This is a genomic window from Pseudoalteromonas obscura (genome assembly GCF_030135505.1).
Taxonomy (GTDB): domain Bacteria; phylum Pseudomonadota; class Gammaproteobacteria; order Enterobacterales; family Alteromonadaceae; genus Pseudoalteromonas; species Pseudoalteromonas obscura.
This window is the reverse complement of the sequence record NZ_JASJUT010000001.1, coordinates 914,935-972,605: the sequence shown is the minus strand read 5'-3', so window position 1 is coordinate 972,605 and position 57,671 is coordinate 914,935. Positions and strand designations below refer to the sequence as shown.

At 41.3% G+C, this 57,671-nt stretch carries 46 protein-coding genes and 1 tRNA gene (2 of these 47 only partly in view); 23 read left to right on the top strand and 24 right to left on the bottom strand.

The window, feature by feature from the left end; translation table 11 throughout:
• The 5 genes in view from QNM18_RS04190 to QNM18_RS04170 are tightly spaced (at most 59 nt apart) and all read left to right on the top strand, a layout consistent with a single transcriptional unit that may run on beyond the window.
• Positions 1-505 carry the 3' portion of a GMC oxidoreductase gene (locus QNM18_RS04190; protein WP_284136447.1) on the top strand. Its footprint begins 1,418 nt before the window's first position, so only the last 505 of its 1,923 coding nucleotides appear in the window; its start codon lies off the left edge, out of view; the stop codon is at positions 503-505.
• Positions 502-1,656, top strand: coding sequence for a ferritin-like domain-containing protein (locus QNM18_RS04185; RefSeq protein WP_284136446.1), 1,155 nt, complete (start codon positions 502-504; stop codon positions 1,654-1,656). The genes QNM18_RS04190 and QNM18_RS04185 overlap by 4 nt, the downstream gene beginning before the upstream one ends.
• A complete protein-coding gene (locus tag QNM18_RS04180; protein ID WP_211009047.1) occupies positions 1,653-2,156 on the top strand; it encodes a hypothetical protein in 504 nt (167 codons plus the stop codon). Before QNM18_RS04185 ends, QNM18_RS04180 begins: the two co-directional genes overlap by 4 nt.
• 59 nt (positions 2,157-2,215) lie before the next feature.
• On the top strand, positions 2,216-3,133 hold the full coding sequence (gene iolE, locus QNM18_RS04175) for a myo-inosose-2 dehydratase (RefSeq protein ID WP_284136445.1): 918 nt from the start codon (positions 2,216-2,218) through the stop codon (positions 3,131-3,133).
• A gap of 16 nt (positions 3,134-3,149) precedes the next feature.
• Entirely contained in the window at positions 3,150-4,184 is a 1,035-nt protein-coding gene (locus QNM18_RS04170) for a sugar phosphate isomerase/epimerase family protein (protein WP_284136444.1), read from the top strand.
• A 69-nt stretch (positions 4,185-4,253) separates the two neighbouring features.
• Here the strand turns inward: QNM18_RS04170 and QNM18_RS04165 are convergent, their stop codons facing one another.
• From QNM18_RS04165 to QNM18_RS04135, 7 genes are all read right to left on the bottom strand, one after another.
• A complete protein-coding gene (locus QNM18_RS04165) occupies positions 4,254-4,436 on the bottom strand; it encodes a hypothetical protein (RefSeq protein WP_211009050.1) in 183 nt (60 codons plus the stop codon).
• A gap of 259 nt (positions 4,437-4,695) precedes the next feature.
• Positions 4,696-5,715: a fibrinogen-like YCDxxxxGGGW domain-containing protein gene (locus QNM18_RS04160; protein WP_284136443.1), complete on the bottom strand. Its 1,020-nt coding sequence runs from the start codon at positions 5,713-5,715 to the stop codon at positions 4,696-4,698.
• A 149-nt stretch (positions 5,716-5,864) separates the two neighbouring features.
• The gene (locus QNM18_RS04155) at positions 5,865-6,659 is read right to left on the bottom strand and encodes a substrate-binding periplasmic protein (RefSeq protein WP_284136442.1); all 795 of its coding nucleotides are present in this window, start codon (positions 6,657-6,659) and stop codon (positions 5,865-5,867) included.
• Between the two features lie 586 nt (positions 6,660-7,245).
• Positions 7,246-7,767: a hypothetical protein gene (locus QNM18_RS04150; RefSeq protein WP_284136441.1), complete on the bottom strand. Its 522-nt coding sequence runs from the start codon at positions 7,765-7,767 to the stop codon at positions 7,246-7,248.
• A gap of 9 nt (positions 7,768-7,776) precedes the next feature.
• The gene (locus tag QNM18_RS04145; RefSeq protein ID WP_284136440.1) at positions 7,777-9,843 is read right to left on the bottom strand and encodes an LruC domain-containing protein; all 2,067 of its coding nucleotides are present in this window, start codon (positions 9,841-9,843) and stop codon (positions 7,777-7,779) included.
• Between the two features lie 388 nt (positions 9,844-10,231).
• Positions 10,232-12,877, bottom strand: a complete 2,646-nt coding sequence (locus tag QNM18_RS04140; protein ID WP_284136439.1) for a trypsin-like serine protease — start codon at positions 12,875-12,877, stop codon at positions 10,232-10,234.
• 509 nt (positions 12,878-13,386) lie between these two features.
• Entirely contained in the window at positions 13,387-15,960 is a 2,574-nt protein-coding gene (locus tag QNM18_RS04135) for a serine protease (RefSeq protein WP_284136438.1), read from the bottom strand.
• Between the two features lie 243 nt (positions 15,961-16,203).
• On the opposite strand from QNM18_RS04135, the gene QNM18_RS04130 reads away from it, so the two are divergent.
• Positions 16,204-16,596, top strand: a complete 393-nt coding sequence (locus QNM18_RS04130; RefSeq protein WP_211009057.1) for a hypothetical protein — start codon at positions 16,204-16,206, stop codon at positions 16,594-16,596.
• A gap of 50 nt (positions 16,597-16,646) precedes the next feature.
• Here the strand turns inward: QNM18_RS04130 and zigA are convergent, their stop codons facing one another.
• Together zigA and QNM18_RS04120 are read right to left on the bottom strand one after the other, a co-directional pair.
• Positions 16,647-17,855 (bottom strand): zinc metallochaperone GTPase ZigA, encoded by a 1,209-nt coding sequence (zigA, locus tag QNM18_RS04125; RefSeq protein WP_284136437.1) that lies wholly within the window; start codon positions 17,853-17,855, stop codon positions 16,647-16,649.
• 48 nt (positions 17,856-17,903) lie between these two features.
• Entirely contained in the window at positions 17,904-18,314 is a 411-nt protein-coding gene (locus QNM18_RS04120; RefSeq protein ID WP_284136436.1) for a TraR/DksA family transcriptional regulator, read from the bottom strand.
• A gap of 206 nt (positions 18,315-18,520) precedes the next feature.
• Between QNM18_RS04120 and QNM18_RS04115 the strand changes: the two genes are divergently transcribed.
• From QNM18_RS04115 to QNM18_RS04100, 4 genes are all read left to right on the top strand, one after another.
• The gene (locus QNM18_RS04115) at positions 18,521-19,642 is read left to right on the top strand and encodes an NAD(P)/FAD-dependent oxidoreductase (protein ID WP_284136435.1); all 1,122 of its coding nucleotides are present in this window, start codon (positions 18,521-18,523) and stop codon (positions 19,640-19,642) included.
• Positions 19,642-21,333 (top strand): nucleoside recognition domain-containing protein, encoded by a 1,692-nt coding sequence (locus QNM18_RS04110; protein WP_284136434.1) that lies wholly within the window; start codon positions 19,642-19,644, stop codon positions 21,331-21,333. Before QNM18_RS04115 ends, QNM18_RS04110 begins: the two co-directional genes overlap by 1 nt.
• Before the next feature lie 223 nt (positions 21,334-21,556).
• The gene (locus QNM18_RS04105) at positions 21,557-23,017 is read left to right on the top strand and encodes a YHYH protein (RefSeq protein WP_284136433.1); all 1,461 of its coding nucleotides are present in this window, start codon (positions 21,557-21,559) and stop codon (positions 23,015-23,017) included.
• 8 nt (positions 23,018-23,025) lie between these two features.
• Positions 23,026-23,538 carry a hypothetical protein gene (locus QNM18_RS04100; protein WP_284136432.1) on the top strand — a complete coding sequence of 171 codons (513 nt, stop codon included), beginning with the start codon at positions 23,026-23,028 and terminating at the stop codon, positions 23,536-23,538.
• Positions 23,539-23,619: 81 nt separating this feature from the next.
• Here QNM18_RS04100 and QNM18_RS04095 read toward each other — a convergent pair whose 3' ends face one another.
• Positions 23,620-24,744, bottom strand: coding sequence for an FAD-dependent oxidoreductase (locus QNM18_RS04095; RefSeq protein ID WP_284136431.1), 1,125 nt, complete (start codon positions 24,742-24,744; stop codon positions 23,620-23,622).
• Positions 24,745-25,112: 368 nt separating this feature from the next.
• Between QNM18_RS04095 and QNM18_RS04090 the strand changes: the two genes are divergently transcribed.
• Positions 25,113-25,538 (top strand): hypothetical protein, encoded by a 426-nt coding sequence (locus QNM18_RS04090; RefSeq protein ID WP_284136430.1) that lies wholly within the window; start codon positions 25,113-25,115, stop codon positions 25,536-25,538.
• Between the two features lie 136 nt (positions 25,539-25,674).
• On the opposite strand, the gene QNM18_RS04085 is transcribed toward QNM18_RS04090, so the two are convergent.
• Both QNM18_RS04085 and QNM18_RS04080 read right to left on the bottom strand, forming a co-directional pair.
• Entirely contained in the window at positions 25,675-26,940 is a 1,266-nt protein-coding gene (locus tag QNM18_RS04085; protein ID WP_284136429.1) for a sensor histidine kinase, read from the bottom strand.
• Entirely contained in the window at positions 26,937-27,635 is a 699-nt protein-coding gene (locus QNM18_RS04080; RefSeq protein WP_211009067.1) for a response regulator transcription factor, read from the bottom strand. The genes QNM18_RS04085 and QNM18_RS04080 overlap by 4 nt, the downstream gene beginning before the upstream one ends.
• Positions 27,636-27,863: 228 nt before the next feature.
• Between QNM18_RS04080 and QNM18_RS04075 the strand changes: the two genes are divergently transcribed.
• Complete coding sequence (locus QNM18_RS04075; protein WP_284136428.1) at positions 27,864-29,507, top strand: hypothetical protein; 1,644 nt, start codon at positions 27,864-27,866, stop codon at positions 29,505-29,507.
• A gap of 79 nt (positions 29,508-29,586) precedes the next feature.
• Here QNM18_RS04075 and QNM18_RS04070 read toward each other — a convergent pair whose 3' ends face one another.
• Complete coding sequence (locus QNM18_RS04070; RefSeq protein WP_284136427.1) at positions 29,587-29,907, bottom strand: hypothetical protein; 321 nt, start codon at positions 29,905-29,907, stop codon at positions 29,587-29,589.
• Positions 29,908-30,363: 456 nt separating this feature from the next.
• Between QNM18_RS04070 and QNM18_RS04065 the strand changes: the two genes are divergently transcribed.
• The 4 genes from QNM18_RS04065 (at position 30,364) to QNM18_RS04050 (ending at position 33,500) form a co-directional block, all read left to right on the top strand.
• The gene (locus tag QNM18_RS04065) at positions 30,364-31,491 is read left to right on the top strand and encodes a DNA alkylation repair protein (RefSeq protein WP_284136426.1); all 1,128 of its coding nucleotides are present in this window, start codon (positions 30,364-30,366) and stop codon (positions 31,489-31,491) included.
• A 337-nt stretch (positions 31,492-31,828) separates the two neighbouring features.
• Positions 31,829-31,987, top strand: coding sequence for a hypothetical protein (locus QNM18_RS04060; protein WP_211009071.1), 159 nt, complete (start codon positions 31,829-31,831; stop codon positions 31,985-31,987).
• 138 nt (positions 31,988-32,125) lie between these two features.
• A complete protein-coding gene (locus tag QNM18_RS04055; protein ID WP_284136425.1) occupies positions 32,126-33,004 on the top strand; it encodes a CPBP family intramembrane glutamic endopeptidase in 879 nt (292 codons plus the stop codon).
• A 133-nt stretch (positions 33,005-33,137) separates the two neighbouring features.
• Positions 33,138-33,500 carry a VOC family protein gene (locus tag QNM18_RS04050; protein ID WP_211009073.1) on the top strand — a complete coding sequence of 121 codons (363 nt, stop codon included), beginning with the start codon at positions 33,138-33,140 and terminating at the stop codon, positions 33,498-33,500.
• Positions 33,501-33,712: 212 nt separating this feature from the next.
• On the opposite strand, the gene QNM18_RS04045 is transcribed toward QNM18_RS04050, so the two are convergent.
• From QNM18_RS04045 to QNM18_RS04030, 4 genes are all read right to left on the bottom strand, one after another.
• Positions 33,713-34,603, bottom strand: a complete 891-nt coding sequence (locus QNM18_RS04045; protein WP_284136424.1) for a hypothetical protein — start codon at positions 34,601-34,603, stop codon at positions 33,713-33,715.
• A 5-nt stretch (positions 34,604-34,608) separates the two neighbouring features.
• Positions 34,609-38,703, bottom strand: coding sequence for a DUF637 domain-containing protein (locus QNM18_RS04040; RefSeq protein ID WP_284136423.1), 4,095 nt, complete (start codon positions 38,701-38,703; stop codon positions 34,609-34,611).
• A 22-nt stretch (positions 38,704-38,725) separates the two neighbouring features.
• On the bottom strand, positions 38,726-41,344 hold the full coding sequence (locus tag QNM18_RS04035) for a hypothetical protein (protein WP_284136422.1): 2,619 nt from the start codon (positions 41,342-41,344) through the stop codon (positions 38,726-38,728).
• Positions 41,345-42,208: 864 nt separating this feature from the next.
• Positions 42,209-43,912, bottom strand: coding sequence for a tetratricopeptide repeat protein (locus QNM18_RS04030; protein WP_284136421.1), 1,704 nt, complete (start codon positions 43,910-43,912; stop codon positions 42,209-42,211).
• Positions 43,913-44,622: 710 nt separating this feature from the next.
• On the opposite strand from QNM18_RS04030, the gene QNM18_RS04025 reads away from it, so the two are divergent.
• Positions 44,623-45,453: a hypothetical protein gene (locus QNM18_RS04025; protein WP_284136420.1), complete on the top strand. Its 831-nt coding sequence runs from the start codon at positions 44,623-44,625 to the stop codon at positions 45,451-45,453.
• Complete coding sequence (locus QNM18_RS04020; RefSeq protein WP_284136419.1) at positions 45,450-46,184, top strand: hypothetical protein; 735 nt, start codon at positions 45,450-45,452, stop codon at positions 46,182-46,184. Before QNM18_RS04025 ends, QNM18_RS04020 begins: the two co-directional genes overlap by 4 nt.
• 1 nt (position 46,185) lies before the next feature.
• Here the strand turns inward: QNM18_RS04020 and QNM18_RS04015 are convergent, their stop codons facing one another.
• The gene (locus QNM18_RS04015) at positions 46,186-47,364 is read right to left on the bottom strand and encodes a tyrosine-type recombinase/integrase (RefSeq protein WP_284136418.1); all 1,179 of its coding nucleotides are present in this window, start codon (positions 47,362-47,364) and stop codon (positions 46,186-46,188) included.
• A gap of 2 nt (positions 47,365-47,366) precedes the next feature.
• On the bottom strand, positions 47,367-47,567 hold the full coding sequence (locus tag QNM18_RS04010; protein WP_284136417.1) for a hypothetical protein: 201 nt from the start codon (positions 47,565-47,567) through the stop codon (positions 47,367-47,369).
• A gap of 10 nt (positions 47,568-47,577) precedes the next feature.
• Between QNM18_RS04010 and QNM18_RS04005 the strand changes: the two genes are divergently transcribed.
• From QNM18_RS04005 to QNM18_RS03995, 3 genes are all read left to right on the top strand, one after another.
• A complete protein-coding gene (locus tag QNM18_RS04005) occupies positions 47,578-47,739 on the top strand; it encodes a hypothetical protein (RefSeq protein WP_284136416.1) in 162 nt (53 codons plus the stop codon).
• Entirely contained in the window at positions 47,726-48,811 is a 1,086-nt protein-coding gene (locus tag QNM18_RS04000; RefSeq protein ID WP_284136415.1) for a phage integrase Arm DNA-binding domain-containing protein, read from the top strand. Before QNM18_RS04005 ends, QNM18_RS04000 begins: the two co-directional genes overlap by 14 nt.
• Before the next feature lie 236 nt (positions 48,812-49,047).
• The gene (locus tag QNM18_RS03995; RefSeq protein WP_284136414.1) at positions 49,048-49,605 is read left to right on the top strand and encodes a hypothetical protein; all 558 of its coding nucleotides are present in this window, start codon (positions 49,048-49,050) and stop codon (positions 49,603-49,605) included.
• A 74-nt stretch (positions 49,606-49,679) separates the two neighbouring features.
• Here the strand turns inward: QNM18_RS03995 and QNM18_RS03990 are convergent, their stop codons facing one another.
• Positions 49,680-51,467 (bottom strand): hypothetical protein, encoded by a 1,788-nt coding sequence (locus QNM18_RS03990; protein WP_284136413.1) that lies wholly within the window; start codon positions 51,465-51,467, stop codon positions 49,680-49,682.
• Positions 51,468-51,599: 132 nt separating this feature from the next.
• Here QNM18_RS03990 and QNM18_RS03985 point away from each other — a divergent pair, with 132 nt between their 5' ends.
• Positions 51,600-52,016 (top strand): hypothetical protein, encoded by a 417-nt coding sequence (locus tag QNM18_RS03985; protein WP_284136412.1) that lies wholly within the window; start codon positions 51,600-51,602, stop codon positions 52,014-52,016.
• A 74-nt stretch (positions 52,017-52,090) separates the two neighbouring features.
• Here the strand turns inward: QNM18_RS03985 and QNM18_RS03980 are convergent.
• Positions 52,091-52,167, bottom strand: a tRNA-Pro gene (locus QNM18_RS03980).
• Positions 52,168-52,535: 368 nt separating this feature from the next.
• Between QNM18_RS03980 and QNM18_RS03975 the strand changes: the two genes are divergently transcribed.
• Entirely contained in the window at positions 52,536-53,921 is a 1,386-nt protein-coding gene (locus QNM18_RS03975) for a fibrinogen-like YCDxxxxGGGW domain-containing protein (protein ID WP_284136411.1), read from the top strand.
• A gap of 58 nt (positions 53,922-53,979) precedes the next feature.
• Here QNM18_RS03975 and QNM18_RS03970 read toward each other — a convergent pair whose 3' ends face one another.
• The 3 genes from QNM18_RS03970 to QNM18_RS03960 all read right to left on the bottom strand — a co-directional run.
• On the bottom strand, positions 53,980-54,477 hold the full coding sequence (locus QNM18_RS03970) for a DUF6702 family protein (RefSeq protein ID WP_284136410.1): 498 nt from the start codon (positions 54,475-54,477) through the stop codon (positions 53,980-53,982).
• Positions 54,474-56,933 carry a M1 family metallopeptidase gene (locus QNM18_RS03965; protein ID WP_284136409.1) on the bottom strand — a complete coding sequence of 820 codons (2,460 nt, stop codon included), beginning with the start codon at positions 56,931-56,933 and terminating at the stop codon, positions 54,474-54,476. The genes QNM18_RS03970 and QNM18_RS03965 overlap by 4 nt, the downstream gene beginning before the upstream one ends.
• A 136-nt stretch (positions 56,934-57,069) precedes the next feature.
• Positions 57,070-57,671: the 3' portion of a CobW family GTP-binding protein gene (locus QNM18_RS03960; RefSeq protein WP_284136408.1), read on the bottom strand. 409 nt of this gene lie beyond the right edge of the window; the window shows 602 of its 1,011 coding nt (coding positions 410-1,011); its start codon lies beyond the right edge, outside the window — the gene reads right to left on this strand; the stop codon is at positions 57,070-57,072.

Below are 57,671 nucleotides of genomic sequence, written 5' to 3'. Positions count from 1 at the left end.
TGAGCAAGCTGCTGATGAAAGTAATCGGATCACGGTCGATCCAGAATACAAAGATGCGCTCGGTAATATGCGGCCCATCGTCAACTACAACTTATCTGATTATTCAAAAGCGGGCATTGCATATGCGCGTGAAACCTCAAAAGTGTTCTTTCAACGTTTAGGTGCGCAGGACTTTTCTAGTTACTCATTACTTGACTATGGCTCCTTTCAATATCAAGGGGAGAGCTATTATTTTCGAGGTGGCAATCACTTTTCAGGTACGCATGTTATGGGGACAAGCGCTGAAAACTCAGTTGTGAATGAGCACCAGCAATCTTGGGACCACAATAACTTATATCTTATCGGTTCAGGAAGTATGCCCAGTATTGGCACGTCAAACACCACACTAACGCTTGCTGCGCTGTGCTTCAAAACGATGGAATATCTAGTTGCGGAACTTGGCAGTTATCAAGTGGATGTCGTGTCTGATACGACGTTTAAAACTGTGAAAGGAGCCAGTCAATGAGCGAGCGCATAGTAAACACAATAGAAGATTTATATCAGATGCTAGATGCGGCTATTCAATTAGAGCATGCGACGATACCACCTTATTTGACTGCGCTATACAGCATTTACCCTGAGGCTAATCTAGAAGCAACAGCGACCATACGCGCTGTACTTGTCGAAGAAATGCTACATATGACGCTATCTGCTAATGTGCTAAATGCACTGGGGCGACATCCCAATTTACTCAGCGATGGGTTTGTTCCTACGTTTCCAACTTATTTGCCCGATGGCGAACGAGATTTCCAAGTTTCAATTAGCTGTTTTTCAGCTGACACGCTAGAGACGTTTTTGAAAATTGAGCGGCCAGGGATGTCTCAGAAACACTCGCAAAGTGGGGGGCCTAAAGGGTGTGTTACCAGAGCGGATCATAGCAAATTTAACCTCGATGCAATTAAACCACTTAAGTCTTCAACATATAGCTTTTACAGCATAGGTGACTTTTATGATGCCATTATAGAAGGCATTGAGTTTTTAGAAGCGCAGGCCAACGAATGTGGAGAAACCATATTTGTAGGTGATCCCAAGTTTCAAGTATCTAATAAATACTATTACTCTGGTGGTGGGAGTGTCGTTGAAGTTACGGATAAAGCTTCTGCCATCAGCGCGTTGAAGCTGGTTATTGAACAGGGCGAAGGGCTGTCAAAAGAGATTTTTGACTCCGAGGGTGAGATTTCCCACTACTACCGATTTGAACAACTTAAGTTCGGCCGCTATTACCAACTCGGGGATGAGCCGGGTAAACCGACAGGGCCAAAATTTGATGTGGACTACGATAAGGTCTATCCAATCAAATCGAACCCCAAGTTAGCAGATTTCCCCGACAATTCAGCATTACTAAAAGCAGCACAGGACTTCAATCAAAATTATAGAAAGTTTTTGGTGACTATTAATGCAGCGTTTAGCGGTCAGCAAAACCTATTACTTGGCGCAGTATGTGGCATGTTTAAATTAAAAGAGTACGCCAGTCAATTGATCCGCAACCCGATACCAACTAATCCGCAATTGCACGCTGGTCCCACTTTTGAAATTGAAGAGGGGATGACAGGCAGCGCTAGTAGATCGCAAACAGTAACTCCGGGATACCATGAGCGTAAGGAAGTCGTGCAATGAATAATCAACAGCACCAAGTTAGTCAATTTACTGAGTTATCGGGCGCACTGACTGATTTTAATGCATTTGCGTTACATGGTACGGGTCAAGTACAAAATTACTTCCAAACACTCAACGATATTGTTGGCAAGGGTATCGTTGAACAATTACTAAATGTATTTGAAGTTGTTTATGAGAGTGCGTGTGACGAACAGGGGTTTAACACGGGCATTAGACAGCAAATTTTGGGTGATGTGAAGTTGGGCCCGGTAGCACGCAATATCATAAAACTTTGGTATACGGGAACTTGGTACCAGTTGCCTCACGCATGGCGAGAAACCTTTGGTAAAAGTGAGCATGACGTTACTTTTTTTGTTAGCTCAGCAGCGTATACAGAAGGGCTATTGTGGCAAGCCATTGATGCAAATCCTTCCGGTGCCAAGGGGCCTGGGTATGGTTCGTGGAGTGACGCGCCAAGGATCAACTTCGACAACCGCTGGCAGTTTGTAAAGCAGCACTAATTGAAACTTGCATAAATGTAAGTGTTTACTTCGTTTATGCCATCAACAGGATGTTTAAAATGAGCAGACAAACAATGTTTCCAAAGGGCGCGGTAAAATTTGGTATTACTCCTACTGGGTGGGTCAATGACGACTTTCTAGATATTGATACCGGTATCCCATTTGAGCAAATCGTCAGTGAGATGGCACTGGCGGGGTTTGAAGGGTGTAGTCGAGGGCATAAGTACCCAAGCGATGCAGCTACCTTAAAGCGTGCGCTAGATATGCGTGGATTGGTCATCTCAGAGCCATGGGTAAGCACTTACTTTACAATAAATGACATGAAAGAGCAGACTTTTAAGAGCTTTGAGCAAGAAATTCAGTTTTTGAAAGAAATGCAAAGTGGTGATTTGGTGTTGGCAGAACTCGGTGGTTCGTCTCACCAACAGCCTATTGCTCTGGTACCTAATGCGCCCAAATTTAGTGATGAGCAATGGCGCAAATTGGCTGACGGTCTAAATGAGTTGGGTCACAAAGCCAATTGTCATGGTGTAAAAATGTGTTATCACCATCACATGGGAACAGGCGTAATGACAATGGATGAAATAGCACGTTTCGCGGAGCTCACTGATCCTGACTGTGTTCATTTTTGTTTGGATACAGGTCATTTATTTTTTGCAGGTGGTGACAACTTGGAGTTTATTAGACTTTATGGTGACAGAATCAGACATGTTCATTTGAAAAATATTCGCAAAGAAGTAATGGATTACAGTTTAGCGAATGACTTGTCTTTTAAAGAAGCGATTTTAAAAGGTGTATTCACAGTACCAGGGGATCCTGCTGGTTGTTTGGATTTTAAAGAAATTCTGCAAGCGCTTGCTGACAAACAGTTTGAAGGTTGGCTCATTGTTGAGGCAGAGCAAAACCCTGCTGTTGCAACGCCATTGCTGTATGCGCAAATGGCACGTAAATACCTCGAGGAAGTGACAGGCCTTTGAAGAGAGGGATGACCAAATGCAGCACAATACAGATATGTACTTCAGCTTCTTTATGTTTGGTTCAAACTTCTCAATAGAAGATGATACATTTTTAGATCAAGCCATGGTACACATTCGCAGGTTGGTTGAAATGGGTTACACGGGGTTTGAGTTTCACCCTGGCCGTGAAGATACAACTGCCTATGCATTTTCGACGTATGAAGCGGAGCTCAATGCCTATAAGGCCTTTAGAACGCGCATGGACGAAGAAGGGTTTGCCCACATTAAGGTCGCAACGAATGTAGGGGCGACGACACAGTATGATCCGAGTTCTGCGGATCCAGCTGTGCGTCATGCTGGAATTGAATATCTAAAATCTCGTGTCGACATAACAGCCGCGCTGGGCGGTCAAATCATGATGGGCCCCATGGTGATCCCCTATGGTGGATTTGTTTTTAAAGCGCCGAATGGCGAAGCAGTATGGAGTGATGACTTGCAAGATGAGTTGGCCGTGCGTTATAAAACGGCGCAACAAAGTTTTATCGAGTTAGGTCAATATGCATCTTCTAAAGGGGTAAAATTGGCTATTGAGCCGATAAGCCATTGGGAGACGCCGGGGCCTAACAAGTTGGCACAATTGATCGCTTTTTTAGATGGAATTGATGATCCGACAATAGGTGTGGTGCTTGATAGCGCCCAAGAGACTTTAGATGGGGATGGTCCAGAGGTCTTTGCACAGCAAATTAACTATATTGCTGACCAAGGTCGCCTGCACTATGCGCAAGCGTCTCCACCAGATAGAGGTGATTTGGTAACTTGCTGGTTGCCTTGGGAAGAGATATTTACTCCTATTTTATCGCGTTTCAATGGCCCCATTGCAGTTGAGATATTTAATGCTGTAGGCGCGTTTGATCAGGGACTCCGATTGACCAGAAGAAAGTTTTGGATACCTGAGGTTGATCAGCCCAATCAATACCCAGATGCTTATCAAGTCGCTAAGCAAGCTTTTGATTTTACGCAAAGTAAACTAGCAAACATCCGCAAGAAATTGAATTTAAACCAGTGTAAATAGGGGCGCTTAGATTTTAATTTATTTGCCAATTAGTAGAAGTGACAATTTATGTCACTTCTTTATATCTACTTAACAAAAGTCTCTTGTCGGTTTTGTTGGTGGAATAGTACAGCAATCGTCGACCGATAGCGTAATGCACATGGTGGCTGAAGCGCCACCACCAACTGCAGGTGTATTAGCCTGTGCTAAAACTTTGTCATTAAGTGATAGTGTTTTTAACTTAGATTTTTTAAGTTTTATATTCTTCATCATATAACTCCTTTATGAATGTCAGCCACAATGCTGAGAATCAAAATTACCATAAAATTCAATTCTGTGAATAAATTATCTTTGCTTTTGCGTCGTAAATACTGGTTTATTTGATTTGAAGCATAAAATAGCGGTTTGAGGAGCAAAATTGGAAGTAGGGAAGGTATCGTTATAAGTCTGATTTGCGCTGTTGTGAAGTAAATGAGCAAATGTAAGCGACGCCCACAACGGGGCGGCGCAAAATGAGGTCAAACTGATAGCGTTATCTCATCCAAAGCAGTGCCCACTGAGAACCATTGGGTTCTTTGCCGTAACTACAAATTGCGGACCCAGAAGATTGTGGCTTGTAGGTGCCTCGTGCAACCCAACAATATGGTGCGAGAATATCACCTTGCCAACCTACTGTAGAGTCGGCGACATTGCCACCAAGGTAGGCAGTGCCAACACACCCTTCATAAACGGTTGCACCCGGCTCCAATGATGTTGTACAGCTTGGCTTGTCTGAGTTTTTAGGCATTTTTTCAACACGATCTGACGCCCCCCAGTTGTAACGAACCAGTTCAAGTTCCCTTGCCGTGAAATTTTGTCCATAGACGCTGTAGCCATCCGTACAATTTGTTGTTGAGCAGCTAACTTGCTCTTTTGCGTCAGAGAAAACGCTCAAATCACCTTTATAAAGCCAGAGTCTTGTTACATTGTTTGGGTCGGTTTCAGGGGTATCTCCATATTCTTCAATGCGGTGTATTCCTCCAGGCTGTAGGCGTGGATAGCTACCAACTAGCGTCCACCCACCGCCATCTCTGGTCATATCACAATACACGCTTAACTTATCACCGGCATAGGTGCTTATTTCATAAACCCCATCACCTTGGCTTAGTCCTGCATCAAGAATATCTCGACAGCTTGTGGCAGTGTTTGGCTGTAGTGCCGTTAAGGTCCAGTCACCTTTATTGCCGTTGGCGGCGAACCAAGTTCCACTGTAAGTCCCTTGAGCGTCTACATTACCCAAAAAGTATTGAGTATTTGAAGGCACTTTATTTGACAGCTTGAACTCAATAACATTGCCGTCTTGTGCCGTTGTTCCTGATAGAAATTGAGCACTAGTTTGTGCCATAAAATGAGATTTGTCCCCTAACAATGTGATCTCTTGTGTTGAAGCTGACTCAATGACACCGTTATGTAAGTTATCAGTCGTGAGAACATAATTGCCCTCAATTGTCTGGTTGGCAAAAACAAAGTGGCTCGCTAGCAAGGAAGTAACAGAGAGTGCTAGTAATTTCATATATGTCCTTTGGGTATGTTTGTTCTAAAGATGGCGCAGAGCTGTTTACGATCAATTTCAGCTTTATATAGTCATCTGTTGTGGTTTTTTTCAGTACAACTGACTCTTTCTGAAATAATATATTTGTTATCTAGAAATTAATTCATAATCTATCTTGGGCGCTCTTTTTCAACTTGCACTTTATCTTTCACGGAAAACTCACCATCCAGCATACGTTGCCACTGCTTTTGTAATTCGCCTGAGCTTTTTAATTTTTTTAGGCCGCGATTGAAACTTTCTTTGGTTGCAGCACTGTTAGCTCGTACCTTTGGAAATAGAATGTGTGCTTGGTATTCTAAAAACGGTTTGGGGTGGGCTTTAATTTCTCTAGCCTGTTGTTGAGAAAAGTGTTGTTCAAGTAGCGCATGCATAGCTATTTCGCTAAGCAAGATCATATCAACTCGCTCATTAAGTAGCATGTTTAAACTGAGTTGATCATTGCTCACCATTATGACATCCAAATCATCTTGATTTATAGCTTGATGGAATTCGGGTATATACTCATAACCGAGTATTGCGCCAATACGATATGGCTGTAAATCGCGAATTGTCTGCCATTTGGGAAGTGGTGTATCTTTTCTAAAAAACAACTTCAGTGTGCCTTGATAGACTGGATCGCTGCAGTAAAAGTCTTGCTGGTATTGCGGCTCACAAACCCAGTAAGAAGCCATATCAAATTGTCCCAGCTTTGCGGATTGAAAGCTGCGTTTCCAAGGTAAGTATACAAAATCAATCTGCTTTCCTTGTGAAGACATAGCAAGGCGAATGATGTGATTGACAAACCCATCGTCAGCCAATTGGCTACCTGTAAATGGCGGATAGTTGCCAGTTGCGACAAGAAGGTGGTTTTCGCTGGATTTAATCTGAAAAGACAAAAAAATTAATAAGACGTAGAGTTTGAACATAATCGCAGCTTAAAAAATAACCTTTGCATATCTATGCAAGTTTAGTTCATAACTACGGTGTGGATATCATACGTTAATTCTGACCCCGTCAAGATACGTGTTTAAATAGCTGTCTAAATTAGTGTTACGTCAATAGTGGTGTTTTTTAACGTGTTAAAAAGTAATACTTTTTTTCAAAAAAAACTACAGCATATGTTTCTTATGGTCATACTTTCTAATAGCCGCAGACTAGAAGAGAAGGCCGACATGTAAGACTGTTATGCAATATAGTGTCATCCTATGAGAGAAGTTAAGAAAGTTAACCACAGCCTATTAACAAAATCTGTGGATAGAAATAGCTCTTTTGGTGCGAAGTGGGTTGCGCAATTGAAGAGCGCTGATACATTAATCTCGTTATTTATTAGGCCATTTTGCAAGCTAAAGCGCTTTTTCGCCCCAAATAGTGGGCATTGCCTTATTGGTTGCGTTGGGGTTGTGATGAGATAGAGTTTTTATTTACGTTACCTAGGTCTACTCTAATGAGGCATTGATCCCAAACGGTAAGTGTTTAAAGTAGAGCATGCGGTGGCATACTCTACTATTAGCGCTAGTTTATAAGCCAAGATTGGTTTTGCTGGCTGGCGTCTAGCTCCCAGCTATACACTAAAGGCTCTTTCGTTGTACTGTAAAACCAAATTTCTGCTTTGAGTTTTTGCTCAGCATGAGGCAGTTGGATCTGAGCTGAAAAACCATTGCTATCGAGTGGGGCGCGTAAAAAGCAGTTGTCTGCATTGGTAATGCTCTCTCCCTGTTTGCAGATATTAACAAATGCGCGTTCACTAACTAAGTTTTCGCCAAGGGTGACCTGTAAAGGTAAACTGCTTCTAAAATCAAACGATTGATCTACTTCCATACTTCCGATCCCCTCTCCCTGGTTCATTGCACTTGCATTGTCGTTAACTTGTGCGCTGTCTGGAGCAGTTGACTCACCGTTTGCTTTTGTAGGTGTTGAAGTCGTCGTATTCGATGCGATTGATGCAGTTGAGTTGCCTTGTCCTTCTGTGCCACCAGAACCGCCGCCACATGCCGTCAATGTAAAAGTCATTAAAGTGATGATGAACTTGTTCATGGTTTACTCCTAGTTTTGAGCTGCGTTATTAATGGTGTACTGGTAATTAGCCACAGGGTTTTCAAACCAAGTCACGTTTTTCTCACCAGCAGAAGAGGCAAATTCTACAAACTCTGGGTATGCAATGGACATGTCGACTCTTTCTTTAGGGTGTTGCCAATCTGTGTTGATGATTAAAGCCCAAGGTAAGCCATTGGCTGTTTGAAAATGACCATTGGTTGTAGATGTATCATCGCCTTGATCCAAGTAGCTGTTGTCAAATGCTTCTGTTGGGCTTTGATTCTTTAAATGTACTTCCCATCCACGACCATTATTTGAGTCTACATAAGGACCATGATAGTGACCGTTCACGGCAAATATAAAAGGGTCTAGCTTATCTACCGTTGCAATACTTGCGTTGTAACTTGTAGAGAGCGGCAGTGTTAATTCGAACGGAATAGGCGAGCGCTGGATGTCGCTGCAACCTTCTTCGGTTCTAAAGAATTTACACCCTTCCTGAGTGGGTACCATGTCTCTTGTATCTGTGAAAATGACAGTGATAGCTTCATTGCGGTTGGCTTCAAGCGGGCTATGTTGTGCGGTAGAGCCATCAATTGTCAGTTGTAACTCAGACTCTTTTACATGGCTGCGAGCAATATCTTTGAAGCGGATTGCAAATGCATTGTGGTATCCTGCGCCTACAGCCATAAGTGCACCTTCTACTTTATATTGAACAACCTGACTACCAATTTGACCTGTGGTCGTTCTATATCTGACAACAACATCATTGAAATCGTAGTCACCGGTTTGCGGCCATAGGTCTTCAAATGCAGCTGTTTGCCATGCAGTTGTTGATTCAATCAAGCTGCTCGCAACTACGCTTACTGCAATATCTTCTACCTCACCATTGCCAACACCACCGGTTGGTGCGATGTCACTGTTGTTTGATACTCTAAAGCGTGCCCATGTGTTGCCTTCAACAGCATCAACCGGGACAGGCACTAATACACGATTTTCACCGGCTACACCTGAAAATTCGCTGATAATGCGTTCAGATGATTGGAATTGACCATCTTGATTCCAATCTATCCACGCATTGACAAACCCGTTAGTTGACAGAGTGAATGAAATCAGTGCGTCATACCCAGTTTCAATACTTGTAACAAAGCTCACGCCATTGTCGTCATCTTGCGCTTTCGGTAAATGTTCCGCGCTGACACTGTCACCAAAGTAGAGGTCACCTACGCTGTGGCGGGCACCGTTTTCGTTCAATGATGTACCATAGCTGTCTGGCGCATCGCCATAATCCAATGTGGGCTCTTCGCCTTCGTCAATGATGGGGGCGGTTGCACAGCGCGCACCGTCATTAGTATTTGAAATTGGGCCATAAGCAAACAACTGTGTATCTGACGGGTCTTCAATGTTTACTCGGTAAATATGACCGTCTTGATTACGGCTAATGTAAAAGTTGTTCTCAACATCAAAGTAGACTGCGCCAAAAGTGCCTGATTGGCCGACGTTACCAAGGGAACTGCTAGCGCCTGTAGCGACATTAATACGATGTAAGTTCCCGTTGCTGTCCACACTATATGCAAGACCTGCTTCACCGTTTGGTGCAAATGCCATATCAAAGATGTTTAAATTGAGCGCGCTACCATTAATCACGCGTGTGGCTTGCAGGTAGTCGTTGCTATTTTCGTCCAAAGACACACGATATAAGCCATACGAACCTCCTTTTCTATACACATAGTAGGCATTTTCATGGATAGCGACGTCACCGACATAGAAGTTGGTATCAGGAAACCCAATTGTGTTGAGTGGTTCCAGAGTATAATCCTTCCCGACTCGGCCTACGTCTTTTCGGCTGTAGTCCCATCCGTATAAGTATCTGTCGTGGAGACTAAAGCCAAAACCGTTTAACTTGTCATTGGTTCCTACACTTTGAGCAAATTCACTGTAAGACCCTGAAACTAAATTGACGCCGTAAATAGAGGCTGTATTGCCTTGCACTAAGAACGCTTTTGACGGGCAAGTATCGAAAGGGGTGGCACTGGCACCTGCCGACAGCAAGCATAAGCTGAGTAATCTGTATTTCATGTTTCTCTCCAACATATAAATTAGCTATGATTGAGTTTGCAATCGAGATGCCAAAGTTAAAATATTGAATTTAAAGTTGTTTTTTATTTTTTTGAAATGAGATTGCAACTTGCGATGCGGTTTAAAAACTGAGAGTAGCATTTTGATAAAAATGAAATGCACCATGAAAAATGGCTAGGGTATTAAAAATCATACAGAATATTTTTAGTTGACGGCTTTGTGGATTTTTCTAAAAACGGAGATGATTTACTTATACCGCTCTTGCCATCTCAAACATAATACCTGTTTAATTCAGGTTGGCAGTCGAAAGAACAGTACAGTAATAAGGTTAAAAAAAAGCCTTCATCATGAAGAGAAGGCTTTTATTATTTTTATCTGTTTGGGGGGCTTATTTTGCCATAAAGCGTCTGAACCCAACTAAAGAGAGCATGAACAAGCTGATAATGCCAAACGAACCGCTTGAACCGTTATCTTTTTCAACCGCTTGAGTAGGTGTCTCAGCTGTTGAATCAGGCGTTTCAACCGTTGTATCAGGTGTTTGAACTGTTGTATCAGGCGTTTCAACTTCTGGCTTATCTTCATCAACTTTTGCAGCAGGTAATTTTACGACGATGCTTGCATTTTGCGAATGAGAGAGGCCAAATGAGTCGGTTACTGTGAGCGTAAACTCAAGCGTCTCGTCTTGGGTCACTGCTGGCGCAATAAACGTTAGTTGCGTATTGTCGCTAGATAGGGTTACGTCCGGCCCACTGTTTTGCTCCCAGCTATAAACCATATCATCGCCATCAGGATCTGTTGAAGAAGCAACAATGACTACCTCATCGCCTGGAGAGGCACTTTGAGTTTCACTTGTTAAGGTCACTATTGGGGCATTGTTCTTGCTGATATTAACTTTCATTAACTCAGTTGAGCTCGCACCGAAGCTATCTGTCGCAGTTAACTGATAAGCAATAGTCAAATTTTGCAGCGCTTTCTCTGCTTTGATGGTCATACTTGCTTTATCACCTACCACCTCACCTTGGACTGGCAATTTGACCCAAGAATAGGTAATCGCGTCGCCTTCAGGATCTGTCGTCTGTGATGCATCCAGCGTGAACTCGGTTTCGCTTCTTACATTGATTTCGTTTTGTACAAACTTGATAACTGGCGCTTGGTTCGCGGCAATATTAACCTCAACTTGTGCGCTGGTAGAGGCACCAAGCCGATCAGTAACGGTAACTTGATAAGTTTTAGTTGTATCTTGCGTGACTTTTTCAGCTGTGATAGCGAGCATGGCCTCATTACCTAGCACTGTTTCCGTATCAGCTAAGTCAATCCACTTATATGAGATTTTATCTCCATCCGCGTCTGCAGATTGACTGGCGTCAAGTACAAAGTCATGTTCACTTCGAATATTTAGTTCAGTTTGTGCGAGAACCGCAGTCGGTTCATTATTCGGATAATTTGTCGATATATTTTTTATGATGACATTGTCAAGACCTAATGAACCATCATCTCTCTGTCTATTATAATTAATGAAAATAAGGTTAGTGCCTTCTTTCAAATTCACGGTGACATTTTTAAACGTACCTGACTGACCGTCATCCTTTAGAATCTCAATATGGTTGTGATACACGGTAAGCGAATCGTATTCCATCTCACTTGAGATGAAGTAATCAAAACTAAACTCGCTAATGAGCGGGTCATTTATCTCAGCCAACAAATGGGTAGAGCGAGGAGCATCTGGTTGCTCTTCTGATTGAGAAATATCGCCACTGAGCAATATGTGTTCACCTGATTCGGCAACTTTTGTTCTCCAAGTGTCTCCTATGGAGCTTTCCGTATACCATCTGATACTGGCCGGTATTGACATATGCTCAGAAATATCTTCATCAGCTGGTGTTACTTTTGAAAACCAACCATTACCAGTGTAAACTTGCTCTTTTGGTGCTGTTAACGTCAAATAGATCTGAAAGTATCCCCACTTTCGCTCATCAAGCGTATCTACAGTAAAGTTACATTCTTGACCTGCTTCGAGTGTTGAATTTGAGCAGTTTTGTTCGGTTAGTTCGAGGGTTTCTCTGAAAGGTTCCTCTATGTAAAAATCTGAAGTGCTGATTGAGTGGCCAAGGGTATTCTTGAACGAACCTTGAATTTGTGTCGAGGGCAAGTCTGGAATATATAGCATTTCGAGCTCATCGTTAAATCCAAAGCCTGTGAGGGTGGTATGAGTCCAATACGCAAAAGTTGAAACATCAACAAAAACATCTGGCCTATTTGGAAGTGCACAACCTTCAGCCCAACTAGCAACCCCCAATTGGACCCACTCGTCATTTCGTCGCACTATCAGAGGCCCGCCGTAACCGCCACCACAAAAGGCTTTACCACCTTCTGCTAATCCTGCACACATCATGGAGTCTGATAATTTACCATCGTAGTGGTCGCTATCATTACAAATCTCGCTAGGAACATATGGGACGTCAACTTCGTGCATTTTGGTAGAGTTTTCTCCACCCATACCTAAGATCTTTAAATCTTCACCTGGAGCGAGACTAGCTCGTACTGCATAGTCAGCCAGCTTAATGGGGGCTATATTTTCAACGGGCCTATCAAGCTCCAAAATAGCAATGTCATTATTGTAGTAGTGTGTTTCGTGTAAGCCTTCATGCCTTACAACTCGATTGACGCTGTATGATTGCCATTGTGACGGGTCATTACGATCGTGGCCTCCAAACTTTACGGTAAAAAATCTCGCAGCTCGGTTATCTATATCTTCGAAGTCTGCTGCACAGATATTTGAGGTCAGCGCTTTATTGCCACCTATAAAAGATACACCACAGCGGTGCGTACCCCACATTTCTAAGATCCCCATAAAAGGGTATGAATTAGGAGTTACTTCTTCTCCACCGACAATAGCAGAACTTGTGCCACTTTTTGACTGAGCTTCACTCTGTGTTGAAGCTATTTGTAAAGGGGCGAGTTTATCGTTGGCATGGCCAAGTATTGGCAAGGTCGCAGTGGCGAGAAGCAGAACTCCCTGTATTTTACTGAGCATAACTATTCCTTGAATTTATAAATTATTGTCTTTTCTTAAAGCTCTATGTGCTTTGTTAAATTGATATATGGTCATTTTGATGGCCCATTGTACTTGTTAACATGTTCTTTTTAAAGGAAGCATTGTTAAATACGCATCAATTTATGGCAATCATATAAAACTAAATGACGCTAGTTACAGTATACATCATTTTAGATGTCAGTCAGGTAAGACGTAAATTTTAAAGGTGATAATGAAAGTTGAGCATCGAGTTAGCCATTTTGAGGCCCGGAGCAGGACTGCTCAGTTGAGAATTGGGCGCGTACTGATGTTTATTGCTATTAACGGTAAAATCAACGAAAGCACCAAGGAAAATACATTAGCCGGCAATATTTGGGAGCCCCAAAAAGGTGAAGCTGTTCATATATGTTCAAGTGAGGTGCTACTTGTGAAAGTTGTGCGATGATGATTTTAAAAAAGCCTTCACCGTAAAGAGAAGGCTTCTATTATTTTTATCTAGTTTGGGGGGCTTACTTTGTCATAAAGCGTCTGAACCCAACTAAAGAGAACATGAACAAGCTGATAATGCCAAAAGAACCGCTTGAACCGTTATCTTGGTCAAGTGTTTGAGTTGGTGTCGGCTCTGTCTTATTGTCATCACCTTTAGCTGCCGGTGCTTTTACTGTGATACTTATGCTTTGCGAATGAGACAGGCCAAATGAGTCCGTTACCGTGAATGTAAATTCAAGCGTTTCGTCTTGCGTTACCGTTGGTGCAATAAATACAAGTTGCCCATCGTCGCCTGGCAGGTCCACTGCCGTGCCAGATTTTTGCGCCCAGCTATAAACCATGCCGTCACCATCGGGATCCGTTGAAGTGGCAATAATAACAACCTCATCGCCTATAGAAGCGCTTTGAGTTTCACTGGCTAAAGTAGCTACTGGTGCATTGTTTTTGCTGATGTTGACTTTAAGCAATTCAGTTGTGCTTGCCCCAAAGCTGTCAGTCGCAGTTAACTGGTAGATAACCGTTAAATCTTGCAGTGCTTTGTCAGCTTTAACTGCCACACTTGCTGTATCGCCAACCACTTCATCTTGGGCTGATAACTTAACCCAAGAGTAAGTAATCGCATCCCCTTCAGGATCTGTCGATGGTGACGCATCCAATGTAAATTCAGCTTCACTTCTTACATTAATTTCGTCTTGTGCAAACATAATAACAGGGGCTTTATTCGTGGCGATATTGACCGTGACCTGTGCACTTGACGCTGCGCCGTGCTCATCCGTGACAGTTACCTGATATGTTCGAGTTGTATCAAACGCGACTTTTTCAGCTTGAAGTGTAAGTGTTGCTTCTTCGCCTAACACTGTTTCCACATTATCTAAGTCAACCCATTGGTATGAGATTTGATCTTGATCTGGGTCCAAAGACTGGCTTGCATCTAAGGCAAACTCTAACTCGCTTCGCGTATTAATTTCTGACTGTTCAACGACAATTTGAGGACTGGCATTCACAAAATCTGTTGAGATATTTTTTAAAGTAACATTATCAGTACCCGTTGAAATAGAAGCATCTTTTTTATACTTAAATAAAATGCGGTTGATACCCTCAACTAAGTTCACCTTTACGTTTTGGAATGTGCTTAGTTGACCGCTAATATCAACTAGATTTTTACCGTTATGATGCACAGTTAGAAAATCAAAATTTTGCTCACTGGAAATGAGATAATCAAAACTAAGCTCGGTAATGTGTGGATCATTTATCTCTGCTACTAAATAAGTCGTTTGTGTGTCTACTGTAATATCCGGATTTTCGGCTCTATCAGAAATGTCACCACTGACCAGTACATGTTCTCCAGAGTCAGTAATGTCTGTTTTCCATGCCTCATCGCCGCCTGTAAGCCATTGAATTTTTGGAGAAGTAGACATATGTTCTGTCACGTTTTCGAGTGTGTTAGTGACCTTATGAAAACTAAAGTTACCAGTGAGAACACTCTCTGAAGGTGCTGTTATTGTCACCGAGATATCGTAGTTTCCATACATTTGCTCATCAGGTACACGCACTGTGAAGTCACATCCTTGATCAGGTGCGAGTGTTGCATTTGCACAGTTTTGTCCAATTAACTCGACGTTGCTTGAGCCATTTTGCAACACAAAGTCAGAAATGCTGATAGCGTAGTCTAGGGTATTCTTAAATGTACCTTGTATTTGTGCCGAAGGTTGATCCGGGATGACTGCTGTGATGCTTTCTGAATTAAATCCAAAGTCAATTAATTTTGTGTGAGTCCATAATAGTAAAGACGCTACATCAGCATAGACACCCGGCTTATTTGGTAGTGCACATCCTGCACCCCAGCTCACAACCCCGACTTGCACCCACTCGTTATTACGTTGCACTATCAGCGGTCCGCCACTGTCTCCTTGACAAGAGTCTTTACCACCATCTTCTAGCCCTGCACACATCATGGTATTTGATATTTCACCATTGTAATGGGTGCTGTCGTTGCAAATCTCGTTAGACACGTAGGGAACGTCTACTTCTTGTAACTTAGTAGGGCTCTCGCCGCCAGAGCTAAGTCGGCCCCAACCCATGACTTTCAAATTTTCACCAGAGGTGATGCTGTTCCTAACTTGTGGATCTGCAAGTTTGATCGGTGTAATGTTTTCAACAGGGCGATCTAGCTCTAAAATAGCAATGTCATTATTGTATTGGTAATGAAAATTGTACTGCTCATGCATTACAATTCTAGTGACTTGATATGTTTGCCATTGCGATTCATCAGTTAGATCGTGACCTTCAAATTTAACTGAAAATGCACTTGCAGGTTGGTCTTCAACACAGTGACTTGCTGTCAGCACTTTATTATCACCGATAAAGGATAAACCACACCAATGCATGTCACCTAGATGTAGGCTCCCCATAAAAGGGTATGAAAAAGGCGTTGCTTCCTCTCCACCGACAATGCGAGGTTCTATATCATTTTTTAACTGGAACGTGTTCTGAGTTGAAACCTGCTTTAGGGGGGTGTACTTGTCCATGGCATAGCCTGCAATTGGAGATGCCACCGTGGCAAGAAGAAGAACTCCCTGTATTTTACCGAGCATAACTTTTCCTTTAAATTTTAAGGTTTTGAATTTCATGGTTAATTTTGCACTTATGTGTACTTTGTTAAGTTGCCGTGCTGTCATGTTGATGACTTATTCTACAATCTAAAGTGTTCCATTTAAAGATACAATTGCAAAATCAGCATCAACTTTTATGACAAACATATAAAACTAGATTATGTTAGGCAGAGTATAAACTATATTAGATGCCAGTTAGGTTAAATGAGACCTCAAGGAGAAATAATGAAATTTGAACAACTATTGAGCCACTTTGATACCGGGATCTGTATTGATCAGCTGCAAAAAGAGTCCTTATTGGACCTAGCTCTACTGTTTATTGGTGTTGACGGCAAAATTGATGAAAGCGAAAAGCGTGTTGTACATGATTGGGCCAATCAATTGCAGTGGAATTCAACAATCGCATTAGAAGATTATTTAGAAGACAGCCTCAGTAAATCCATTTTGGCTGTACAGCAAAATGACATAGAGTCATTTATCCAGCATCGTATGCGTCATATTGTGGATGCGCCCATGAGAAAGTTCGTAAAAGAGCTTGTTATCAAAGTAATTGAAGCCGATGGCAACGTTGATCAAGCAGAACAGCGTGCGTTAGCCATTTTGGAAGCTGAACTATAACTTAGTAGTATAGAAGGCAGGTCAATTAAATGGAACCTGCCTTCATTGCATTAATTATTGACCCATTGTGGGAAAGGATCTGGCAGTGTACTCCATAACTGCATACCAAGTGCCATTTCTTCTTCAGAGAGTAAGCAGTTGTCTAGCCCCTCAATGATGGCTTGTTTATTTAGCTTTTGACCAATGAATACAAGCTCTTGACGCATATCACCGAAAGGCTCCTCCCACATGGCTTGTATTGCGTCGAGATAATCAGGATCTGTCGGCCATTGCTCCTGTGGCACTGCTTTCCAAAACAGGCCCGCCATGCCGTATTGAGCCATGCCACCAGCTTGACTCCAGCTGCCCGCGTATTGAGGACGCGAGGCTAACCAAAAAAAGCCTTTTGAGCGAATGAGTTTACCCTTTTTGTCTTTACTATGCAGAAATTCATAAATTCTTTGTGGGTGAAAAGGTTTTCTGGCGGTGTATGTAAAGCTACTGATCCCAAATTCTTCGGTTTCTGGCACGTGTTCGCCACGTAGCTCTTTTAGCCAACCTGGCGCCAGCTGCGCTTTTTCAAAGCTAAACTTTCCAGTCGCGAGAATTTTTTCGAGGGGAACTTGACCATTTAGCGCAGGAATTTGCGTGGCTTCGGTATTGAGTGTACTTAATATGCTTTGCAAGCGGCGCAACTCGGTAGGAGAGACTAAATCAGTTTTGCTAATTACAATTACATCAGCAAATTCTATTTGGTCCACCAACAAATCAGCGACATTGCGTAGGTCATCTTCTCCTAAGTTTTCACCAACGTCTTGTAATGATTTAGCTTGATCGTAATCTTTCAAAAAATTAAGGGCGTCCACCACAGTGACCATGGTATCTAAAGTTGCGATATGAGAGAGACTTTGCCCTTGCTCATCCATAAATGTGAAAGTTTCAGCGACTGGCAGTGGTTCTGAAATCCCTGTCGATTCAATAACTAAATAGTCATATTTACCATTTTTGGCAAGCTGATTTATCTCTTCGAGCAAGTCTTCTCTCAGCGTGCAACAAATACAGCCATTGCTCATTTCGACTAACTTTTCTTCAGCACGATTAAAGCCGATTTCATTTTGAATGGTCGCAGCGTCGATATTTATCTCACTCATATCGTTTACAATAACGGCAATTTTTAACCCATCTCGGTTATTGAGTATGTGGTTGAGCAGTGTTGTTTTACCTGCTCCGAGAAAACCGGAAAGCACTGTAACAGGCAATTTTGACGGTGTATGTGGCATAACTTGCTACCTTTTTAGTTGCTGTGATAAGAGGTCCGTAGCGCTGCGCTACGAGCGGATCATATGTTCCTTCATTTCTTGGCAGACTTTGACATCAATACAATACTCAGCAGTTGGCCTTGCCATTAGTCTCTGAATACCAATAGGCTCGCCTGTTTCAAGGCAATACCCATAGGTACCTAATCGAATTCGTTCAAGTGAAAGTTGAATTTTGGGCAGGAGTTTTTGCTCTCGTTCGACTATGCGCATGAGAAGTTCACAGTGCTCTTCCCACGATGCACGATCATTAAAGTCAGGCAGATCAGGCGGGTTAAGCATTTCTTCTTTAGCTTCTTTGATCCTTTCTCGAGTCGTGTCATGTAGCTCAATGAGCTTGTCTTTGAAAAAAGCGAGTTGCTCTTGGTTCATATATTCTGATTCTGGTGCTTGAATCATTTGTTCTTCTGTAGATAAGGTCATAACCAATTAGCCATTATTTTAGTTAATTGTTATGTTATAACATAAATTGCGACTTTAACCATGATATTTGCAATGGGTACCTATTCTAAAGGTGTTCATTGAATGGATTATTTTATAAATACGATGAATTCTCATTACCATTTGTGTATTATTGTTTTGTTATATTGTATCAATTGTTGATTGTTAAGAATGCAGGTGGATCTTAAATGATAGAAACGCAAGTTGTGATTGTTGGTGCAGGACCCGCAGGTCTTGGCTGTGCGGCATTATTAAAACAGATGGGGATCAAAGGCAAAGACTTAATCGTTCTTGAACGTGGTGAAATAGGGGAGAGCTTTTTGAGATGGCCCGAAAGCATGCGATTTATCACACCTTCATTTCCAAGCAACGGCTATCATCAAACGGACTTAAATGCGATTACACCTGATACCTCTCCCGCATTTAATGCAGGTAAAGAACATTTGAGTGGCAAGGAATATGCTGCTTATTTGAAGATGGTTGTAAAGCACTACCAAATTGACGTCACCGTCCATACTGAGCTGAATAAAGTGACCTCTTTAGGCCCCAGTGACGGTTTTGAGCTGCAAACACATAATTCACATATTCGATGTCAGTATTTGATTTGGGCTGGTGGAGAGTATCAATCTCCTAATACTCAAAGCTTCACAGGTGCTGACTTATGTATTCACAATACGCGTATTCGTAGCTGGGAAGCTCTTGATAAAGGCCATTATGTAGTGATAGGTGGATACGAAAGTGGTGTCGATGCAACTTTCAATCTTGCCAAATTGGGGCATAAAGTCACGCTGTTGGAATGTAGTCACGATAACGAACAGACCTATGACCCTAGCAAAGTACTATCACCTTACACTGCAGAGCGTATGTCATGCATAGCAAACAATACAGACATTGATTTTAACGGCGAGTTTGAAGTAAGTGCCGTTTTCAAAGAAGGGGATATTTTTGTGGTGCAGTCGACAGACGGCGACGAAATTCGTACCCCATTTCCACCCATCAACTGTACTGGGTTTGAGATTGACTTAGGACCCGTCAGTGAGTTTTTTGTCTATCAGGATAACGGTTATCCGTGGGTAAGCGCTTTTGATGAATCGACCAAGCTCAGAAACTTGTTTTTGGCTGGACCAAGATTATTTCATGACCCAACACTGTTGTGCTTTATATATAAGTTCAGAGGCAGGTTTGCTGCACCTTGTAGTGTCATTGGCTCGGAGTTAGAGCTAGATATGTCCATTTTAAAGCATTATCGACAGGCCGGTATGCTATTGGAAGATTTGAGTTGCTGTCAGCAGCAGGAGTGTTTCTGCTAATGGAGCAATTCATTGATGTACAGACTTTTTATCCTGAGAAAAAAAGAAAAAACAATTGGCTGTTGATAGGTAAGGAAAGCGTTGGTAAAACTGCGTTAACAGAAAACCTTGTAGGAAAGAAGCCAAATAGGAGTAATTTTCAGGGCAGCTCTTTGTTTTGCCAAGAATACAGCTGGAATGGTCAAACAATTACTGATACTCCGGGTATTCAGAGCAAGATGGACAGTGTAGTGATCTCCCAAGTACTTAGTCGGTTAAAGGTTAGCGAACATATTATATTGACCGTGAAAGCATCTGATTTGGCCAGTGATCTATCTGATCTCTGGCATTTGGTGCAAGGACAAAGTGGGATAGTGATATTGACTCACTGGGACATGGTTAAACATAAAGCAGACGTGCAACAAGAGCTGGCAAAGCTCAGGCAAAGTACTGAACTTGCTTGGATCACCGTTGACAACCGACATATTTCACCTCAACAACTTCAAGAGATCGAGTATGCACTGAGCAATCCATCTCGGTTTCCAAAGCATCCCCCCAAACTGTCGGCGAACTGGTCAGTCAAACCAAAAATATTGTTCTTTGAACGCACTGGGTTGGCGCCGCTTATATCTTTTCTGATATTGGTCTTACCCGCTTGGTTTGCAGTGACAAATGCGAATGCATTTGCCGATTGGTTGTACCCAACGATTGAGCAGCCAGTTAAATTAATTAAAAGCAAGCTGTCACTGCTACCTGAGCCGCTAAATCAAATGATGATTGGCGATTATGGTCTAGTTGCAATGTTGCCATTTTTAATCTTGTATGCGCTGCCAACCGTGGTGATTTTTTCCATTATTATTTCACTATATAAAACGACGGGGCTTATAGACAGGCTGTCTTATCGGCTCGATCCCGTGATGCATAAAATTGGTTTAAGTGGTCGCGACTTGGTGCGAGTAATTATGGGGTTTGGGTGCAATGTGCCTGCGATTATCCAAACCCGAAATTGCTCCTGTTGCACACGGGGCAGCTGCGTATCAGCAATTTCTTTTGGCTCTGCTTGCTCTTATCAATTGCCAGCGACTGTGGCGGTGTTTTCTGCGGCAGGAAAACCCTATCTAACCTTGCCTTATTTAGTCATTTTGGCTGTGACGACTTGTATTTATTTAATTGTCACCACGTCAACAGCACAGAGAAAAGCAGCAGCATCGCAAAACTTGTTAAATCGCGGATTTTTACAACCACCAAATTGGCGTTTTGCCATGAACGAAATGAGTGACGTTATCCGCTCATTTTTTACCACTGCATTTCCTTTGTTCATTGTTATTTGCCTTGTTGCAGGTTTTCTGGCTTGGCTTGGTGTTTTCGAGTTTCTCACAGTGTTAATTGCCCCTTTTATGAGTGCGATAAATCTACCTGAAGGTGCTGCCATTGCAGTGATCCTCGGTGCAATTAGAAAAGATGGTTTGGCTATTGGTTTGATTGATAGTGGCGCTCAAGGCATAAAACTCACCGAAGTGACCGACCTTCAGTTGTTGTGTACCGTATATTTAGCGGGAGTGATGTTACCTTGTTTAGTATCGCTTCTAACCATCATTCGCGAAATGCGGTGGAGATTCGCGTCGCAAATGGTATTCCGTCAAATATCTTGGGCGATTATATTTACCATGTCTATATCTTGGGGATTTACTTGGATATTGCATTGGCTGTAAGCAGGCCTGAGAAAAATATTGAACAGCTCAGATGAGCAGAGAAGTTGGGACAAATTGTCTCGTAATCCTTGGTTGTTGTTTGGTAGTTAAGAGAACGAATCAGAGCGAGGGCGTATTTCCTTTTTGTTTGCACATTTCGCAATAGAGTTGTCATTCAATTTCATGTAGTTTGAATATAATATTCTAATTTTCATGTGTGAAATTTCAATAAGAAGGGTGCAAGATGGCAAAATCGGTGGTGCAATTAAGTTGTATTTCTCTGTTAGTTTTATCACTGTTTGGTTGTGGAGGAGGAAGTAACTCTGAACCGACAAACAGTGTCAATAACGCTGAAAATAGCGCACCACAGTGCACATCTAACAAGCTAGAGACACCTAGAGGTAGTGGCGCGGTTCAAATTAATACGTCATTGAGTTGTTCTGATGCGGATGGGGACTCGCTTTCATTTGCACCTAACACAGTTCAAAGTGATGGTGCAGTGACTGGAGAGCATACGTTAAATGTGACGGTGTCTGATGGTCGAGGTGGGCAAACTGAAATTTCTTTCTTGTATCAAATCACGAATCAGGCCCCGGTATGTAGTCAAAATATTAAAGCTGACGTATCTCCCGCTGCTGGGCGTTTAGATGTTGCTCGCTATGTGTCATGTATCGACAGCAATGGAGATGCTATTGCATTCACACCATCAGAGATTGATATATCGAATCAACAAGAGGGTTCTTATCAACAGCAGGTAAGTTACTCTGATGGTGAACTCAGCGCACAGTTTAATTTAAACTATTCGGTTGTTGTGGATGTACAGTCAGAATTGACGCGTTGTGAATTAGTTTCCCACTCAGTCTCTTTGTCTCCAGAAAGCGATGTTGTTGTAAGTTGTGATGATAACTACGCCTATATCAAGTCAGATACCTATCCTAGTCATGATTTAATGAATGGTATTAAGGCAACTAACGAGCAAATTCCTGTCCCAGCAGTCGATTATTCTGCGCCAATTAAACTCTCGCCGCACCCTGCTACAAATCCGACAACAATCGATGCTGCACTCGGTGTGGCGATAAATGGCGTGCCAATTTATGACTACTCTGCGGCAGGTGAGCTGGACTTAGTAAACTACAACCCTGGTGTAGATACGGTTGCTCTAGGTCAACTAGACAACTGTGGCGGTCATGCAGGCAGAGGAGATGACTATCACTATCATACTGCGCCAACTTGTATGATGGCAGCTATGGAGACACTCAATGACGATACAATCATCGGCTGGGGATACGATGGCTATCCACTATATGGATATAACCAACCTGACGGCAGTAAGATTGAGTCTGGAGATCTAGAGCTTTGTAATGGTATGGCTGATGATACTTTTGGTTATCGATATCATCTTTCTAGCGAACCACCTTATGTATTTCAATGTTTGGTTGGCGAAGTTGACACCAGTATATTACTTCGGGTTGCTCCTTTGACTGGCGGGCTAGACCGTGCAGACCTTCGCCCACCTGCGGGAGATGTGCAAAACTTAAAACACACCATTGATAGTAACGGAAAAAGAACCATGAGTTACGATTATCAAGGCGAAAACTACTATGTAAGCTACACGCCAAGTCAAGACAAAGTTAACTGTTATGATTTTGAAATGAAAGCAATTTCTAACCAGGGTGAGATTCAAACAGGGACATATTGCCGATGAGAGGTTTTTTGAGTTTACATGCCTCTTTGGGCGCTGTGTTGGTGTTATTCATTTGCGCCTATGCACATGGTCATGCTCTAAAGGAAACCACCGCGACAATTACGGTACGAAGTGGACAAATAGATGTGTTGGTCAATACGGACTTCAGTCATTGGCTTGAGCAGCTACACAGTAATGAGTCATGGTTACTTGGAGACACAGAGCTGGTGCTTAAAAACACACACTCAGAAAATGAAAAAGTCACCTTGCTCAAAGACATGGTACTTTCAAGTAGCAAAGTGATGGTCAACAACACTCAGCTTAGTTGTAAGCTAATTCAATTTCCCTCCAAACTTGATGTGCTTCATAAGGCCCACCATAGTCGTGGCTATTTTAGGCTTAGTTGTTTGTCTCAGCGGAAAAAATTAGAGTCGGTTTCATTGTCACTACCGAAATCACTTGGACGTGTTTATGTGAGTTTGGTGCAACCAAAACAGCAGCTAATTGATGCTGGGCAACGAGCCGCCTTTACATTGAAGTAGGGATTTGTTTGCGGGCCTTGTGCTATTGTGATCAAGACCCGAATTTAGACTAAATAAAATTTAATGATGTTTTGGCCTCGCCTACAAACGCAGTTTACTTGCTAAATTTGCGTGACCAGCGACTAAGTCTTTAGTGAGTTGTTCATCTGGTGTTGTGCCATAGGCATGTTTGACCGCTGTACCACCTAGCACAATCGCCCCCTTGCGTGGGAACATATAAAGGTAACCTTCAGAGGTGGGTACAACATAGGAGTAGTTTATTTCGGGCTGTGGCAATAGGTGCGTCATTTGGCCTTGTATAGGATACATGCTGGTATCATCGAATAGTTTGCTTGCCCCCAATCCAGTGCAATTAACAATCACTTTTTCTTTGAGCGCCAAGACTTCATCTCGGTTATTGAATGTTGTCTGTTTTAACTGGGCCCCTGCAAGCAGTGCGTCTTGCAATAGCGCTGGCAGGTATAGCATTGGATCTATCAGCAGCGCTTTCATATAGCTTTGAAATGGATAACCAAACAAGTTATCTTCTGTACTTGCTGCAAGCTCTGGATATAAATCGTTGCCCCCGGGTAGCGGCCTTTTAAAGTGCCGGACTTCAGGCAAGAGTAAATGGTAATTGTGCCAATAGACACCGTACTTAGGTCGATTGACATAGGTAAGAAAACGCGAAAATGCTCCGCGGATAATGTGTGTGTCTTGTGCTAAAAATTTATCAGAAACTATCTCTCTATCGAAGTAACTACTTGGAAGCCAAACAGCTGCTGCAATATCTGAGGTGGTATGAGGTGGAAAGTCCTCAGCGTAAATAGTGACACTAAAACCTTCTTGTGCGAGCAGCAATGCTGTTGTGATCCCCATAACCCCAGAACCGAGCACGGCAATGTCTCTGGAAAGGGGCTTGCTGGCAAGTTGGGCCGCCACGATGGAGGTACCCCAAGATAAACTGATCCCACCGCCGCCATGGCCATAGTTGTGTACGACAGTTTTATTCCCAAGTTGTTCAGCCTCTAATCGATAACCTTCTGGTCTAAATGGACGCAGGCCAACAACAGAGTGAGTCACTCTACGCATCGAAGCCTTAATGGGCTGGTAGTGACTATAGCGGCTAGGTTTTGACTGGATCGCACTGGGGGCTGTCGAACAAGAAGCTAGGCTAAGCGCGCCAATTCCATACCCTGCACCAATTAAAAGTTCTCGTCTATTCATTGCAGAACACCTCCTTTTGCATTGTTATACCATAACGTTGTACCTAAAAAGATAAAAAAGTAAAGCGTAATACGACGTACAGCTCTTTCGACCATGCCTTGTGTTTGCGCCAGTAATCATCAAATGGCTCATAATAGTTAAAGTAAATATGCTAATTTTTACATTCGTTTACGGTAAAACTCTGGCAATAATATGTGGTATTGCTCTGAATTTATTAAGTATATACGGAAGCACTTGATGATTTTGTTGTTTACGTATTTTCAGGTTATTGCGCTTTGAGCTTCTATTTTGTTAGCTTCATAGGTGTGTAGTGGTGATTGGTACAACTCAATCGTTACAGTGAACGTTGGCATTAAAGTGGGTGAGGTATGTTAAACGAAGAAATAAAAATTGATACACCAGGGTGGTTTAAAGCGCTACATCTCGCTGTCATGTGTGTATTTTCGATTGTAATCGCAAGCTTTACATATATAGGGCTCTATACAGGCTTTGAATTGACCTTACTAATTGTTGCAAAAGCGGTTTTTTATTCTTACTTAGTATTTACTGTGTTTATGAATATAAGGTGTTTAAAATACTATGGCGTCCATTTCGTCATCAAAAATAATAAAGTTTATTATCATAAAAACACTGCAATAACAGAGTATGAACTAGATGAACTTGAGTTCGAAGAGTACGCGTTGTCGGGTATATATAAAATTCAAACCAAAAATGGCGATGTGCTGGCCATTATGCATAGCTGGCTGCCAGGAGGGCAAATATTAGTATCTAATCTAGGCCGCTGTATTGACTAATTTTACAAGCAATAAGTCTGTGAGCGAAATGCCATCATCAGAGTTCGGTTTTTTGAAAACTTATTATTCACAGCGTGTTTAAGCTGTATTTTATTGAATGTAAACTCATCTCTAAATGCGTATTCTTGCTGCGCATTTAATAATCGGGGTTCTTAGGCTCCGTTGAGTTTGCTTGAAGTGGCTGGAATTCAATCACAGACTGATACCACTTTGCGTGTTTATCAATTTGATAGTGCCATTCATGCTGCTCACATATGCGTTGAATGATGATGTTCCCTAGCCCAAAGCCAGCGGATTGCCCGCTATCTTGTTGAACGCCAACTGGGTTTCTTATGCTTAGACTGCTTTCATTGGCCTCAATGATTATTTGACCGTGACAACCATGCTGTATTGCGTTTCGCAGCAAGTTTGTCATGACAATTTCGGCGGGTATCTTGTCTATCATTGGCTGTACGGTGAAATCACCGTGTTGAGAAATCACTTGATCCTGACTTGCTGCACGCTCCGAAAAGTTGGTAATAACCACCGATAGCACGTCAGACAAACAAACAGGCTCGCACGCAATACTTCGTTGCTCACGAGACAAACTGAGCAGCATTTCAATAATATCGCTCATACTTGCTGTGGCGCGTTCAATTCGCTTTAGGGGCTTTTGCCACTTGCTGTCAGTGACTTCTTGCATCTGTAGCAAAGATAAAGCCCCCTTAATGACTGTCACCGGAGTTCGTAACTCGTGGCTAGCAAAGCCGGTAAATTCGCGCTCACGACGAATAAAATTTTCAATGCGTTGGCTGTACTCAACGAGCGTTTTTACCAATAACCCGAGTTCATTGTCTTGGGGATAATGATAAGAAATGGGTTGCTGCGGGTTGGATTGACGGGCATTAATTTGATCGATAAGCAAGTACATAGGCGCCAGTGCCCGTTTTAAAATGACATGGAAAAAGAATAAAAACACCAGCAATAAAATTAAAAAGCCAACAAGGATGAGCTGCATCATCATTTGCTCGGTTTCTTCTGACAGTTCAACCTCATTGACATCAGATAAAAAAACCAAAAACTGTTGAGGGGAGTGATTAACAATCGCGTAGTGATAGTCCAATTCATTGGGGTGATTCAATTCGTGGACACCTGCTGTCCAGTTATTTATGTATAGGCTAAAATTATTGGGAAGATCTGAAATGGACGAGTAGACACTAATATGAGGCGGTAAATAGGGCACAGTTCCTTGCGCCTTTGCTGCTAAATAATGAGAGATTGTTATTTGTAATTGTTTTTCAAAAATATGATCTTCAATTTTTTTTGATGCTGCAAACACGAGTAATACACTCACCAATGACAGCAATACAAAGCTCACTGAATATGCCAGCTTGATCCGTTGACTGAGACTAAAATGTGTCATGCTTGTTCCTTATTTGACGCTCGCTCAAGCCGATACCCTTGACCATGTTTACCTATGATAGATACTTCATTACTACATTTACTTAGAGATTTTCGTAAGTTGTAGATGTGACTGCGGAGAATATCCCGCTGTGGTTGTAGGTCGCCCCATAATGCAAACTCGATCTCACTTTTGGCGACTAGCTCAGGATGTGCTTTGGTGAGCAGCCACATAATCTTAAAAGTGCTTGGGTTTAAATTGAGCGGGACATTGTCGATATTGGCGGATTGCGTCTTTTCATTGAGCGCGATGCCATTTACGACGATATGGTGCTGATACTGTTTTTGATTCTTTCGGACCTGTGCCTGAATTCGCGCATATAACTCAGGCATGTCAAAGGGTTTAACTATGTAGTCGTCAGCACCTGAGTTGAAGCCAAGCAGCTTGTCGTCTAGGGTATCTTTAGCGGTCAGCATCAAAATAGGAATATCGCCACAGGGTAGAGTACGAATACGCTGAGTGGCTTGTAACCCATCGAGTTTTGGCATCATAACATCCATGATGAGTACATCAAATACCTCTGACTCCATAAGCGATACAGCCATTTTCCCGTCATATGCATAGTCTACGTGGTGGCCGCTTAACTCGAGAAAGTCACCAATATTCTCGGCGATATCTAAATGGTCTTCGGCAATGAGTACTCTCAATTTGGTCATATATCCTCAGCAGTATTTTTACAGGCTACGGTCGCTGTGCTTCCTTATGCCGCTTAGTATACGCACTAAAATGTCAATAAAGTGTCGTCAGATCCCGAAAGCATTATTTGACCCTTCTCGCGCATTTAAGTGCTGTTTTTTTTAAATAAAAAATATGTTTGCTCTATCGACACTTTATTGACATTCATCCCTTTACATTGGTGGCAACTTTAACAAGGAGCCAATGTAATGAAATTTTCTAAATCAATCACTGCAATATCGATTGCACTAATGCTTAGCGCGTGTGGTAGCGACAATGATCTTCAACAAAAGCTAAAGGGGACGATTCCAAAGAACACAGATATAGTGTCGCCGATAGTTCAGCCCCAACTTCGAGAACTCAAGCTTGAAGTGCCCGAGCAGGACGATGTCATGGTTGAAGACTTTCCAATCGCGCAATATGTGACTTATCCAGATGACCAACAACACATCGATGCGATATCCAGTATTGATGTAAATTGGCCTAAGATTAATGTACATCAAGCAGGCAAAGAGTATGGCTATATAGATGTTGACGCTTCTGAATTGTTTTACTACGCAAGTCCTTTGAATAGCAGCATTGCTAATGCTGCCACAGATCTTGAGAGACACGATGATTTTGTGTGGTTTGTAACAGGCAGCAGTACACTTCACCGGCTAAATTTAGCGGACAATATCAGCCACCACTGGTTGTTGATAGACAGTGATGAGTTCACCGAAGTTGCCATCGATGAATCAAACCCAAACTACGTTTGGATGTATGACCAATCTCAACATGCACTCACTTACTTTAACGCATCGACTGATGTAGCGACCAAATTTACGTTACTTGGCGAGTTCACAATTGCTGGACTGACTTTGGCTGACGATCAGCTGATTGTGCTCGCCCATGACCACGGTGACTATATGGTAATGGCTTATCAGGCACAAGGGGCTGAAGTTGAACATATTGCTTCATGGCATCTGGCTGGTTTTGAAGGGAAAGAATTTAATGACATAGCGCTTGCGCCAGATGGTCGTGTTGTCTTAAGTACACCAGATGTGGAAAATAATATTTATCTTGCAGCGGATAAATCTGAATTAATTGGAGATGGTCCCATCGAGGATACCGCTACGCTAGAAGTTGTGCAGAGATATGAATTAGATGAAGCGATTGCTCAGCCTTCCGGGATTTGGCCAAACCAAGATCAGTCGTGGACTTTGATCACAGATCAAGCTGAAGTTTTCCACCTAGATAGTGATTTTAAGTTGCTAGAGCGACATGAGATCGATTTTGACAGTGTGAATTGCAATCAAGGTTGTACAGAGGCAATAGTTGGGGATGATAACGTATTTTTTGCATTAGCTGATGGCGGCTTAGTTGGTCAATTTAATCGAGTCGGGGAGCACTATATTTTGCACCAAGAGTTTCAGATTGAGGTGACAGACGAAAAAGGTGCGCTCTATAGTTACTCGGGTTTGGGACATGACGCGACGTCCGGTGACTTTTACGTAGTGCCAGATCAGAACGGCGAAGAGCAAGCTGATATATTGATTGTTTTAGATGGCGAGTTTAACGTAAAAGCCAAGCACCCGATCACCTATTCGGGCGACACACAGGGCAGCATTTACCAGTTTGATGCACAAGGGGTACACTTCAGTAACGGATTTGTTTATGTTGTCTCTGAGCAATTTACCAAGGTTTTGAAGTTAAACCTTGAAGGCGAAATAGTTGCGGTAATTGATCTTAATGAAGAAGATGTTATGGAGCCCAGTGACATCGCAATTCGTGATGGACACGTTTATATTGTAGGTGACCATGAAAACGGCGATCCAGTACCACCAATCACTGCGTTTAAAGTCGAAGAGGAATAAGCAATTAAGAGATGATACCAGCTACTAAGTAGCTGGTATGATTTTCATAAGAAGTAAAAATAGAGTACACAAGAGTGGCTTATGACGGTACTGTACTTGGTATCGAAAAAGGTCGAATATCGTGATTAGAAAAGTGCACTCTGTAGCAAGGGTGTGTACTCCATAAACCATCTGTTTTTCGTGTTTCATAATCTACACTGAAAGCGACTATTTTGCTCCCAGAAGCGTCAAGTTCAGCAGCCGTGCCACAGTAACGAACATAAATATCTCTCAGAGCCTCAAAAAATTTACCGCTGGTAATAGGTCTATCGGGTAACAGTTTTTTATTTTGATCGGTATACAGCTGTGAAGGTTGTTCTGCTGTGTAGTGCGCTGTACTGTCTTGCTTGGATTTACCCATGCGAATATCCCTTCCAAATATTAATGTTACATTTATTTTACATTGTGAGTGGTTTAAGATTCAAGGTATTTTAGCGAATTGTAACCCGGTTTTGATCTTGAGCAGTTCAGCTAAAAATTTGAAGCGATGGCTTTTTCGCTCCTAGGTGCAAGCTGCGTATATGTAATTGCAAAACGTAGTGTGACGAAAAAACGAAAAGGAAATTCAACTCCATTATACATCTCGATTAATAGCGAGATATTAATGACAGGAAAATCGTCATGCCTAAAAAGGAATAACTGATAATGGGTTAACGCTTTTGATAGACCAATTGTATTTATTATTTATTTGTTGGTTTTTTTCTTTTATATATTTCATATTTGAGAGTGCGTCGAATAGGTGTTTTTTTGAGATTGGATAACATGTTATGTTTAGCCTATAAATGAGCCGATTTTCACAGCTGAGTATTAAACCGAGATGCCAGAACCATTTAAAAATGTATTTGATATAGAGCTTATTCGTCTTATGGCGCTCCACTTTCGCCGAGCATTCCCTGATTTTAAGTCTGAAGACTTCATTTCTGAGATTGAAAGAGATTTAGACAAACTAGAATTCAAGCAGCGCAGTCAGAGAATTTGTGAGGCGATGCAGATGTATCTGCCTGAAGAGTTTGAAGCCGCTGCAAAGATCATTGAACGATCTTTAGGGGATCAAATCGCAGGTGAGTGGAGTCTGGCAGCATGCAATGAGAATGGGATTTCAGGTTGGGCAATCATTCCCATGAGTGATTATGTAGCCGCAAAAGGCAAAAAACATTTTGAACTTTCGATGCATCTACTCAAAGAGCTGACTAAGCGAAATACTTCAGAATTTGCCATACGACATTTTTTAATCACTGAGCCTGATCGCACGTTAGAAGTGATGAAAACCTGGGCTGTAGATTCTGATGTAAATGTACGGCGGCTGGCAAGTGAAGGGTGCAGGCCTAGGTTACCTTGGGGCTTGCAATTAAAACAATATATTGTCGACCCAGAACCAGTGATTGAGTTACTGGAAATATTGAAAGACGATCCCAGTGAATATGTTAGGCGATCTGTGGCAAACAATCTGAATGATATTGCAAAAGATCATCAGGAGAGAGTGTCTGACATTGCCGCTGCGTGGCTTTGTAATGCCAGCGCGGATCGAACGGCATTGGTTAAACATGCCTGTCGAACCTTAATTAAAAAAGGTCATATTAAGACGCTAAATGTGCTTGGATATGGCGATGTGAATCTGCGTTCAGTAACGCTGAATACCTCGTCACCAGTACTTAATTTTGGCGATCATATCGAACTTACAGCCCAGATTGTAAGTGATAGTAGGGCGGCGCAATCTTTGATAGTAGATTATATTGTGCATCATCAAAAAGCCAATGGCACGACATCTCCTAAGGTATTCAAATGGAAATCAATCCAGCTTCACCCAGGTAAATCGATACAGCTTAAAAAGAAGCATGCTGTTAAGGCTATTACAACTCGTACCTACTACCCAGGAATACACAAGGTTGAACTGCAAATTAATGGTAAAGTTGTCGCAAATACTCAGTTTGATTTGGTGATGTAAGCTGTGGAGCTGTGACGGAAAAAACCCCGACAATGGTGGAGAGATCATAGTCCTGAGTATTTACTCATCTCTAATGCTATTTCTTCCCATGCGAGTTGCTTGCAATTATGAGAACAAAAGCTAGAGTATTGTCCTGCGCTGTCATTTTTCTGCAGTATGATAAATTTTCAATATAATAAATAACTTATAAAACAAACATCTAAAGTGCCTCCTATATGATGAGTACTTTTTTAACTTGCATTGTGTATGTTTTTTGAACACAGTCTTGTAAGCAAGTGCAGCAATATGCCGTGCTTGTTTAATTGATAATAGTTGAAAATTAACAACAGGAATTATTATGAAGCTCAACAAAGTAAGTTTAAAAAAATTAAGCAACAATAAAAATTTGAACGACATGCAAACACGCCAAATTGGTGGTGGCGCTTCGGCTTACAGCAAAGACTTTGGTGCATGCCATACCGCACCAGTGTTTTGTCCGACCAAAATTATTTGCTAATGAGATCTAGCCCAGTTTAGCTGGGCTAGAATCATATTAAAAATTTATACAATTCATAGGATTATTTAACGTACAATATCTCTCAACTAACCATTTTTATGTGCTTGTGTGAATAGCACAAGTTAAGTAGCGTTTGAGATGAATTCACCATTTGAGCTTTTTGGGCTAACCCTTACCCTAAGCACTGCTATTTCCTTCTTTCCTGCATTGTTAGCCCTTGTAGCCCTCACTTTTTTGATGCACCGTACCGCAATTGGTTTAGCTATTGTGTCAGTCATACTGGGCTATTACTTCGAAATCATTAATATGATTGCAGCCCTTGGTATCACAAGCTTATTTCTAATGAGCTATGGGTTTAATCATTTTCAGCGCAAATTGATTAAATGGTTGCTAGGGGTGGGTATTTTTGTTTTTTCAATCCTGTTTTTTATTCATGCATTTCCAGGATTCAGCAACCCGCTAGTGATCGAGTCGTACATGGTCAGTAACAATGCTGTGCCATTTTCGAAGCATTTAAACTTTGACAAGCTGATGGTTGCTATCGCTTTATTGGCGTTGGTGGTGCCTCGCGGTAGAACGTCAATGGGCAAAAACAGTGGTAAAGTTTTTGTTTTGAGCTCTTTGGCAATCGTCTCTGGGTTAGCTGGTGGCGTGTTGTCTGGATTGGTAGAGTGGGAACCTAAATTAAGCCCAATTTTAGTGGGCTGGGTAATCACAAATCTGTTGGTAACATGCTACGCAGAGGAAGCCTTTTTTCGAGGATTTATACAAACGCAGATGCAAAACACATTCAAACATCATCACCTTGGTGACAAGCTAACGGTCTTTTGCTCAGGTGTGTTGTTTGGCCTTGTGCATTTTCCTGGTGGCCTTGCCTATACTTTAATTGCAACGATACTGGGCATTGGCTGTGCGTATGGTTACCAAAAGACCAATAACATATTAGTGCCCATATATATCCACTTTGTATTTAATCTGCTGCACTTCTGCTTATTTACGTACCCGTTTTTAGCATGAGAGACTGTGGGTTAGGCGTACTCAAGTTACAAAATTTTCAACTTACCGCAACTTCAAGACTCCTGACATAGGGTGTCAGTGCGCTGCTCTATCATGCCAGTCCAATTGATTATAACTTAAAAGGAATGTAGGGATGAAAATGAACTACTTTGTAGTCGGTACCAATAACATGTCAGCGGCAGTTAATTTTTATAATGCGCTATTTGAACAGACACCTTTTAAACAAACAATGGCAAATCACAGAATGACCTTTTGGCAAGGTGATGAGCCTGACTCGGCGTTTGCAGTTGCCACACCTTTTAATGGCGAGGTTGCGACAAATGGCAATGGCACTATGTTGGGTTTTAATGTCGACTCCGCTACAGAGGTGACACGGCTTTATAATAAAGCATTGGCGCTAGGTGGTACTTGTGAAGGTGAGCCAAGACAGCGCGGCCCTAAGTTTTCAGCTTACGTAAGAGATTTAGATAACAACAAATTGGTTTTTGGAGATTAGGTCGGTAGACAGTGAAGGTGTTTATAACGAAAAATAAGCCTGTGCACGTCAGCTCAATATAAATTAGCAGTAGATGTCTCTATTCGCTATTTAAAGAATGAGCTTTGACATTGTAAAAATAAATAGGCTATACCGGCGATAAAGCGCTGGTATAGCCTATTTGCTTGTTAATCAGTGTATGATAGAAACCAAATTACTTATTGGCCAATCAGCTACTGAATAACTTCCAAGTCTGGGAGGTATGCATCACGAAACGCAAGTAATGTAGAGCTATCCATTTTACAATCGAATCTGACATCTAGCTTTTTTAATCCTCTGGCATAGGCCACCTTAAGTGTTTCTAACCAAGCATCACAAAACCCGTCAATATGCACATATTTAATATGTTGATTTGTGAGCAGGTCATGCACAAACTCAATGCATTGATCAGGTATTTGAGTCAAATACAAAGTATCAATGTTAATATCAAAGAACTTGATGCCGTTGTCTAAACTCAGGTATTGAACAGAGGGAAATACAACCTGTTCTTGGTACGTGACGATATCTAAAAAAGACCGGCTCAATGTCACGGTTAGGTTTTTATTATCATCACTTTGACAGGTTATTCTTCCAGTTTCTTGTTCCAATTCGTGATCAAAAGGGGCCACATCCCAATAAACAGTATGGCCATTTTCACAAAACTCATAGGTTTGAGAGGTGTTATCTGTATCAATGGCCACTTCATGATAAAGAGGTGTATTCATGTGGTATGAAATACCTTCTCTTAAAATACCTTCTCGATAGACATTTTCTGACTCGACCCAGCCATTGTTATGTGGAGAATATAGAGTGCCCGTAAAAACGTCTTCTTCGACCATTAATGGCTCAATATGCTCTGCTACTAATTCATCGGTTATGAGGTGCTGGTTGATTATCGTCGATTTATAAAAAGGGCTTAGATAAACATCGCCAATAACACCTTTTTCAACAAAGTGTCTTTTCACAACTTTACCTTGTTCGGTAAAGATAGCAACGCCGCTAAACGGCGTGCCATCAAAGTGTAAAAGACCATTTTGCTCAACCAAAGCATTATGTATAACGAGCAAATGTCCTTTATTAATCATAGTGTTTAATCCGTAATTATATTGAACCCTTTCAGTATACCAGAACAGTTCTGACAAGCAGGGAACGGGTTACCCGTTTTGTCATAGAGTTTGTATGTTGCAAGGGTAATATCATCAATTGTTGCGGATGTATTGTTCAAGTACCAATTTGCCGCCCGCACTTCAGCGTGTAGCCCAGGTGCACCTGCCTGCGTAGCAATGCCATTGCCTTTTTTCAGCTCGGTTTTTAGGTAATCTAATATTCGTTGCTTGATAATGGGGTGCAGTGGCTCCGTCCCTTTGTAGAACTCTTTTTCTATGTACTCCACGTATTTCTCAGGGTTTTTGACAAGTATACTTTTATTGACTTCTTTCCACTCAACATGTGTTTCTGCTTTTTTTACCATTTTGCCAACTTCACTTGGCTTCCCGGTAAAGTTAAAGAATTCAGGTGATTTAGGTAGTTTGGTGCCTGGTGCAAATGCTTGAGAAATAGCCTTACGGTTATGAGGCAGTGGTGTTTTACCATCGCCGTTCTTTAACAAGTCTTTTGCTTTTGCTTGTAATGTTTTCGCAAAATTTGTTTTTTCTCTTGCAGCTGCAATTTTCTTATATTGCTCTACTGTATTTTTCTTCAGTAAATGACCAATATATTTAGCCCCACCAAACACCAATCTAAGAGGCGCACTCGAGTAATTTCTCAAGCTAGCAATCAGTGGAACATAGTCTAAATAGTTCTCTGCCTTTCTATCAAATAGAGTCCGTAACTCGGTAATACCTTGTACTGTGTCATATTGTTTATCTGAAATATCTGCGTTAGCTTGTTTAAAGGCGGTGTACGGATCAGTGTCTCTTGAAAGCTTGGCCAGTGCCCCCCAATCGTAATGGATAATTTCCCCTTGGGTAGATTTGTATTTGGCCACCACAGATGCACCATATTGCTTAGTTAATTCAGCAACTTGTTCAGGTGTTCCGTTTTGCAAAGTATCCATTATGGCGATGTCTTGCAGTAACTCTAGGTCGGCACCTGTCAGAGGTTTGTTATGATACTGAACACCTTTAAATGCGTCGGGGATATGTACGCCTGCATCCAATGCTTCTTTTACAGTAAAGCGGTGTGCACGAGCATGCAGTAAAATATTGTGATGCTCTAGCACGGCAAGTAATGCTGTCGCCCTTTGATATTGAGGTGACATCTCTCGGATCAATGCTGAACGAGTGATGGCTGTACCTTGATTTGCCGTTCTATTGATGACTTCAGCTGAACCTTTTGCGACGAAAGCTGCAAGACCTGCGGCTAATCTAGCCAAGTCAGCACTTTGTGCTTGAATTGCACCAAGTTCTTTCATTGCTTGCTTCATGCTTCCCCATTGATAAATTTCTTGAGGAGTGAGGCGTGCTGTATTCATATATGCATATAGCTCTTCCTGAGACATTTGCGTTGCATCTATACCAACATGCTTTTCTACCCAGGCTGCTGTAGCTTCCCCTTGTGCTGTGAGTTTGTCAACTTGAGGGTCATATTGACTTGCAACAAACTTGGCTGCTACAGAACCTGCGGCACCAGCTGCGCATTGCTGAGAACGGTTAGAGTGTTGGCTACTTACATTGGCGAGTAAACAACCTGTCGCAGCGTGCGCAATGTATTTCGCAGCAGTTGACAAAGAGGTGCTTTCTATATTGGCGGTTAAGGTTTCTCCCAGCGCACTGACAGCACTTGCTTTGAGAGCATTGACAAACGAATCTGATAGATCGTCAATACTGCCGCCTGAAATAGCAGTCTCAATACCAGCTTTCGCTGCAGACTCGATAACAACTTGCAGTGATTGATTGCCTAGAGAGATCAACGTGTCCGTGCTCATAAGAGGGGCGTTAGGATCGTACTCGAAGAAATCCAGTCCATCTAACTCCTGCATCACACCAGCGGTGACCATTGAAATCGCAAGTGAACGCAAGTTTTCACTTTCAGTAATAGACTTAATTGCGCCATCAATACCTTCGCCATTTGCCAAGCTGACAGCTGCTTGGGTAGTAAGCGTTGCTGCACCTGCTGACAAAGCCGCAGCCGAGAAAGTACCTTTGCCAACAGCTGTAGCAATTGCGCCTTTAGAGCCTGTAATTCCTGCGCCTGCTGGCCCCATTGCAACAGAAACTGCAATCGCAATGACTGCCATTGCTGCTGGGCTTAATGTACTGGTCGTTTCATGCTTTTTGATCCTTTCAAGCTTGGTATACACAACATCTAGCATGCTATTACACTGCTTGAATTCTGGATCAGCTTTTATAGCTTCAAACGCATAAGGGTTGATATTTCTCGGTGCTGAGGTCAATGATTGTGGAGGACATGCATATTCAGGATCGTTATAAAGATCAGACATCCAGCTCAAGCTTTTGCTTGATGCAAAGCCATTGACAATATTAGAGACTGATTGGCCTTCTTGTTGCCCAAACTCAATACTGATGCCATGTGTTGCGTTAATTTTAACGCCACCAACTATTTCATTGTATACGGCTGTATCTTCAGTGTCTTGGATAGTCTCTGTTTTGATTTTCCAAGTACCTTTCCTTACTTTGTGGTAAAAGTAATGGTCTTGCTGCTTCGCCATGAGGAGATTAACTCTGCCATTGCGAGCATCGATGTGAGTACCATCGGTTGAGGTGATTTCAGTTGCTTTAAGCGTGATATCGCCATATTCAGAGGCAATAAGTACACCTTTACCCGCATCCAATGCGGAGCGTATAGCAATGGTTTCAAGCTCTTGTTCTGTCTCTGTTGTTTTTCCCCACTTACGGTTCATATCGCGTTGGTATTCATCAAACTCATTTGCGATGTAAACCCCGTTATTAGCGAGGATTTGAATGACGCCTTTATCTGCGTGTAATTTTGCCGCATGGAGTTCTACAACACCGCCAGCGAGCAGTTTGATACTGTCAACAGCCGATAAGCGAGATACGAGGTGTTCAACTGTTTGCGTATTTTCAGAATAACCCGGTCGTGTATAACTTCCAGCATAAGTCTCTTTAGCCGACTTAATAATGATGTTGTTTCCGGCATTGAGTGCAATATTATTACCTGAAACTTGAGCACCTTCTAACACGATATCATTGCTGGTTTTGATATAGATATTGTTGCCTTCTAGTTTGGCAATTTTTCCTAGGCGTGTTCCTTGAGAGTAGGGGGTTTCATAACGATGAACAAGTGTTTTCTGTACGTAATTGTTGGCGAAAATTTTAACGTTTTTCGACGCAGAAAAGTGACTAGACAGATTTGCAACGGTACCACCGGCCAAAAGGTTTAAGTCGCCATCTGCGATTATGCTGCCGTCTGTGACAGTCATGTTTTCAACAGATCTTATTAACGCGTTACGGTAAGTGTATAGGTTAGCAGTATCAACATTGATTGATTTAAATTCATTGCTCTCGCCGTGGAACTCTACTTGGTGCCCATTGACTTCTTGCGCTTCGATGGTACTTGAAGTTAAGTGTACGACAGGTACTAGCACGTTTACTGAGCCAATCGTTCTTGATTCAGGCCAAATAAAGTTTTTGCCAAATTTATCAATTTGTGCCTGTGAAATGGCATCTCCAAATTTAGCGGCACCTGTTTTTGAGAATTCATATGCCTTATTGTATAAGTCATTTATTTGGTTTGATTCACTGGTGTATCCAATCAGCAAATTACGATTTAGTTCGTTATATATTTGCGAGCGAATAAAGCGAGATTGTACAAAGTTATCACCGACCATTTCTTGCAGTGGGTAATGTGGAATAATCACCGTTAGTCCTCGGACTTGGAGCGGTATCATAACGGGTGGCTGCAAAGCCACTTTGTAATTATCTTTAAGTCGCTTAAAGAAAGTTTCAATGTTTTGTGTGGTTGAGGTATTAACCTTATCCTCAACGTAATCTGACTTTTTGTACCAGTAGCCATCGTTAACGTACGAGCGGGTGTATTGTGGGTTTGACAATTCCGCTGCTACTTGCTCATTGGTAATTGCCCAACCAATTGTAGGGAGCATCAGTTGGCCTAACAACATGAATATGTTGAGGCAGGCCGTCACTTTTTGCCACATGGGAACCTTTTGTTCCCAAGATTCTTTTTCTATGTTTTTTTCTTTCATGATATTTGCAATTCCAAGCCTATCACTTCATTAAGGTTGCAAGCACAACAGAGGTATACACATGCTCGCTTTCAAACTTACATTTTATGCCGATTGTATTGTTGTTTCTTTCACAATCTGAAACGCTAGGCTTTCCTATGTCGTCAATCGCACTGTAGCCAGACTTACGGTATGAGTAATTAACCTCTTTCTTGTCTGCACTAATTTCATAACCAGTCAATACAATAGAGGTTGGTAGCCAGTGAGAGCCAATTGTGTTTGGTGGTGGAGTATTTAGATAACCTTGAATACGCTTGTTCAGCGCGTCTTCGATTTGTCTTGCGGTATAATTCGTGCCATCGATGTCTTTATCTTTATTCTTCTGATCTACTAAAGTTTTTAAGTTCACAGTATGGGTTTGATTACTACACGCAGGCTGTAAAACTTCACCATCGCCTGGCAGAATAACCATGCGGCAGGTAGTCACAACAAAAGTTAAAATATCGCCGTTGGTAGATTGAGAGGAGACGATTGCAGAGTTGCCAATTCCATAGTTGTATTCAAATGTTTTCATATACTTGATACCTTCATTTTTCTTTTCGGTACCCAGTGCATCTAGATTTGTCACATTTAAATCACTACTCGAAGGCAGATCTTCTTTGACGCCGTATACACCGCCATGGAAAGACAGAAGCGTTTCAGACTCTACAAAAGTATCTATTTTTTCGAAGCGGCAGCGTCCAGTTGTTTGACAATATTTAGTGTCAGCATAAGTGGCTGTATATGTATCTTTTGACAGACGTAATCCAATTGAAGAAAGCTGCAAGTTATTGAAATAAGCTTTTGAAAATACTTCTGTATAAGAGAACATATTGTTGAACTCTTGTGTCGAGCGAGCATTGTGCGTGCCATCACTGACTCTTAATTTACCGAATACGATGATTCGACCAGGAGGCGAATAGTGGTCTATTTTTGAACGACTGCCTTTTTCTGATGAGATCACGCCAGTTTTAGAGTCGTTGGTGTAACTTACGCCCGAATAGTATCCAGTTTCGACGTCTAATCTGTAGCGTTCGTTAAATACTTTTTTACTATTGATATCAAAGACACCAGACTGGCTAAGGCTTAATATTGCAGACGAGTTAAGTATGTACTTAGGCGCTTTAATCTCAAGCTTGTTCTCGGCTTGGAACACAACATCGTTAGACCTTGCTGAGCTTACCTTGATGCCTGAACTCCAATCAGATGCACCTCTTGGAATATTGTATGAATTAATATTCTCAAAGGCTTGTGCATCGACTTGAATTGAGTTGGCATAGATTTTAGCGGATAGGTTCGAATGGCTAACCTCTTTGATTTTTTGAACCTGAGAATTGTGGTAGATACCCTGAGACAGGTTCTCGTGATCTCTGGTTAACTCCAATAATGAACGTGTCGTGGCTAAGTTCTGCCCACTACGACGAGTGCCATTTGCCACAATACCTTCTCTAGATTTCAATATAAGTGAGTTAGCTCTGATGATACCGCCGTAGCCGTTGGCAATATCTTTTTGCGTTTCTACGACTAGGTTGCGTGCATTGATGTTGTTCTGGTTTGTAAAGTAATAACCTGAAACTTTGATATCAGTTGCTTCAACTTGACCAGAATTACTCATTCCAGAACGAGAGATAAACTCTGCGGCCCCTGAGTATATGACACCTTGATTAATGATACGTGATAGAGAAACCAACTTAAGGTTTTCGTCGGAGTATAGTTTACCGTAGTTGACTATATTTGGACTTACGAAAAAACCACGACCATGACCCCAAGATTGAGTTTCTTCTAAGGCAGCGCTTTGTAGTTCTTGCCCAAGTGGTTCAAAATTAAACGGGTCACCCACAGAGAGTTTACCAATATGTGAAATAGCAATGCCTTCACCTGGGACAAATAAGCCATTGTCAGAGTTACTAGAAGATAGAGCTTCGGTTATTGTGTTGATATTGGTATTACTTGCAATTGTAAGGTTCTTATTTGTTGCAACTGAAAAGCCTGCACTTTTGTATTGACCGTTTATCGTTGCGTTATAAGCTCTTGAGTTATATGGCAGCCTTTGAAGGCTAGGGCCTGTTATTTTACCGTTAGAGTAATTGACGCTATATCCCCCTAAATAAAGAGAAATACCACCTGTCCCTACCTCAATATCTCCTGATTCATCCATAATAAGGTATTCATTTTTATGATTCAGAGCTTTTAAATTGATGTCGACACGAGTATTACTTGAAGTAATCAGATTATCGGTATAAAGCTCAAGAGATTGAGCGCCTCTTGCATTTAACGTTTTGATGTCAATTTGACCACTTTGGCTGGCGACTATTCTATTTGAATAAAATGAACCTGAAGAAATGCTAATTCGCTTTGCGTTTTCGAAGTTACAATTTGTACAGGTAACCTTATTCGCCGAAGTAATTAACAGATTTGCAGGATGCCCTAAAACTTCTATTTTTGAGTTGATATTAATGCTGTTAGAGAACTTGAGGTGAAACATATCTCGTTTAGCATCACCATTATAGATAATTAGAGGCTTATTAATGTTAGTAAGTGCTAAGTTAACAGTAGATGAGTTACCCTCAGGGGTAATTGCATACATACTGTCTAAGTTAGACAAGGTATTTGCGTGCGTCATGCTCGCATATAGCCATGCTGATATAATAAATATGACTCGATTCATACAGTAATTTCACATATTGGTTTATTTTTGGTTTTTTGGTTAATGGGTGTTTCCCAAAGGTTATTTTATTTACGTTGGTGTTAACTTGGAAGTGGTAATTTTAATTTTTTTTGATTTTTCATGGTTTATAAAATCATTCATAAATCAGGCGTAAATCAATATTGTAAATGGTGTGTTTTCTTGATTTGAACTGAGAAAGGTTGATTGTTTTTAAATTGTTTAATTATATATTCCAAAACGTTCGCGCTGAAATTGTCTATTTAATTTTCCTTGCTCTCGGTATGGGGTGTCGCTTTTAATAAGATGAATTGTTTATTATATTTTCAAGTTTTAATTCAGAATAAGTTGGCGGTTTTTGTTTGTGGAATGAATTAGAATAATGACGGCGGTGCTTGTTAGGTTGTAGATAATTGTTACTCAATAAAAGGTGCTGCCCATTGGTTCGGTATGTTGATAAGCCAGTTTATTACTGGGTGAGTCATGAGAAGTGAGGGCCTAGCTAGCACATAGAAAGAGATGAAGTAAATCGTTTAGGGCGTATATTAACGTGCATTTAAATACCTTTTGGCATGTTTAATGACGCTTGTTAGTCTCAATGTAAGCATTGGTAATAGACGTCGTCACCGCTAGTGTTAAACCGCAATGCTTATGCCGCTGTATTTTGCTAGTTGTGACGGCTAGAGTAATCAGCCTGTGAGGTGTAGGCGTGACTTTTGTCTTTTCGAACATTTGTATTGTAAACAAAACTTGAACCTATCAGGAATTAAAAGCGGTAAATATAATATTGTTTTACTTGCGTTACCTATAACTCTTTTGAAGCTATTTTTGCGACATTGCGAGCTTTTTTACATATTTTAAATTACGCCTAATTGCTTTTGTGTTGGGGTGAGTCTTCCCCAACGATTTTTGTAAATTAACTAGTGCCTGTTCATAGTAGCCAATGGCCTTATTATAGTTGCCCTTATGCAGCCAAGCTGAACCTAAATTGTTGTTGTCTACAGCGACACTAGGGTGGCTTTCACCAAAGGATTTGAGGTCACTTTGCAGTGCCAGCTCAAAATAGCCAATAGCTTTATCATAGTTGCCTTTATCATGCCAAGCTAAGCCTAAGTTATTGTGGCCTACCGCTACATCGGGGTGGTCTTCCCCAAAAGTTTTGAGGTCACTTTTTAGAGCAAGTTCATAGTAGCCTATAGCCTTATCATAGTCGCCTTTACCATGCCAAGTTGTACCTAAATTGTTGCGGGTAATAGCTACTGCAGGATGGTCTTCCCCAAAGGTTTTGAGGTCACTTTTCAGAGCAAGTTCATAGTATCTAATAGCTTTATCGTAGTCGCCTTTTTCATACCAAACTGTACCTAAGTTATTGCGGGTAATAGCTACTAGGGGATGGCCTTCTCCAAAGGTTTTGAGGTTAGTCTTTAGTGCAAGTTTATAGTAGCCAATAGCCCTATCATAGTTACCTTTGCCTTTCCATGCTGAGCCTAAGTTATTGCGAATAGTAGCTACCCTCGGGTGGTTTTCACCAAAGGTTTTGAGATCACTTGACAGCGCGAGATTATAGTAGTTAATGGCTCTATCGTAGTCGCTTTTATCATCCCAAGCTGATCCTAAGTTATTGTGGATAGTAGCTACCTTGGGATGGCCTTCACCAAAAGCGTTGAGGTTAGTTTCCAGAGCGAGTTCGTAATAACCTATAGCCTTACCATAGTTGCCTTTACGTTTCCAAACTGATCCCAAGTTATTACGACTGGTAGCTACAGAGGGGTGGTTTTCATCAAAGGTTTTAAGGTTATTTTTTAGTGTGAGTTCATAATAATCAATGGCTTTTTGGAACTGGCCTAGAGTTTGAGCTAGTAAACCAGCCCTGTTGTTATAGAGTGGGTTATCAGAGGAGAGCCTGGCTGCTTTTTGGAAGTGAGCGAATGCTTGGGCAAACCGGACTTCTTCATAAGCGATTTCTCCACGTTGATAACTGGCTTCGGCCAGTGCTTCTAGTGTTGCTTGTTCACATTGCGCAAACTGAGCAAACAACGTATCTGCTTTCGCTATATTCCCTTCAATCAAGGCCTGTTTAGCCTTATGGTAAAGATCGGAACTGACCGTATCTTGCAAAGATTCTAGACGTTTAATTTGTACTTGTAGTTGAGCGATATGTTGTTGATATGCAGTTTCGATATTAGAAAGTTTTGACTTTAATCCAGATAACTCAGACTCAAGTATTTTTTTATTTTCATCATGGGCTTTTTTGAGCTTCTCAGTGATTTCCTTTTCCCTACGTTTTAATCCGGTTTCATATTGCTCAAGAGTAATACCGTGAATATGTTGCACAACATTTCCGCTACCGTTATGAACTGTGTGTCCGTTACCATCTATGGTTACACCCGGGGAGCCTCCCTTGTCAAAAAATAATGCAATTATGAATCCGCCGATAACAGTAATGAGCGCCGCTGTAATTGCGCCTTTTGCGCTAATCCGAGCGCCTTTAACCCCAACTCTATTATCTTGGTCGTCATCGAACATAAAATTTTCCTTTTACGTACCAGCGTTTTAATAAATTTCAAAATTAAACCGACATTCAGGTTTGAGCTTGAAGTGGTGCTGTTTCAGTTGTGAATCAATAAATATACTAATTCATATAAGTAGGAAAATAAATTTGCCACTTTTGACTGTTACAGGAACTTCACTCCAGACCAAATAAATGTTACTTAGCGATTCAATCTAACCAAAGGGGTCAGAGTTATTGATTTGAAATCAGAGCTATCTGGTGGGTGAGTTTGGTACTTTTTAGATACCGATGAATTACCAAGTTAACGTTTCAAAAGCATTGAAAAACTAACAACTCATAGTAATTAATGGCAGTGTCCAAAAGTTTTCCCCAAAACTGATCTTAAACCTAGAAAAAATATGATGTTCTAAGTGTTGGGAGAAAAAACTAAAAACCACAGCAGCTGAGTATTGAAAATAACGAAGGTAAGTATTTGAATAGGGATAGGAAAGCTGGTCGGCATAGCAGGATTTGAACCTGCGACCCCTGACACCCCATAACTTTCTAAAAGTAGTACTCAATACATTGATATAAATCACAAAATTCAAACTTTCAATGTGTTTATGAACAGTATTTTTGGTTGTTTCTGACAAAAAAATGCTTCAATATTATCAGTTGGTTACGCACTGAATTACCACCATGGATTCTGGTGTGATGAATATGTCTTTAACAAGGTAAGTTATTTATGAGTCAAGTTTCAAAAATCCCCTTAGATGTTGTTGTTGAATGCCCAAAAAATGAAATTGATATGCAATATGGGTTAGATACTTTGAAGGGGACCTCAGACACAATGAGTATTGCAGCAGAAGCTATTCTAAGAGGGAGAGTTCCTGAAAAAAGGACGCATAAAAGTGATGTAAGGTCTATATTAAAGAATCGTTTCACAGGGTCTTATGGTGTGAATTTTACGCTTGAGGTTAGGGATAGCTTTCTAAGGAGAAGGTTAAGACAAATAGGAAGTGATACTTTTTTAGAGGTGCTGACATACTTTATAATGGAAGCGCTATATTTAGACTCTGAAGAGTTAAGTAAACCAGCAAGTGAATTGGTTGAATCCTTGGAGGGAATATCGGATAAGTTAGTTGAGAGACTGAAAGAGCCTCTCACTGAAATGCATAAAATGAACAAGTATTTTGGGCATGATCTGAGAATAGGTAGTAAGAAAAAAAATAACCAAAAAGAACTGTTTCGACTAAATGAAACAACGTCACGAAATATTTGCGAATCTATAAAAACCCAAGATGATGAGGAGTTTGAAGTCGTAATTGTTAGATTTCACTCTATCACTGGGAATGGTAGGTTTTACATTAAATCTCTAAAAGTTATAGAGTCTTTTGGGTTTGACAGTGAAATTCAAGGTGTACGAGATCAGATACGCAAAGCTATATCCAAAAACCTACACGAAAATAATACGCTTCAGCCTGAAGATGGGACCTTTATGCGAATAAAAGCAAAGAAAATTGCACTTCCAGCTGGTAAAGTTATTAAGTACTTAATAACGGGTATTTATCTATGACAATTAAACAAATTGTTATTGTATCAATTGTTGCCATTCTCTTGACGTGGCTTATTTATTGGCTCAATTTTAATTTCCATTTAGGCTATGGTATTTCCAGTGATCCTGCCGATTGGGGGGTTTTAGGAGACTTTCTTGGTGGGGTTCTGAATCCAATTTTGACATTCTTTACCATAGTGCTTTTGGTAAATTCGCTAGACTTACAGAAAGAATCCAACAGCCATTTAAAGCAAGAGCTTGAAAAAAATGAAAAATTAGAAAAAGTTAAATCTTTTGAAACTCGTTTTTTTAATATGATCGACTCACAAAAAGCACTTTTTGAACGCTTTCACATTGAGCTTTTAGATGATTCAGGCAACAAAGTACTATATAAAGCTAGTAATGCTGTTAAAGAGGTGGAAGATTTAGTCTCAGATATGATTTCACTTGGGGCACCAGAAGCGCAGATAAAAAATGCTTTGAAGCAGGTCGATTCTGACGATGAAATTTTCTCTTTGGTTAGAGCTTTCTCTTTAATAATAAAGACAATTAATCAAAAAATTTCGGTTGAAGAGGGGTTTTCAGTTTCAGAAAAGCAAGAATATTATGAAACTTTAATCAACTTCACAAACTACTCTCAACTTAGGTTAATACTGTTATCTAGAAAATACTTAAACTATGATAATATATCTGTATTAAGAGAAATTCATTTTAGCCAGGTATTAGAGAGATTGGGGGCTGATGTTTATTAACCTACACAACTATCTCAGCTAAAGGCACTTCAACCCAATCTCGATGATTCTGGGTATAAACCTTCGTAGACTTGGCGTCTGTGTGGGCCATCCGCGCTTGTGGGTCCACACCGTTTTGAGAATACAAGAAAGCAGATAAAGCTCGTATTTCATGAAAAGTAGGGCGCTTGGTTTTTGGCAAGTGTTTATACTGTCCGATATTATCTCTAATCTCACTAAACTTTTTACTTAAATAGCTTGGGTTGAACTGTGTTGCATGAGTGCACTCCTGACTAACTATATTGTAATTTGTGGCTCTTTTGTGCACGACATAAGGTGAAAAAAACAGGTCTTTTTTACTTATATCAATGATGTCTTTTATGGCTTGCCCGATTGGGATTGCTACATGGGCAGCTTCTTTATTTTTAATCTTTTGACGGTGAATATATAGCGTGCCGTAAACTTTCCCTCCGTTCTGCATAACCGGCTCTTTCAGCCAAACACAACCGCATCGACCGGGCATTGGCTTACTTAATTTGTATTCTATACGTGAAATCTCTAGAGCTGCATGAGTGGTTTGTAACGCTAAATCCATTGCCACTTTTATATTCAAAGGTGCAGCTGCATAAATGCGTTTAAAGTCATCAGGTGTAAGGCGTACTCTCTGCTTGTCTTCTTTCGGTTTTTTCTTTTTCAATTTAGCGGGATTATCAGTCATGAGACCCTCATCCATTGCATAGGAAAAGATTTTTCCAAGGAATGATATTTTACGATTAGTCACATGGTTACTCGCCCCATCATGGTATGTGTACAAGTACTCGTTAACATGGGTTAATTCAATATCTTCCGGGTGGATATTGGTAAAGAATTCTTTTGCTCTACCAATGTCATTCATTAGCGTTTTCTTCGTATCATGAGAAGGTTTTTCTTCATCAATGATGCGTTCTTGAATCTTATCAAGATAAGCGGAAAAGTTTTCTTGCTTTGGTGCTGAACGTGTTATAAGTGCCTCAATGCCAAAGCTGTTCCCGCCGAGCATTCGTAAATTATATTCCTGCGCAATAGCAATTGCTTCAGCTCTATTATGCCCTAAAGAAACGCGCTCCCCGTTTATTAATTTGAAGCGGAACCCTTTGCCTGTCTCATGATATAAGTGAGCAGGAAGGTCGCTATTTCTCGATTTTCTTCTTCTCGGACTCATGACTATTTACTCATTCTAATTAGCTTATCTACAGCATTTGATACGTTTTGAGATACACCAAATCGCTGATCTTCGAAAATATAAATCTTAGTACCAACTGTTCGACCTTTTATCTCGCCTTCGTTCAATAAGCGTCTTATTGTAGGAAGTGACGGCGCACTTCCTTCCACAAACTCTCTTGCTAGCCAACCTCTAACTTTCATCAGCTTAGCTTTGGCACAGTCTTTCCCTCCTGAATATATTCTGGATGTTGATAGCGAAGGAACTGTAGTCGAGTACACACCAACAAGCCGGGCTATAATTAAAGTGCTGGATGACTCTAATGTTGATAACTTGGTTAGAATGATGGAAGCGAAGTTCAATGGCGCCTCGTAAACGTAAAGCAGAAAATGTAGGGCTACCTGTTGGTTTAACGCCGTTAAAGCAGCGCGGTAAGCAGTACTTCCGTTATCGCTATCCAGATAATAAAACCGACTTTATTTTTCCACTGGGCACTACTCGTCAGCAGGCAATTGAAGCGGCAACTGTTTTTAACATGAAGTATCGTAACAAAATGGATTTGTTGGAGCTTTTAGAGTCTAAAGATAAGTACAATAAGCCTCTGTCTCATTGGTTACCAAAGGTACGTGAACGATTTATAAAAGAAGAGAGACCAGGTTCCAGCAAGTTAGATCGCTTTGACAGAAACTATAAACGTGTACTAAACGACTTTGGCAATGTTAACAGTAAGGATTGGAGCTTAGAGCATGTAAACGACTACCTTTCTACTTATTACTCCAGCAGCAGTAACAATGAGTACAACCGGGCTTTAACTCAGCTTGCTGTATTTGAATCGTATATGATGGATATGTCTGCTATGACCGACAGCCCATCAAAGCGCAAAAAACGTAAGCCCAAAGATAAGAAAGCCCGTCAGCGTTTAAGTGCCGAGAACTATGCCGCAATGATACGTGAAGCACAGAAACGGCCTGAGTTGCATTATCTATATATAGCAATGCGTTTAACTGAGCAGACAACTCATGCTGTGAATGAGATCACAAAAATCAAGTATTCAGACTTTAAAAAGCTTGATGAGCCTATCAATATTAAAGGTCTTACTGTGTATGGCTTTTTGCATATTCACCGTAAGAAAACTCAGCATACAGAAGAGTCTCGGGTTCGTATTCCTGTGACACAAAAGTTGAAGAATATTGTTGAAGAAAGCCGCGATAGAGTGATATGCCCGTATGTTGTGCATCGCGCCCCAGATGCAATAACAGGAGAAATCGCTAAAGGGATTACTCACCAGTTTCAACTTACACCAAATTATCTAAGTAGGGCTTTTTCAGCGCAGCGCGATCAAATGGGTTTGTATGATCATCTTAAACCTGAGCAAAGGCCTACATATCACGAGATGCGAGCAACAGCTGCAGATGCACTAGATAAGATGGATCATGACCCACAATAACGCCTTGGTCATAAAGACGAAAAGTCTAAGCTCATTTATCTTGAAGGGCATGATGAATGGGTCGAAGACGACCCGGTTGAGGTGAATATATTTTGTTCATTTGCAATTTTTTGTTTTTCATAATAAAAAGGAGATGTTTTTTACGGAAATCTAAAAGGGTATAGAATAGTTGCTTCTGGTAAGTGGGTGAAAGCAACTAGCCAAACCTGATAACACATAATTTAAAGGGCTTTAAAATGAGTTTTAATGAGTTAATAGTGGAGCCGATGTTTTTTGTGGTTTCGACTATTCTTTCTATTTTTTTGTCAGTTTTTGCAAATATTATAACTCCTAAATTGAGTGCTTTATTGTCTAAGTACTCATCAAAAATTAGGCATGTTCAAAGCAAAAAAAAGGAGACGTTTTCAATCAAAGTAAAGGTGGCTTCAAATGATGAAAATAAAGTTATTAACATTAAACTAGACGCGGCATACTTACTGATTAGATCGTTGCTGATAATGATAGTCAGTTTTTTTGTATTTATGACAATACCATACTTTATTGATAGTTTTACGATTATTATACTTTTTATATCATTTCTCCTTGTTACATACTCTATATCAACCTTGAACAATGCTCAAAAGACCTACAATATAGCTTTGTTAGCAACAGAAAGAGCTGAAAAAATTAAAGAAATTAAATATCTTGTCCAAGATGCATTTAACCCTTATGATGATTATGAACATGACTTTACTGATCCAGAAGATGAAATGTTTACTGAACACCTCAATGCTTGGGATGAAGAAAATATTTAGCTCCACTTTGTATTTTAAGTTGCAATTAGTTATTGATATTATTTATTTTTTTAAATCTAAATATTTGGTTTTTATTAAATTCTAAATCTATTTCTCAATGCAAGACCCAATAGAAATACAAGCGCTATTGATGCAAGTGATTGCGACCAGGATAGCAAAAAAATATGGTTTGGGATTAACTCTGCTTTTTCAAATAACCGCTTTGCTAATTCTGAGCGGCCTGTTCGGGAGCTTGGTATTAAATGTAACATTTGAGAAAAGGAGTAATATATAGCATCTGACCACAGAGGGTTTTTGACTGAGCTACTATAATAATATATAGGCGAGCATAAAAAACCTAGAAATGTAATTCCAAGCAAAGGCCTCTGAATACTTCGACCATAGTCACCAAATTTTTCAAAAAGGAACTCTGCTAACAGCGCTCTTTTTGATGTTGTCTCAATCCAGCGGCTACTTTTCATTTCTTCGATATGTAAGTCCAAAGCAAGCTTATGATGTTTGTTAGTTTCAGCTAGCTCTTTAAGTCGTCTGAGCCTATCTATATCCTGTTTGTCGGCGGCCGTGGTTTTACTTAACCAAGGGAGTTTTTTAGATAGTTTTTTGGAGAGTTTTAATGAACTCTTGATTTTAGAGTGCTTGAGCTCTGAGCCAAACCATAGTTTTTTTAATATGATGAGTGAGTGAGGTATTAAATAGCCCTTGTGAGTTAATTTATTTGAAACAGTAAAATGACTCAAACTAAGTTGGTGTGATAGCTTGGTGTTAGTGAAATCAGGCACGCAATTGAAGTTATGATTGTCTAAGCAGAGAGGACCGTCAAAAGTTGCAAATTTGAACGATAGGGAGTTAATTCGTTCCGTTCTTGTAACATCCATAAAATTGAATTGACCTGATAATTTTATGGACTCGAAGCTAACGTCACCCATACCAAATTGTACATTAGAGAAGTTAACGTCACCCTCACCAAATTGGGCACCTAAGAAGTTAACGTCACCCTCACCAAATTGTGCTCTGGAGAAGTTAACGCTACCCTCGCCAAATTGTACATCTGTGAAGTCAACGTCACCCTCACCAAATTTTGCTTTGAAGAAGTTAACGCCACCGTCACCAAATTTTGCTTTGAAGAAGCTAACGTCACCGTCACCAAATTTTGCTGTAGCGAAGTTAACGTAACCCTCACCAAGTTGTGCATAGTAGAAGCTAACGTCACCCTCACCAAATTGTGCATTGTTGAAGCTAACGCAACCCTCACCAAATTGTGCACCTGCGAAGTCAACTTCACCCTCACCAAATTGTGCATTGTTGAAGCTGACGTCTCCCTCACCAAATTTTGCTGTGAAGAAGCTAACGTCACCCTCACCAAATTGTGCATTAAAGAAGCTAACGTCACCCTCACCAAATTGTGCATTAGAGAAGCGAACATAACCCTCACCAAATTGTGCATTAGAGAAGCTAACGTCACCCTCACCAAATTGTGCATTAGAGAAGCTAACGTCACCCTCACCAAATTGTGCTTTGAAGAAGCTAACGTCACCCTCACCAAATTTTGCTTTGAAGAAGCTAACGCCACCCTCACCAAATTGTGCATTGTTGAAGCGAACGTCACCCTCACCAAATTGCGCACCTTCGAAGTCAACTTCACCCTCACCAAATTGTGCATTGTTGAAGCGAACGTCACCCTTTGGAAATATGTAATCCATAAAAGATACTTTGTTATATTGACTAAAGTCTGCTCCTGCAAAACTCACATCAGCAACTGGGTTTTCTTCTACCCATTTGTTCCAGGCATCGACACCTTTTAGCCATCTTTCTATTGCGGCTTGACCTTCAAGTTCAGTCTTCTTATTGTCATCTCTTGCCATGATATTTATCGCTCCTTGGTGGTGATGGATGGGATAATTTACGTTCCTTTATAGCTGAGGTCAATTTTGACCTTCTTGGTTTCTATTGGCTCATTATCATAGCGGCTAGTATCACGTATAGAGAGGTATCAAATGCCTATTGTTAGATATCAATTCAACTTTGGTAATGTTTACCTGACGAGCGGTGGGCTTGCTCAATCGACGCGGTGTTTGTGCCGAGACAGCGTGCAATGTACCAGAGGCGCAGGGCAGACATTAAGCGCACCATTTAAAGGGTTTACCTCAATATTTAGGCATAGGCAGTTTGAACGCGTTACCGTACATAATATAAAAGCAATTAAAGCTGGTAATGACATATTAGCTGATGGTACTTGGCAAGAATTGAGCGGGGAGTATTTGGGTGTTTTAGTAGATGGTGGTGTATATCTGGTTCTCGGCGATAGAGAGCTTCCTGTCATTGATGATAAGTACGAAAAATCACAAATGAATGGATTAGGTCATGTTGTCGATATGATGGAGTTTAGACGGACTTTTAAAACTACTGTATAAGGTTGACGAAAGGTTGACGCGTAAAAAGTCAAGGAATAAAAAAGAGATAAGTAATTGAATAGGGGGAGGAAAGCTGGTCGGCATAGCAGGATTTGAACCTGCGACCCCTGACACCCCATGACAGTGCGCTACCAAGCTGCGCTATATGCCGACTTGGTTTGTCACTATAATGATTTTATTTGAAAAGGCAATAACTAATTGGTTTGTTTGGACATTAAATCATCATAATACGAAGATCGTGCAATTCAAAGTCTATTTTAGGTTGATTTATTATCAATGGGTTTTCGGGTTGCTCGCTGGTTGTGATCATCCAGAGCGAAACATGGGCTTGTACTCTTCTTTATTTAATTGGTCGTTTGCGTTTCAAGCAAGCCCTAAGTGTTTTCTAATACAATAATCCTAATTTCAACAGTAATTTAATGGTTTATTCCGATTTCGATATGTCACGATCGTTAGCTTTGTTAGAATGCGATCAAGAAAAAGAAACCACTTAAATACCCAAAGATAAAAGGAAAAGATATGTTAAAACAAGCTCTGCTAATGGCACCTGTACTCGCAGTATGTTCGGCCAGTGCTACTGTTCTGGTTGAGAACACAGCAAGTAGCAATGGTACTCTGGTTAATGCTGCAGCTAATGAAGTTGTGATTGCGGGGGTGGCTAGCAACCTTGATCAACAACCTGGTGCGGTAGCACTGCAAAATAATCAGGACGGGACATTTACTATAAGTTTTAAGGAGTGGGAGTACCTAGATGGCGCTCACGCAGATGAAACTATATCGACACTCACTTTGGGTGTTGGTACGCACACGATGCAAGATGGTTCAATCTGGGAAGTGGGTACGGTCAATTTGAGTTCGGCGAGTCAAACTTTTAATTTTGCACAGCAGTTCGACCAAGTCCCTTACTTATTTTTAAGTCCTCAGTCTGACAACGGTGGGTTTGCTTATGTCGCTCGAGCAAGCAGTGTCAATCAAATTGGTTTCAATGCCAAGGTTCAGTTTCAAGAGCTGCAAACTAGCGCTAATACGCGCAATAATCAAACTGTTTCATATTTAGCGATTTATGCGCCAAGTAAGTCTGGTAATTTAGATACAGGCGAAGTGTATAAACTTAACCAGATTAAAGTGGATGAACTACCAGTACAATTTGAAAGCCACGAGCTGTTTTTACAAGAGGAGCAGTCTCGTGATGCAGAGCTTGAGCATGTACATGAAGTGATTAACGTACTTGATATTAATGGCCATTTATTCGCGCAAGATATCACGTCAATAGGGGGAGATACCGCCACAATCCGTGCAAATAAGAACGTTCAACCTGCTCTTGGCAACACGAGTTGTAAGGCTATTTTAGATAAAGACCCAGCTTCGCAGTCTGGCTACTACACGCTAGATCCGGACGGGGCTGGCGGCTTACCTGAGTTTACTACTTTCTGTGACATGGAAATGGAAGGTGGTGGCTGGACTTTAATGGGGATCCGCTATGTGCCGGGTAAAGCTTACAACCACATTCATAACTTTGAAGTACTTTTCACGGCGACCCAAAATATTACATCGTTTGATGACAACTATCACCTAACTGATCCACAGTGGGTTCATTATAAAAACAACAGCCAAGAAATGATGATCACAATGCGTGATGTGGGTGTGTTTGCTATCGCAGATATTGCTGTGCTCAATAATGCGAGTTGCATTCCGTTGCAAGATACATTGGGTCGAAACCACGGTATGACGGGCGAGCATCAGTTTAGACTCTTCTGGCATGAAACCTCAGGATGTAGCGGATCCGGTTCAGATTATTCGATGCTTAACTACCACAATATTTATGCATATGCTGGTGGCGTATATAAAGCAGGTAATGTCGCTGGTATTGCCGTAGAGCAAACAACATATATATTTGTTAGATAATATAAAAAAGGGAGCAACCCAGTGGGGGGCTCCCTATTTTTGTCGTGTCAACAGTAACTTAAAAACGTGCTACTAGCCACTCATCGTCGTGGCTAAAATACAAAGTACGGACTTTGCCTTTTCCCTCAACGTTTACCATATTGACCTGTGCAGGCCACAAGTCGCGTAACGAGCCGTTGTACATTTTTATGCCGGTGATTGCGCTTGGAGTCTTGGTTTCTTGGTAGACCCAAAAAAACTTACCCTCTACTTCAAAACCTACATTCGTTAAGCTGATGTCTTTGTCGCCCAGTGTTTTCAATTGAAAGTGTTTAGCGACATAGTCAGCAAACTGCTGCTGTGTTTTTTTGGCATTGAGGATATCAGCCTTTTTATCAAACAAAGATTGCACGGCATGCTCGGTATCATGCAGATAAAAGCGATGCATGATCTCCAATTGCCCAGAGTTTTTGTTGAATAAAACGGTTGTTTCCGCGGCCTTTTGTTGGTGTGCAAAGGCACCAGTGCTTATTAGCATAGCGGCGGCTGTGATGATCAGTTGAAGATACTTAATCATTGTGTATCCTCTGCTTTTTCACCACTTTTTAGTTCAGTTTTGATATCTTGCATAATATCGCGCTTCACTTTGGCTGCGCTCTTTTCCTTTTTGTAGGCCTCAACACGAGAAGGAATAATGCGACGCGGGTAATGGTTGTTTTCTACATCAACATCGGCAGTTTCCCAGCCTGGGTCAACAACAACTTGTGTCAGCACCTTATTTTTGTCTGTGACAATCAGTTTTCGAACATGTTTAGGGGTTCTGCGCCAAATCTCTGCCGGGATATATTGGCTCTCTTTACTGCCGTCTTCATAAGTGAGTTCAAGCAGGATTGGCATTACCAAGCCACCGATATTTGAAAACTCAAGTACGTAGTAGTTTTTGTCTTCTTCTAAAGCACGAGAGAGTGTTTTGCGCTCCCAAGGTTTTAAAGAGTCAAGAAATTCTTTGTATTCATTGCGCTCTTTATTGGTTACGGTAAAGCGGTCATTGTCGTCATAAAAGTCTCTGATATCAGGGTTCATTTCAACCCATAGTTTTTTACCCTCGGCTTTGTTGCGCTCAACGAACAATGAAGATGGTTTATCGTTCTCAAACTGTCGCTGACGCGAAAAGTCGATATCAGGGTCGTGGGTATCCAAGCGCATCTGATATACCTTGTCGATAGAAATATCAACATGATCAGTTGAGTAGAACCATCCGCGCCAGAACCAATCTAGATCCACGCCTGAGGCTTCTTCCATTGTGCGGAAAAAGTCAGATGGGGTAGGGCGCTTGAATCGCCAGCGCTCAGAGAATTCTTTGAAAGCAAAATCAAATAGCTCGCGACCAAGTATGACTTCACGTAAAATATTCAAAGCCGCGGCAGGTTTAGTGTAGGCATTAGGACCTAAATTTAATACGCTGTCAGACTGAGTCATAATAGGAACTTGGTTCTCAGACTTCATATATCCAACAATATCTCTAGGCTCTACACCCCATGGAATGTTTGGATCCCATTCACGTCCTGCGACACCATCTAAGAAGCTATTGAGACCTTCGTCCATCCACGTCCACTGGCGCTCGTCGGAGTTAACTATCATTGGGAAGTAAATGTGACCGATTTCGTGGATCACAACACCAATAAGGAAGCGTTTTTCTGCTTGAGAATAAGTACGAGTGCCATCATCTTGCAGCTCTGTACGTGGGCCATTGAAGGTGATCATTGGGTATTCCATACCACCAACCGGGCCATTTACAGATTGTGCTGTTGGGTAGGGGTAGTCAAAAGAAAAGCGTGAGTACACTTCCATGGTATGGATCACAGATTCCGTTGAATACTTTTTCCAAAGGTCGCCACCTTCTTTTGGATAAAAAGACATGGCCATAACCATTGGCATCTCTTCACCACCTTGCTGGTAGCCGCGTGCATCCCACATAAACTTACGTGATGACGCCCATGCAAAGTCACGCACGTTTTCGGCTTTGAACTTCCACGTCTTGCGCTTGTTAGACCCTTCTTTTTCGTTTTCAAGAGCTTCTTCTTCAGTGACAATAAACACTGGACGTTTAGCTGTTTCAGCTTCTTTGAGGCGCTTGCGCTGAGTTTTTGTTAGTACCTGTTTGGCATTGGTTAAAACACCTGTTGCACTAACGATATGGTCGGCAGGTACATCAATCTCAACTTCGTAGTCGCCAAACTCCAAGGTGAACTCACCACGGCCCAAAAACTCTTTATTTGTCCATGCCTCATAGTCGGTATAGGCATGTAGTCTAGGAAACCACTGTGCTAAGAGGAAAATGTCGTTGCCTCCAGGGCGCGGATCATCGGCAAAGTGTTCATAGCCAGAGCGTGCTGATACAGCATCTTCTTCGACGATATTAAATGCAAAATCAATGGCAAATCTTACCGAGTCTCCTGACTTGAGCGGTTTAGGCAAGTCGATACGCATTTGTGTACCAACGAGTGTAAAGCTCAACTTTTTGCCTCGGTGATCAGTAACCGCGCTAATTTCATAACCTAATTCATTGTCAGCCATAAATTGTTGGCGTCTTAATTCGCCAAGGCTGATTTTTGCTGGTTTCTTTTCATTTCCCGGCTTAGTGTAAGGTCCACGTCGACCAACACCACCGAAGTTATTGGCCATATTCGCTATTGAATCATCTTTAAAGATGTTTTGATCGAGCTGTACCCACAGGTATTTTAATCGATAGGGCGAATTATTATGGTAGGTGATTTTCTCATGGCCTGTTAAACGACGTTTTTGCTCGTCCAGTGACACCTTGATTTTATAGTCGACCTTTTGTTGCCAGTACTGCTGTCCAGGCTCTCCCGCTGCGTTGCGATACACATTTGGGGTAGGCAATACTTCATCTAATTGACGGAACTTGTCTTCGAAGTCCCCTTTCGTTTGATTAATTGCTGATGCATTTACAACACTGGAAAAAATCAGTGTTGCAAAGGTGGCAATCAGTAATGATGTGTTTGTTTTCATTTTGTTTTCTTTCTTTGATCCGCTTACTAAAAAGCTGTTTTACAGCTGTGTTGGTGATTTATGTTGTGTTGCCCCTCCTTAACATGCCTTGTAAATTGGGTAAAAAATAATTTATTACGATGCTGTTGTTAAGCAATTAGCGATGGGACGCCAAGCAATCAAGCAGAGTGGACTCTGTATCAGGACAAATACGATTACCGATAATTTCAATGCGACTTTCGCTACATTCATCCAACTCGATTTCCGTGGTGCCATCAGCAGTTTTGTTGTAACCAAAAATGCCTTGTGCAGTGATAAACACGGCCTTTAGCCGCAGCGCATCTACTCCTGTGATAAATGTTCGTAACTTTGCGCGGTCAAAAATTTGATCCGGTGCAAATCGCCATCCAACGCTTGCGAAGCCTTCTCCCTCATTTTGGGCGCTAAGAAAACCTTCTTCAGGGAAGGGCTCTGCGTTAATATCACGAGATGTATCTGTTTGATGGTGATGATGGTGGTGACAGGGCGGCTTGGTAGTACTTTGCGTTTTACCGCTTAACCACTGAGGGTTTAACTGACCATGTGAACAGAACTGCACCGTTTTGTCATTAAAGTTTTTGTCTGTTAAATAGCTCTCAAGTGTTGTTTTATGATGTGTGTTGTACAAATCTAATTTGTTACCAACAACCACATCAGCTATAGAGATCTGCTGATTAAAAGTGGGGTGCTCTGTGAATCGTTTGTCTTCTAGGTTACGAG

Coding starts and splice junctions, on each gene's coding strand:
- QNM18_RS04020 (WP_284136419.1), top strand. CDS start 45,450: ATGACAATTAAACAAATTGTTATTGTATCAATTGTTGCCATTCTCTTG.
- QNM18_RS04090 (WP_284136430.1), top strand. CDS start 25,113: ATGTTAAACGAAGAAATAAAAATTGATACACCAGGGTGGTTTAAAGCG.
- QNM18_RS03985 (WP_284136412.1), top strand. CDS start 51,600: ATGCCTATTGTTAGATATCAATTCAACTTTGGTAATGTTTACCTGACG.
- QNM18_RS04075 (WP_284136428.1), top strand. CDS start 27,864: ATGAAATTTTCTAAATCAATCACTGCAATATCGATTGCACTAATGCTT.
- QNM18_RS04030 (WP_284136421.1), bottom strand. CDS start 43,912: ATGTTCGATGACGACCAAGATAATAGAGTTGGGGTTAAAGGCGCTCGG.
- QNM18_RS04170 (WP_284136444.1), top strand. CDS start 3,150: ATGCAGCACAATACAGATATGTACTTCAGCTTCTTTATGTTTGGTTCA.
- QNM18_RS03990 (WP_284136413.1), bottom strand. CDS start 51,467: ATGGCAAGAGATGACAATAAGAAGACTGAACTTGAAGGTCAAGCCGCA.
- QNM18_RS04135 (WP_284136438.1), bottom strand. CDS start 15,960: ATGCTCGGTAAAATACAGGGAGTTCTTCTTCTTGCCACGGTGGCATCT.
- QNM18_RS04165 (WP_211009050.1), bottom strand. CDS start 4,436: ATGATGAAGAATATAAAACTTAAAAAATCTAAGTTAAAAACACTATCA.
- QNM18_RS04025 (WP_284136420.1), top strand. CDS start 44,623: ATGAGTCAAGTTTCAAAAATCCCCTTAGATGTTGTTGTTGAATGCCCA.
- zigA (WP_284136437.1), bottom strand. CDS start 17,855: ATGCCACATACACCGTCAAAATTGCCTGTTACAGTGCTTTCCGGTTTT.
- QNM18_RS04040 (WP_284136423.1), bottom strand. CDS start 38,703: ATGAAAGAAAAAAACATAGAAAAAGAATCTTGGGAACAAAAGGTTCCC.
- QNM18_RS04015 (WP_284136418.1), bottom strand. CDS start 47,364: ATGAGTCCGAGAAGAAGAAAATCGAGAAATAGCGACCTTCCTGCTCAC.
- QNM18_RS04070 (WP_284136427.1), bottom strand. CDS start 29,907: ATGGGTAAATCCAAGCAAGACAGTACAGCGCACTACACAGCAGAACAA.
- QNM18_RS04060 (WP_211009071.1), top strand. CDS start 31,829: ATGAAGCTCAACAAAGTAAGTTTAAAAAAATTAAGCAACAATAAAAAT.
- QNM18_RS04180 (WP_211009047.1), top strand. CDS start 1,653: ATGAATAATCAACAGCACCAAGTTAGTCAATTTACTGAGTTATCGGGC.
- QNM18_RS04115 (WP_284136435.1), top strand. CDS start 18,521: ATGATAGAAACGCAAGTTGTGATTGTTGGTGCAGGACCCGCAGGTCTT.
- QNM18_RS04050 (WP_211009073.1), top strand. CDS start 33,138: ATGAAAATGAACTACTTTGTAGTCGGTACCAATAACATGTCAGCGGCA.
- QNM18_RS04035 (WP_284136422.1), bottom strand. CDS start 41,344: ATGACGCACGCAAATACCTTGTCTAACTTAGACAGTATGTATGCAATT.
- QNM18_RS04085 (WP_284136429.1), bottom strand. CDS start 26,940: ATGACACATTTTAGTCTCAGTCAACGGATCAAGCTGGCATATTCAGTG.
- QNM18_RS03995 (WP_284136414.1), top strand. CDS start 49,048: ATGAGTTTTAATGAGTTAATAGTGGAGCCGATGTTTTTTGTGGTTTCG.
- QNM18_RS04010 (WP_284136417.1), bottom strand. CDS start 47,567: ATGAAAGTTAGAGGTTGGCTAGCAAGAGAGTTTGTGGAAGGAAGTGCG.
- QNM18_RS04140 (WP_284136439.1), bottom strand. CDS start 12,877: ATGCTCAGTAAAATACAGGGAGTTCTGCTTCTCGCCACTGCGACCTTG.
- QNM18_RS04045 (WP_284136424.1), bottom strand. CDS start 34,603: ATGATTAATAAAGGACATTTGCTCGTTATACATAATGCTTTGGTTGAG.
- QNM18_RS03965 (WP_284136409.1), bottom strand. CDS start 56,933: ATGAAAACAAACACATCATTACTGATTGCCACCTTTGCAACACTGATT.
- QNM18_RS04000 (WP_284136415.1), top strand. CDS start 47,726: ATGGCGCCTCGTAAACGTAAAGCAGAAAATGTAGGGCTACCTGTTGGT.
- QNM18_RS04120 (WP_284136436.1), bottom strand. CDS start 18,314: ATGACCTTATCTACAGAAGAACAAATGATTCAAGCACCAGAATCAGAA.
- QNM18_RS04150 (WP_284136441.1), bottom strand. CDS start 7,767: ATGAACAAGTTCATCATCACTTTAATGACTTTTACATTGACGGCATGT.
- iolE (WP_284136445.1), top strand. CDS start 2,216: ATGAGCAGACAAACAATGTTTCCAAAGGGCGCGGTAAAATTTGGTATT.
- QNM18_RS04185 (WP_284136446.1), top strand. CDS start 502: ATGAGCGAGCGCATAGTAAACACAATAGAAGATTTATATCAGATGCTA.
- QNM18_RS04055 (WP_284136425.1), top strand. CDS start 32,126: ATGAATTCACCATTTGAGCTTTTTGGGCTAACCCTTACCCTAAGCACT.
- QNM18_RS03970 (WP_284136410.1), bottom strand. CDS start 54,477: ATGATTAAGTATCTTCAACTGATCATCACAGCCGCCGCTATGCTAATA.
- QNM18_RS03975 (WP_284136411.1), top strand. CDS start 52,536: ATGTTAAAACAAGCTCTGCTAATGGCACCTGTACTCGCAGTATGTTCG.
- QNM18_RS04095 (WP_284136431.1), bottom strand. CDS start 24,744: ATGAATAGACGAGAACTTTTAATTGGTGCAGGGTATGGAATTGGCGCG.
- QNM18_RS04080 (WP_211009067.1), bottom strand. CDS start 27,635: ATGACCAAATTGAGAGTACTCATTGCCGAAGACCATTTAGATATCGCC.
- QNM18_RS04160 (WP_284136443.1), bottom strand. CDS start 5,715: ATGAAATTACTAGCACTCTCTGTTACTTCCTTGCTAGCGAGCCACTTT.
- QNM18_RS04130 (WP_211009057.1), top strand. CDS start 16,204: ATGAAATTTGAACAACTATTGAGCCACTTTGATACCGGGATCTGTATT.
- QNM18_RS04145 (WP_284136440.1), bottom strand. CDS start 9,843: ATGAAATACAGATTACTCAGCTTATGCTTGCTGTCGGCAGGTGCCAGT.
- QNM18_RS04155 (WP_284136442.1), bottom strand. CDS start 6,659: ATGTTCAAACTCTACGTCTTATTAATTTTTTTGTCTTTTCAGATTAAA.
- QNM18_RS04110 (WP_284136434.1), top strand. CDS start 19,642: ATGGAGCAATTCATTGATGTACAGACTTTTTATCCTGAGAAAAAAAGA.
- QNM18_RS04105 (WP_284136433.1), top strand. CDS start 21,557: ATGGCAAAATCGGTGGTGCAATTAAGTTGTATTTCTCTGTTAGTTTTA.
- QNM18_RS04065 (WP_284136426.1), top strand. CDS start 30,364: ATGCCAGAACCATTTAAAAATGTATTTGATATAGAGCTTATTCGTCTT.